At 62.2% G+C, this 55,057-nt stretch carries 57 protein-coding genes and 1 pseudogene; 16 read left to right on the forward strand and 42 right to left on the reverse strand.

Annotation, left to right across the window (positions count from 1 at the left end; genetic code table 11):
• Positions 1-186: pseudogene (locus tag ASE71_RS30635) on the reverse strand (flagellin); the annotation flags it as partial.
• 369 nt (positions 187-555) lie between these two features.
• Here ASE71_RS30635 and ASE71_RS30640 point away from each other — a divergent pair.
• Positions 556-2,469 (forward strand): glycosyltransferase family 41 protein, encoded by a 1,914-nt coding sequence (locus ASE71_RS30640; protein WP_060522248.1) that lies wholly within the window; start codon positions 556-558, stop codon positions 2,467-2,469.
• 212 nt (positions 2,470-2,681) lie between these two features.
• Here ASE71_RS30640 and fliP read toward each other — a convergent pair whose 3' ends face one another.
• From fliP to ASE71_RS30710, 14 genes are all read right to left on the reverse strand, one after another.
• Positions 2,682-3,419 (reverse strand): flagellar type III secretion system pore protein FliP, encoded by a 738-nt coding sequence (fliP, locus tag ASE71_RS30645; RefSeq protein WP_034796894.1) that lies wholly within the window; start codon positions 3,417-3,419, stop codon positions 2,682-2,684.
• 8 nt (positions 3,420-3,427) lie between these two features.
• A complete protein-coding gene (locus ASE71_RS30650) occupies positions 3,428-3,922 on the reverse strand; it encodes a flagellar basal body-associated FliL family protein (RefSeq protein WP_060522250.1) in 495 nt (164 codons plus the stop codon).
• Between the two features lie 18 nt (positions 3,923-3,940).
• Positions 3,941-4,654: a flagellar basal body L-ring protein FlgH gene (flgH, locus tag ASE71_RS30655; RefSeq protein WP_034796898.1), complete on the reverse strand. Its 714-nt coding sequence runs from the start codon at positions 4,652-4,654 to the stop codon at positions 3,941-3,943.
• Entirely contained in the window at positions 4,651-5,190 is a 540-nt protein-coding gene (locus ASE71_RS30660; RefSeq protein ID WP_034796899.1) for a MotE family protein, read from the reverse strand. Before ASE71_RS30660 ends, flgH begins: the two co-directional genes overlap by 4 nt.
• Positions 5,187-6,302: a flagellar basal body P-ring protein FlgI gene (locus tag ASE71_RS30665; protein ID WP_043613025.1), complete on the reverse strand. Its 1,116-nt coding sequence runs from the start codon at positions 6,300-6,302 to the stop codon at positions 5,187-5,189. Before ASE71_RS30665 ends, ASE71_RS30660 begins: the two co-directional genes overlap by 4 nt.
• Entirely contained in the window at positions 6,299-6,808 is a 510-nt protein-coding gene (gene flgA / locus ASE71_RS30670; RefSeq protein WP_051659364.1) for a flagellar basal body P-ring formation chaperone FlgA, read from the reverse strand. The genes ASE71_RS30665 and flgA overlap by 4 nt, the downstream gene beginning before the upstream one ends.
• Positions 6,809-6,825: 17 nt before the next feature.
• Entirely contained in the window at positions 6,826-7,614 is a 789-nt protein-coding gene (gene flgG / locus ASE71_RS30675) for a flagellar basal-body rod protein FlgG (protein WP_034796905.1), read from the reverse strand.
• Positions 7,615-7,625: 11 nt separating this feature from the next.
• Entirely contained in the window at positions 7,626-7,967 is a 342-nt protein-coding gene (locus tag ASE71_RS30680) for a flagellar hook-basal body complex protein FliE (RefSeq protein ID WP_034796908.1), read from the reverse strand.
• Complete coding sequence (gene flgC / locus ASE71_RS30685) at positions 7,967-8,386, reverse strand: flagellar basal body rod protein FlgC (protein WP_034796910.1); 420 nt, start codon at positions 8,384-8,386, stop codon at positions 7,967-7,969. Before flgC ends, ASE71_RS30680 begins: the two co-directional genes overlap by 1 nt.
• A 5-nt stretch (positions 8,387-8,391) precedes the next feature.
• Positions 8,392-8,772 carry a flagellar basal body rod protein FlgB gene (gene flgB, locus ASE71_RS30690; RefSeq protein WP_034797574.1) on the reverse strand — a complete coding sequence of 127 codons (381 nt, stop codon included), beginning with the start codon at positions 8,770-8,772 and terminating at the stop codon, positions 8,392-8,394.
• Positions 8,773-8,951: 179 nt separating this feature from the next.
• Positions 8,952-9,506, reverse strand: a complete 555-nt coding sequence (locus ASE71_RS30695) for a hypothetical protein (RefSeq protein ID WP_060522251.1) — start codon at positions 9,504-9,506, stop codon at positions 8,952-8,954.
• Entirely contained in the window at positions 9,506-10,897 is a 1,392-nt protein-coding gene (fliI, locus tag ASE71_RS30700; RefSeq protein ID WP_060522361.1) for a flagellar protein export ATPase FliI, read from the reverse strand. Before fliI ends, ASE71_RS30695 begins: the two co-directional genes overlap by 1 nt.
• An 18-nt stretch (positions 10,898-10,915) precedes the next feature.
• Positions 10,916-11,641 (reverse strand): flagellar basal-body rod protein FlgF, encoded by a 726-nt coding sequence (gene flgF, locus ASE71_RS30705; protein ID WP_034796916.1) that lies wholly within the window; start codon positions 11,639-11,641, stop codon positions 10,916-10,918.
• Positions 11,642-11,643: 2 nt separating this feature from the next.
• Entirely contained in the window at positions 11,644-12,423 is a 780-nt protein-coding gene (locus ASE71_RS30710; protein ID WP_034796919.1) for a DUF1217 domain-containing protein, read from the reverse strand.
• A 182-nt stretch (positions 12,424-12,605) separates the two neighbouring features.
• On the opposite strand from ASE71_RS30710, the gene motA reads away from it, so the two are divergent.
• The 6 genes from motA (at position 12,606) to ASE71_RS30740 (ending at position 17,875) form a co-directional block, all read left to right on the forward strand.
• Positions 12,606-13,484 carry a flagellar motor stator protein MotA gene (gene motA / locus ASE71_RS30715; protein WP_034796921.1) on the forward strand — a complete coding sequence of 293 codons (879 nt, stop codon included), beginning with the start codon at positions 12,606-12,608 and terminating at the stop codon, positions 13,482-13,484.
• Between the two features lie 4 nt (positions 13,485-13,488).
• Entirely contained in the window at positions 13,489-14,424 is a 936-nt protein-coding gene (locus tag ASE71_RS30720; protein ID WP_034797578.1) for a FliM/FliN family flagellar motor switch protein, read from the forward strand.
• Positions 14,425-14,484: 60 nt separating this feature from the next.
• Positions 14,485-15,093 (forward strand): flagellar motor switch protein FliN, encoded by a 609-nt coding sequence (gene fliN / locus ASE71_RS30725; protein WP_060522252.1) that lies wholly within the window; start codon positions 14,485-14,487, stop codon positions 15,091-15,093.
• Between the two features lie 29 nt (positions 15,094-15,122).
• A complete protein-coding gene (gene fliG / locus ASE71_RS30730) occupies positions 15,123-16,154 on the forward strand; it encodes a flagellar motor switch protein FliG (protein WP_034796925.1) in 1,032 nt (343 codons plus the stop codon).
• A gap of 198 nt (positions 16,155-16,352) precedes the next feature.
• Positions 16,353-17,429, forward strand: coding sequence for a flagellar biosynthesis protein FlhB (flhB, locus tag ASE71_RS30735; RefSeq protein ID WP_034796927.1), 1,077 nt, complete (start codon positions 16,353-16,355; stop codon positions 17,427-17,429).
• 5 nt (positions 17,430-17,434) lie between these two features.
• Positions 17,435-17,875: a hypothetical protein gene (locus tag ASE71_RS30740; RefSeq protein WP_043613045.1), complete on the forward strand. Its 441-nt coding sequence runs from the start codon at positions 17,435-17,437 to the stop codon at positions 17,873-17,875.
• A 106-nt stretch (positions 17,876-17,981) separates the two neighbouring features.
• On the opposite strand, the gene visR is transcribed toward ASE71_RS30740, so the two are convergent.
• From visR to ASE71_RS30805, 13 genes are all read right to left on the reverse strand, one after another.
• A complete protein-coding gene (visR, locus tag ASE71_RS30745) occupies positions 17,982-18,728 on the reverse strand; it encodes a transcriptional regulator VisR (protein WP_060522253.1) in 747 nt (248 codons plus the stop codon).
• Positions 18,729-18,740: 12 nt separating this feature from the next.
• Positions 18,741-19,481: a transcriptional regulator VisN gene (visN, locus tag ASE71_RS30750; protein ID WP_034796931.1), complete on the reverse strand. Its 741-nt coding sequence runs from the start codon at positions 19,479-19,481 to the stop codon at positions 18,741-18,743.
• 842 nt (positions 19,482-20,323) lie between these two features.
• Positions 20,324-22,000: a flagellar basal-body MS-ring/collar protein FliF gene (gene fliF, locus ASE71_RS30755; RefSeq protein ID WP_034796933.1), complete on the reverse strand. Its 1,677-nt coding sequence runs from the start codon at positions 21,998-22,000 to the stop codon at positions 20,324-20,326.
• A 359-nt stretch (positions 22,001-22,359) separates the two neighbouring features.
• Positions 22,360-22,752: a chemotaxis protein CheT gene (cheT, locus tag ASE71_RS30760; protein ID WP_034796935.1), complete on the reverse strand. Its 393-nt coding sequence runs from the start codon at positions 22,750-22,752 to the stop codon at positions 22,360-22,362.
• 73 nt (positions 22,753-22,825) lie between these two features.
• Positions 22,826-23,380 (reverse strand): chemoreceptor glutamine deamidase CheD, encoded by a 555-nt coding sequence (gene cheD, locus ASE71_RS30765; RefSeq protein WP_034796938.1) that lies wholly within the window; start codon positions 23,378-23,380, stop codon positions 22,826-22,828.
• A complete protein-coding gene (locus ASE71_RS30770; RefSeq protein ID WP_025425902.1) occupies positions 23,377-23,766 on the reverse strand; it encodes a response regulator in 390 nt (129 codons plus the stop codon). The genes cheD and ASE71_RS30770 overlap by 4 nt, the downstream gene beginning before the upstream one ends.
• Positions 23,766-24,824, reverse strand: coding sequence for a protein-glutamate methylesterase/protein-glutamine glutaminase (locus tag ASE71_RS30775; protein ID WP_034796943.1), 1,059 nt, complete (start codon positions 24,822-24,824; stop codon positions 23,766-23,768). Before ASE71_RS30775 ends, ASE71_RS30770 begins: the two co-directional genes overlap by 1 nt.
• Complete coding sequence (locus tag ASE71_RS30780) at positions 24,821-25,729, reverse strand: protein-glutamate O-methyltransferase (protein ID WP_060522254.1); 909 nt, start codon at positions 25,727-25,729, stop codon at positions 24,821-24,823. Before ASE71_RS30780 ends, ASE71_RS30775 begins: the two co-directional genes overlap by 4 nt.
• The gene (locus ASE71_RS30785) at positions 25,726-26,196 is read right to left on the reverse strand and encodes a chemotaxis protein CheW (protein ID WP_034796948.1); all 471 of its coding nucleotides are present in this window, start codon (positions 26,194-26,196) and stop codon (positions 25,726-25,728) included. The genes ASE71_RS30780 and ASE71_RS30785 overlap by 4 nt, the downstream gene beginning before the upstream one ends.
• A gap of 5 nt (positions 26,197-26,201) precedes the next feature.
• Entirely contained in the window at positions 26,202-28,493 is a 2,292-nt protein-coding gene (locus tag ASE71_RS30790) for a chemotaxis protein CheA (protein WP_060522255.1), read from the reverse strand.
• 19 nt (positions 28,494-28,512) lie between these two features.
• Positions 28,513-28,878 (reverse strand): response regulator, encoded by a 366-nt coding sequence (locus ASE71_RS30795; protein ID WP_025425897.1) that lies wholly within the window; start codon positions 28,876-28,878, stop codon positions 28,513-28,515.
• A gap of 4 nt (positions 28,879-28,882) precedes the next feature.
• Complete coding sequence (locus tag ASE71_RS30800; protein WP_034796954.1) at positions 28,883-29,176, reverse strand: STAS domain-containing protein; 294 nt, start codon at positions 29,174-29,176, stop codon at positions 28,883-28,885.
• A gap of 41 nt (positions 29,177-29,217) precedes the next feature.
• Positions 29,218-30,834, reverse strand: coding sequence for a globin-coupled sensor protein (locus tag ASE71_RS30805; protein ID WP_082566608.1), 1,617 nt, complete (start codon positions 30,832-30,834; stop codon positions 29,218-29,220).
• Between the two features lie 395 nt (positions 30,835-31,229).
• On the opposite strand from ASE71_RS30805, the gene ASE71_RS36085 reads away from it, so the two are divergent.
• A complete protein-coding gene (locus tag ASE71_RS36085; protein WP_156400775.1) occupies positions 31,230-31,472 on the forward strand; it encodes a hypothetical protein in 243 nt (80 codons plus the stop codon).
• Between the two features lie 51 nt (positions 31,473-31,523).
• Here the strand turns inward: ASE71_RS36085 and ASE71_RS30810 are convergent, their stop codons facing one another.
• The 7 genes from ASE71_RS30810 to ASE71_RS30840 all read right to left on the reverse strand — a co-directional run bounded on the left by ASE71_RS30810 (position 31,524) and on the right by ASE71_RS30840 (position 38,903).
• Entirely contained in the window at positions 31,524-32,912 is a 1,389-nt protein-coding gene (locus tag ASE71_RS30810; RefSeq protein ID WP_060522256.1) for an FGGY-family carbohydrate kinase, read from the reverse strand.
• Positions 32,913-32,916: 4 nt separating this feature from the next.
• Positions 32,917-33,231 carry an L-rhamnose mutarotase gene (gene rhaM / locus ASE71_RS30815; RefSeq protein WP_034796960.1) on the reverse strand — a complete coding sequence of 105 codons (315 nt, stop codon included), beginning with the start codon at positions 33,229-33,231 and terminating at the stop codon, positions 32,917-32,919.
• A gap of 7 nt (positions 33,232-33,238) precedes the next feature.
• Positions 33,239-34,243, reverse strand: coding sequence for an ABC transporter permease (locus ASE71_RS30820; protein ID WP_060522257.1), 1,005 nt, complete (start codon positions 34,241-34,243; stop codon positions 33,239-33,241).
• Positions 34,243-35,220, reverse strand: coding sequence for an ABC transporter permease (locus tag ASE71_RS30825; RefSeq protein WP_413814660.1), 978 nt, complete (start codon positions 35,218-35,220; stop codon positions 34,243-34,245). The genes ASE71_RS30820 and ASE71_RS30825 overlap by 1 nt, the downstream gene beginning before the upstream one ends.
• A complete protein-coding gene (locus ASE71_RS30830) occupies positions 35,220-36,716 on the reverse strand; it encodes a sugar ABC transporter ATP-binding protein (RefSeq protein WP_060522259.1) in 1,497 nt (498 codons plus the stop codon). The genes ASE71_RS30825 and ASE71_RS30830 overlap by 1 nt, the downstream gene beginning before the upstream one ends.
• Positions 36,717-36,983: 267 nt before the next feature.
• The gene (rhaS, locus tag ASE71_RS30835; protein WP_060522260.1) at positions 36,984-37,973 is read right to left on the reverse strand and encodes a rhamnose ABC transporter substrate-binding protein; all 990 of its coding nucleotides are present in this window, start codon (positions 37,971-37,973) and stop codon (positions 36,984-36,986) included.
• Positions 37,974-38,090: 117 nt separating this feature from the next.
• Positions 38,091-38,903, reverse strand: coding sequence for a DeoR/GlpR family DNA-binding transcription regulator (locus ASE71_RS30840; protein WP_034796966.1), 813 nt, complete (start codon positions 38,901-38,903; stop codon positions 38,091-38,093).
• 203 nt (positions 38,904-39,106) lie between these two features.
• Between ASE71_RS30840 and ASE71_RS30845 the strand changes: the two genes are divergently transcribed.
• The 7 genes from ASE71_RS30845 (at position 39,107) to ASE71_RS30875 (ending at position 46,020) form a co-directional block, all read left to right on the forward strand.
• Positions 39,107-41,206 carry a bifunctional rhamnulose-1-phosphate aldolase/short-chain dehydrogenase gene (locus tag ASE71_RS30845; protein ID WP_060522261.1) on the forward strand — a complete coding sequence of 700 codons (2,100 nt, stop codon included), beginning with the start codon at positions 39,107-39,109 and terminating at the stop codon, positions 41,204-41,206.
• A gap of 14 nt (positions 41,207-41,220) precedes the next feature.
• Entirely contained in the window at positions 41,221-42,516 is a 1,296-nt protein-coding gene (rhaI, locus tag ASE71_RS30850; protein WP_060522262.1) for an L-rhamnose catabolism isomerase, read from the forward strand.
• Positions 42,517-42,672: 156 nt separating this feature from the next.
• Entirely contained in the window at positions 42,673-42,927 is a 255-nt protein-coding gene (locus ASE71_RS30855) for a GlsB/YeaQ/YmgE family stress response membrane protein (protein ID WP_060522263.1), read from the forward strand.
• A gap of 127 nt (positions 42,928-43,054) precedes the next feature.
• Positions 43,055-43,243: a hypothetical protein gene (locus tag ASE71_RS30860; protein WP_034796970.1), complete on the forward strand. Its 189-nt coding sequence runs from the start codon at positions 43,055-43,057 to the stop codon at positions 43,241-43,243.
• A gap of 89 nt (positions 43,244-43,332) precedes the next feature.
• Positions 43,333-43,794 (forward strand): YbaK/EbsC family protein, encoded by a 462-nt coding sequence (locus tag ASE71_RS30865; RefSeq protein WP_034796972.1) that lies wholly within the window; start codon positions 43,333-43,335, stop codon positions 43,792-43,794.
• Between the two features lie 121 nt (positions 43,795-43,915).
• On the forward strand, positions 43,916-44,302 hold the full coding sequence (locus ASE71_RS30870) for a DUF930 domain-containing protein (protein ID WP_043613096.1): 387 nt from the start codon (positions 43,916-43,918) through the stop codon (positions 44,300-44,302).
• A gap of 470 nt (positions 44,303-44,772) precedes the next feature.
• Entirely contained in the window at positions 44,773-46,020 is a 1,248-nt protein-coding gene (locus tag ASE71_RS30875) for a glycosyltransferase family 2 protein (protein WP_060522363.1), read from the forward strand.
• 104 nt (positions 46,021-46,124) lie between these two features.
• Here the strand turns inward: ASE71_RS30875 and ASE71_RS30880 are convergent, their stop codons facing one another.
• The 7 genes from ASE71_RS30880 to ASE71_RS30910 form a co-directional block, all read right to left on the reverse strand.
• On the reverse strand, positions 46,125-46,346 hold the full coding sequence (locus ASE71_RS30880) for a hypothetical protein (protein WP_034796981.1): 222 nt from the start codon (positions 46,344-46,346) through the stop codon (positions 46,125-46,127).
• A gap of 255 nt (positions 46,347-46,601) precedes the next feature.
• Positions 46,602-48,365, reverse strand: a complete 1,764-nt coding sequence (locus ASE71_RS37700; RefSeq protein ID WP_063891337.1) for a flagellin — start codon at positions 48,363-48,365, stop codon at positions 46,602-46,604.
• A 176-nt stretch (positions 48,366-48,541) separates the two neighbouring features.
• Entirely contained in the window at positions 48,542-49,588 is a 1,047-nt protein-coding gene (locus ASE71_RS30890) for an acyltransferase family protein (RefSeq protein ID WP_034796993.1), read from the reverse strand.
• 196 nt (positions 49,589-49,784) lie between these two features.
• Positions 49,785-51,290 carry a tripartite tricarboxylate transporter permease gene (locus ASE71_RS30895; RefSeq protein ID WP_060522264.1) on the reverse strand — a complete coding sequence of 502 codons (1,506 nt, stop codon included), beginning with the start codon at positions 51,288-51,290 and terminating at the stop codon, positions 49,785-49,787.
• 1 nt (position 51,291) lies between these two features.
• Positions 51,292-51,813: a tripartite tricarboxylate transporter TctB family protein gene (locus tag ASE71_RS30900; protein WP_082566601.1), complete on the reverse strand. Its 522-nt coding sequence runs from the start codon at positions 51,811-51,813 to the stop codon at positions 51,292-51,294.
• 1 nt (position 51,814) lies between these two features.
• Complete coding sequence (locus ASE71_RS30905; RefSeq protein ID WP_226020659.1) at positions 51,815-52,795, reverse strand: Bug family tripartite tricarboxylate transporter substrate binding protein; 981 nt, start codon at positions 52,793-52,795, stop codon at positions 51,815-51,817.
• Between the two features lie 54 nt (positions 52,796-52,849).
• On the reverse strand, positions 52,850-53,920 hold the full coding sequence (locus ASE71_RS30910; protein ID WP_034796997.1) for a 4-oxalomesaconate tautomerase: 1,071 nt from the start codon (positions 53,918-53,920) through the stop codon (positions 52,850-52,852).
• A 98-nt stretch (positions 53,921-54,018) separates the two neighbouring features.
• Between ASE71_RS30910 and ASE71_RS30915 the strand changes: the two genes are divergently transcribed.
• Positions 54,019-54,918, forward strand: a complete 900-nt coding sequence (locus ASE71_RS30915; RefSeq protein ID WP_060522265.1) for a LysR family transcriptional regulator — start codon at positions 54,019-54,021, stop codon at positions 54,916-54,918.
• The last annotated feature ends 139 nt before the right edge of the window (positions 54,919-55,057 follow it).

Raw genomic sequence — 55,057 nt, forward strand, 5'->3', positions numbered from 1 at the left:
AGCCGAGAGGGCCTTGTTGTCCGAACGCATGGTGGTCGCGATCGACCAGTAAGCAGCGTTGTCAGCCGCGGTGCCGACGCGCAGACCCGACGAAATACGCTCCTGGGTGGTTTCCATCGAGGAGTTGATCGAACGCAGGGTGGCGAGTGCGCCCATGGCGGAAGAATTGGTGATGATGCTCGTCATTAGAGTGTCCCTTGATTACTTTAGACGATTTAGGGGACATACCGGACTTCCCGGTGATGGCGGATCGGCTTCATGCCACTCGGTTCCAACTATCTCGGAAGAAACCAAACCCGTCATGTGAAAGGGACTATCGCGTGCAAAGCTTGCGAATTGATTAAATGCCCAAGGCAGCTTGGGCCGAGATAACTTATACTTAACAAGACTTTAATGCTGCCGCGGATGCAGAGATCACAGCCCCGCTGCCGCCAGCAAAGATGTGTCGGACGGTGGTTCGCTCCTGCCTGAGGCAAGCTCCCCCGGGTAAACTCGGCTTCGAACAAGGACTAGCAAGCCGGCGCCGGTCGCCGCGCCTCTTCGACGGAGCTCTTAGTGAACGCCCAAGCCATCTTTTCGACCGCCTCCCGGCAATACCAGAAGGGGCAGTACACGGACGCGCTCAACCAGCTGAATGTGCTGATGGAGATCAACCGCGACACCAAGACCTATGTGCTTCTGGCGAAGGTCCTCGTGAAACTCGGTTTCAAGGCTGAGGCGGCCCGTGCCTACCAGCTCGCCGGTGAAGCCGGCGGCTCGCGGGCGGAAGATTACCTCACCGACGCCATGAAACTCTACTTCGCGAACGGGCAGGAGGACGAGGCACTGAGCATCGGACTGCCGCTTCTGGAGAAGGCCAAGACGGACGCCGAGATCGCCTTCATCATCGCCTCGATCTTCCTCAAGCGCGGCGAAAAGGAAATCCTGGGGCTTTTCAAGGCGCCGCTGACCCTGAGCACCAACCGTCTGCACAATGCGCTTGCCTTCAAGCTGTTGACCGCCGAAATCAACGACCTGCAAGATCGTGACGCGCTCGCCAATCTCTTCCGCAACAACCCGAAGAACACCACGCTGCGGTCGGCCCATCTCGTCTATGCGCGTGAGGCCAACGACTATGCCGAGGTCGAGAAGCACGAACGCGACATCCAACGGGCACTGAAAGCCGGGCAGACCGAAATTCTTGCAGCTGAAGCGCCCTACTATCACGCGACCTGGTGTGGCGACGAAAGCTTCAACCGGGTCGCCGGCGCACAGCTCAACCCGTTCCCGAGCAGCCTGACGGAAGTACGCCGCGCCGCGCCGCACCGCTGGGGCGAGCGCATTCGCATCGGTTATGTTTCCGCCGACTTCTGGGACGACCATGCGACGATGAAGCTGCTGAAGGCGGTGTTGATGGCGCACGACAAGACGCGCTTCGACGTCACCCTCTTCTGCCATACCAAGAGCGCGCTTGCGGCGCGCGACCAGGACATACGCGCAAGATGGGGCAGGATCGTCGAGATCGGCCACCTCACCGACGACGAGGCTGCGCATGTCATTCGCCAGGAAAATATCGACATTCTCGTCGACCTGAAGGGGCATACGCTCGAAAGCCGAGTCTCCATCTTCAACCGGGCTGCAGCTCCCGTGCAGGTGGGCTGGCTGGGCTTCCCTGGGACCACCGTCAACGTCGATCTCGACTACATCATCGGCGACCCTTGTGTGCTTCCGGATAGCAGCAAGGCGCATTATTATGAAAAATACTGCCGCCTGCCGGAGACCTACCAGCCCAACGATCCCTACGAGCGCGCCCGGCCCCGGGCGATGTCGCGCAAGGATGTCGGCCTTCCCGAGGATGCATTCGTATTTGCCTCCTTCAACGCAAATCGCAAGATTTCGCTTCAGACGGTCAATCTCTGGATCGACATCCTTCGCCAGACGCCCGGAAGCCTGCTGTGGGTGCTGTGCGACAGGGCGGATGCACGCACAAATCTGCTGGCCAAGTTCAAAAGCGCCGGCATCGATACCAAGCGCATCGTCATCTGCGGCAAGTTCGCCTACCAGAACCACGTCGACCGCGTTCCGCTCGCCGATCTCGGCCTCGACACCTATCCCTATAACGGCCACACGACCACATCCGAACAGCTCTGGGCAGGCCTGCCGGTGCTGTCCTTCAAGGGCACGAACTTCGCTTCACGCGTGAGCGAGAGCCTGCTGAACGCCATCGGCGTGCCGGAACTCGTGGCCACGGGGCCGGAGGACTACGTCAAGGAAGCTGTCGCGCTCTACAACAACCGTGACAAGATCGCCGACTATCGAAAGAGGCTGGACGAGAACCGGTTCCGGATGCCGCTATTCGATGCGGAGCGTTTCTGCCAGCACCTGGAAACGGGCTACGAAATGATGGCCGACCGCGCCAAGCGCGGACTGGCACCTGATCACATCGACGTTCCGGCATTGCCGCCGCGCATCGGGTCGTTCGAACGCTGAACGGCGATCATCCCTGAAAGACAAAAGGCAGCGCCACGGCGCTGCCTTTTTTGTTGTCCCGTTTCGAGGATCGCAAAGCCCGATGGCGCGGATGATCCGGAGCGCCATGCGCCGAGGGCAAGCGCATCGCGGTTTTCGGGATGCGCGTCTTCTCTTTGAGCTTTTGATTTGTCGCCGTCGCCAGCGCGCCGCGCACTCTCCGTGCGACAGCTCTAACTGAAGGAGCGCACCAGACTGCCGACGAGGAGGTTCCAGCCGTCAATCAAGACGAAGAAGAGAATCTTGAACGGCAGCGAGATTGCCGTCGGCGGCAGCATCATCATACCCATGGCCATGGTGATGGTAGCGACGATCAGATCGATCACCAGGAACGGCAGCATGATCAGGAAGCCGATTTCGAAGCCGCGGCGAATTTCCGAGATCATGAAGGCCGGCACGACCGCGCGCAGATCGACCTTGTCGTCGACGACGACCGTCTGGCCCTTTTCCTTGGCGATGTCGATGAAGAGCTGCAGGTCCTTGTCGCGCGTGTTGGCGAGCATGAAGTCGCGGAAAGGCTCGGTGATCCGGGGGATCGCCTCCGCCTCGGTGATCTGGTTCTTCATCAGCGGGTCGATGCCGTCCCGCCAGGCGCGATCGAAGGTCGGCCCCATGACATAGAAGGTCATGAACAGCGCCAGCGAAACCATGATCATGTTGGATGGCGTGGTCGCCAGGCCCATGCCGGTGCGCAGGATCGCAAAGGCGATCACGAAGCGCGGAAAGCTGGTGACCATGATCAGGATGCCGGGGGCCACCGACAGCACGGTCAGAAGACCGAAGGTGCGGATGATCCACGAGGCGGCAGAGCCATCGATAGGCGTATTCAGGATATCAGAGGGGAAGCTCTGGGCGCCGGCAATACCGGACATCGCCATCATGGCAACTATAAAGGCGACTAGCCGGACCATTTATCGAATCATTGGATGACGAAGGTTCTGAACATCACATTGGTTACGCGCCCATCGGAGCGCAGGTCAACCCGCTCCTGGATGTCATCCCGGAGATATTGAAAGCCGCGTGGTCCCTGGATTTGTTGCAGGGAAACGGTTTTCAGGTAGGCGGCGATATCCTGGTGGATCTGCTCGGCGAGTTTGGGGTCAGGCACGCCGTCGAACTGCAGCGCCACTTCCAGGCGGATCCAGTTTTCAGAGGGATAGGCAAGGTTGGTGGTGATCGGGTCGAGCTGGACGACGCCGTTCGCTTCGGTCGCTACCTTCGGCAAGCCTTCTTCGCCGGTCGCATTGGCGGCCGGCTCCTTGGTCGCTTCCACCTGCTCCTTCGGAGGCGGTGGTGCGAGCAGGCCGCCGACCAGCCAGCCGCCGCCGCCGGCAAGCAGCGTCAGCACGGCGATGGCCGCGATGGTCAGCACCTTCGACGGCGGCTTCGGAGCGTTGGAATCGAGTTCTTCCATCTTGCCGTTCCCTGCCGATCAGATCGGCGAAAATAGATCCATGAACTGCTGGCCGTAGGGCGGCTGCTGCACTTCAGTCAGGCGACCACGGCCGCCATAGGAGATGCGCGCCTCGGCGATGCGGTCGTAGGAGATGACGTTGTCGGCATCGACGTCCCGCGGCCGGACGATACCGGCGACGTTCAGGATGCGCAGCTCGTGGTTGACGCGCACTTCCTGCGAACCGCTGATCAACAGGTTGCCGTTTTCGAGAACGCCGGTGACAACGGCGGCAACGAGCACCCGCAGCTTTTCCGAACGCTCCGTCGTGCCGTCACCTTCGGTCTTGGTATTCGAGCCGTATTTCAGGTCGCCGGACCAGCCGAAATCGCTCGTCTGAGACTTTCCGCTGGCGCCGACGTTGAAGCCACTCGAGTTCTTGCGGCTACGGTCCGTCTTGTTGTCGAAGGTTGCGCCTTCGTTGATCTTGATGTCGACCGTCAGGATATCGCCGACATTGATCGCGCGCGCGTCCTTGAAGAGCGCGGCCTGCTGGTCGTTCCACAACGAATAGCCATTCACCATCTGGCGCGGCTGCTTCGGATACATGGCGAGCTGCGGCGTCTGTGAATATTGCAGACCGCTGCCGATCGGGCTCATCGACGGCGCGCGGCCGATTTCGTTGAGCGCTTGGTTCTGACATCCCGCAAGGAGGGCGGCCCCGGTCAGTATAGCCGTTAGACGCGTTTTCATGATGGTTCCTTCGAGGTGTTCGGGTCGCTGGCGCTCGAGATGATGTTGGTAAGGATCGCCGCCTTCTCATCGCTCATTTCGCTCAGGATCAGCGATGACTGGCGCGGTGGCAGCTGCATGACGATGGCGGCGGCAATCTCGGGCCTCACCATCTCAAGCTTGCCGGCGGCTGCGTCCGGCTTCATCGTCTTGTAGATGCCGACGAGGTTGAGTTCCGCCTGTTTCAGGAAATCGTTGCGGCGGTTCAGCCAGTCTTCGTATTCCTCGCGGCGCTTTTCGAGCGTGGCGATGCGCTCGTCGATGCTTGCCTGCAGCGTTTCGAGATCCTTGCGCTGCAGCACATACCGCTGGTCGCGAGCGGCGTCGGCGATGTTGGTGCAGAACTGCTGGATCTCGTTCTGGGTCGCGTCGCTTGCGGGCGGCGCCGTGACGTCCTGGGCGAATGCGCCCGGCATCGAAAGCATGGACGCGACAGCCGCCGCGGCGAGCAGCAGCCTGCGGGTCCGGCCGAGAGAATGATTGTCGTTTGCGATCATTGCAGCACGAGCTCCGCCTGGAGGGCACCGGCCGTCTTGATGCTCTGCAGGATGGCGATGATGCCGTCCGGCTTGACGCCGATGTTGTTGAGGCCGGCGACGAGCGAGCGAAGGCTCGAACCGTTGAGGATCGCCACCGTGCCGCCGTCGGACTGCGCGTTGATCGTCGTGTTCGGTTCCATCGCCGTCTGCCCGCGCGAGAAGGGCAGCGGCTGCACCACTGTCGGCGTCTCGCTGACTTCCACGGTCAATGTTCCGTAGCTGACCGCCACCTCGTTGACCCGGACATCCTGGCCGATGACGATCGTGCCGGTGCGTTCGTTGATGACGACGCGCGCAGGCACGTCGGTCTCGATGACGATGTTTTCGATGTCGGCCATCAGCCGCGCGAGGTCCGCCATCTTCGGCTTTTCGACGAGAACGGCCTGGCTGTCGCGCGCTTCCGCAATCCGACCGCCATATTGTTGGGCCGCGTATTTGTTGATCGCTGCGGCCATGCCGACGGCGGTCGAGAAATCAGGATTGCGCAGCTGCAGCACGAGGTTGAAGCCGTCCTTGAACTTCGACGGCAGCTCGCGCTCGATGATGGCGCCGTTCGGCACGCGACCGGACGTCGTGACACCCTGGTTGAGGGTTGCGGCGTCGCCCTGCGCGTTGAAGCCGGTGACGACGACGGAGCCTTGCGCGACCGCATAGATCTGGCCGTCCGCACCCGAAAGCGAGGTCATGACCAGCGTGCCGCCGCGCAGCGACGTGCTGTCGCCGAGCGAGCCGACGGTCACGTCGACGCGGCTGCCGGGGCTGGCGAAAGGCGGCAGGTTCGCCGTCACCAGTACGGCCGCGACGTTGCGCGTCCGGGACTCGCCGCCCTGGGTGGAGATGCCGAGATTTTGCAGCATCGCGCGGATCGACTGGTCGGTGAACGGCGACGAGCGCAGGCTGTCGCCCGTGCCCTGCAGGCCGACGACGAGGCCGTATCCGATAAGCTGGTTGTCACGGCCCGCCTGAAGCGAGGCGACGTCCTTGATCCTGGATGCGCCGAAGGCGGGCGTCAGCGCCATGGAGAACGCGACAGCCAGCGACAGGAACCATTTGCATGCAAGCATTTTCATTTCGCCACCACATGGACAGTGCCGTCGGCCATCACCGTTCCGGAAACGATGACGCCGGTATCGATGTTGCGCGCCCGGATCAGTTCGCCGACGGCGGCGTCCTGGAGCGGCGATCCGGCAGCGCTGATGGTCAGGCCGCCATTGCTGAAGACGAGGCGCACGGTCGAACCGCGCTCGACGGCATATTGCTCGCGAAGCGCGCTCGCGAGGATCACCCGGCCGGGAAGAAGCGTGCGCTTGGTGACCTTGCCGTCGATCTCGCCCAGGGTTCTGATGTAGCCGTCGGCGAGATCAGGGTTGGTGACGTCGACGACTTCGACGCGGCTCGCATCGACGGTTTCGCCCGGGTAGATGGTCTGCGTGGGGATCACCGCCGTCAGCCGTTCCGCATAACCTGCCGAAGGCAACAGGAAAGCGGCGGCGAAGAGCGCGCCAGCCACCAGCCGCCGCGCGCTGGCGCGGCCGGCCTTCGAAGCCTTGATGTCTGCGGATCGGCGAAACGTCATGTTTGCCCCCTCTTTCGTTACCTGAGGTTCTTGCTCACCGTGGCCGCCATTTCATCGGCGGCCTGAATGATCTTGGAGTTCATCTCGTAGGCGCGCTGCGCAGAGATCAGGTCGGTGATTTCCTTGACCGGATCGACGTTGGACGCTTCGAGATACTTCTGCTTGATCTGCGCGAAGCCCGGATCGGCAGGCGTACCGACGATCGCGTCGCCGGAGGCCGGCGTCTGCTTGAAGAGGTTTTCGCCCTGCGGCTCGAGGCCCGCCTCGTTGACGAAGTTGGCGATCGTCAGCTGGCCGATTTCCTGCATGGCGGGGTCGTTGCCGATGCGCACCATCACCTGGCCGGAGCTCGTGAAGACGATGTCGGTCGCGTCCTGCGGAACGGTGATGCCCGGAACAACGGTGTAGCCGTCGATCGTCACGAGCTGGCCTTGCGCATTCTTGTTGAAGGCGCCGGCACGGGTATAGACCGTCTCGCCATCGGGCGTTTCGACCTGGAACCAGCCACGACCGATCAGCGCCAGGTCGTACTCGTTGCCGGTCGAAACCATGCTGCCCTGAATGTGAAGGTTGCGTACGGCCGCCGTCTGCACGCCGAGACCGATGATCGCGCCTTCCGGAACGATCGCCTGGTTGGAGCGGTTCGGCACGCCCTGGGCGCGTTCGGTTTGATAAAGCAGATCGGAGAACTCGGCGCGCGCGCGCTTGTAACCCGTCGTGTTGATGTTCGCGATGTTGTTCGCGATGACTTCGAGGTTCAGCTGCTGGGCGTTCATGCCAGTGGCGGCAATGGAAAGGGCCTTCATGTCTTGTTCCTTCAGATCTGCATGCGCGCGATTTCGAGGTAGGCGGTGACCACCTTGTCGCGGATCGCGATCGCGGTCTGCAGCGACTGTTCGGCGCTCATCACCGCATCGACGACCTCACGGGTGTTTGCCTGGCCGCGAATGCCGTCGAGTGACATGCCTTCGGCCTTCTTCATGGCGCCGATGGCGTCGCTCGCCATGTCGCCGAGAACCGAAGCGAAGCTCTGGCCCTGCGGCACGCCCTGGGTGGCGGCCGGCATGCCGAAGATCGACGACGAGGATGACGTGGAGTGGGTGCCGTCGGTCTCTTTGGTGACCGAGAAGGCGCCGAGGGATTTAACTGCATCGATCATTATTGCGAGGCTCTCAACAGGTCGATTGTCTGGGAAATCAGGTCGCGCGACTGCTTGATGGTCTGGAGGTTCGCCTCATAGGCGCGGTTGGCTTCGCGCATATCCGCCATCTCCACCAGGATGTTGACGTTCGGCAGCTTGACCATGCCCTTTTCGTTGGCGGCCGGATTGCCCGGATCGAACTCGATGTTGAAATCCGAATCGTCCGTGCCCTGCCGCTCGATCTCGACCAGCGAGGCGCCGCTTGCGCGGTCCACTTCGGCAGCAAAGCTGATGGTCTTGCGGCGATAGGGATCCGCGCCCGGCGTATCGCCGGTGGAGCGGGCGTTGGCGATGTTTTCGGAGACGATGCGCAGGCGGGTCGATTCCGCCTGCAGGCCGGAGGCCGATACCTTGAGGGCCGAGGTCAATGGATCCATGGTTCTTACTTCCGTACCGCCATTAGCATCATTCGGTGAAAGGCCTTCACAAGGCCGGCGGAGAGCTCGTAGTCGCGCTTGATTTCGCCGGTCTTCATCATTTCCTGCTCGATCGCGACGCTGTTGCCGGATTGCTGGATCTGCACACCGTCGACCATGCCGACTTCAGCCACCTGAGAGGCTGCGAGGCCGTCCGTGAAGTGCATCTTGTTGGTCGCCGCCATCTGGATGCCGGCGTCCTGCAGCACGCTTTCGAACGGCTTGACGTCCTTGGCCTTGTAGTGCGGCGTGTTCGCATTGGCGATGTTGCCGGCCACCACGTTCTGGCGAACGGTCAGCCACTGGGCCTGCCGGGACGCGAGTTCGAAAAGCTGAATCGGTTGCATCAAAAGCTCCATGCTTGGTGATGCGAACCTAGGCCGGTAATCTTGCGTGGGACTTTCGTCGGAAAGCGATGCCCAAGGGATCGGGGCCTCTGCTGTCGGAGATCGCCTGCAAAAGACGGAAAGCCGCGTCATCCGTCAGAGATGGCGCGGCGATCACGGGCAAGGAATGCGGGTCTACGTCAGTTGGCCTGGTACATTTCGCCGGACGAGGTGATCATCACCCAATGGCCGTCCCGCTGCTCGAGCGTGGCAAGACGCGTGTTGTCGGGCAGAACAGAGCCGATGCGCACGATATATATGCCGCTCGCATCCTCGATCAGCGCCCGGCCGTTGGCGACATGCATCAGCTTGAAGCCGGACTTGCCGGGAAAGGGCTGCGACAGCCCCTCTTCGGCAGCCGGACCTTCCGGTCCCGGACCAGCGCCGATGCCCGGCACGGTCGCCGTCGTCAACTGGTCGATGGCGGCCACGGTGTCGCCGTCCGCGTCGGGCATGGCGAGCGGAGAAACCGAGACGACGTTGCGCGCGGCGCGTTCCGGCAGATCACGGGTCGAGCCCTGCCACAAAGGCGGCATGGTGAACTTGTCCTGGTGGAAGAATGCATACCAGGGAAAGAAGGTCGCGAAAGCGGCAAGCGCCACGCCGGTCGCGGCCAGGAACTTGTCGGTCATCGGCATGCGGCTGCGCTTGCGCTGATGCACCATCTCGTCCGCATCATAATCGGTCATGGTCATCACCTCGCTCTCGCACCCGGCTGATTGCCCATCGCCGCCGCCTTCAGCGCGTTGGCGAGATCGGAAAAGGCATCCTGTGCCGGGCGCTCACCGGCGGTCTGCGTCAGTACCTCGTAGATGACCGGCACCTGCTTGATCGCCATGTCGAGATCCGGATCGCCACCCGGGCGATAGCCGCCGATCAGGCGAAGGTCGCGGGTCTCTTCGAAGCGGTGGATCAGCGCCTTCAGGCGTGAGACCAGCTTCTCCTGGTCGGGGGTCCAGGCCTTGCGCGCCAGGCGCGAGATAGAGGCGAGCGGATTGATCGGCGGATACCGCCCCTCCTCCGCAAGACTGCGCTCGAGCACGATGTGCCCATCGAGGATACCGCGCGTCGAGTCGGCGACGGGATCGTTGTGGTTGTCGCCGTCGACGAGGATGGAGATGATCGCCGTGATCGTGCCGGCGCCTTCGGTGCCGGGGCCGGCGCGCTCCAGAAGGCGCGGCAGTTCGGTGAAGACCGAGGCCGGATAGCCGCGCGCGATCGGCGGCTCGCCGGACGCGGTTGCGACCTCGCGAATCGCGTGGGCGAAGCGGGTGACGCTGTCGACGATCAGAAGAACATTGTCGCCGTTGTCACGATAATGCTCGGCGATGGTGACGGCGGTCAGCGGCGCCATCTTGCGCAGCATCGGGCTTTCGTCGCTGGTCGCGACAACCGCGACGGACTTCGCCAGATTATCGCCCAGCGTATCCTCGATGAATTCGCGCACTTCACGGCCACGTTCGCCGACCAGCGCGATCACCACCTTGTCGAAGGCATCGGCGCGCGCCAGCATGGAGAGCAGCGTCGACTTACCGACGCCCGAACCGGCAAAGATGCCGAGACGCTGGCCAAGGCAGAGCGGCGAAAAAATGTCGATCGCGCGCACGCCGGTCAGGAAGCCCTTTTCGACTCGCTTGCGCGTCATCGACGGCGGCGCGGTATTGGTGATCGAGCGGCGCAGGTCGCCCTGCTGGAGAGGTCCGAGACCATCGATCGGCTCGCCGAGCGCATTGATCGCGCGGCCGCACCATTGGTCGGTCGGCGCGACACGGAAGGCGCCCTTGCGGATGACCGTGTCGTGGATGCCGATCGGATCGCCGGGCTCGATCGGGCAGACGACCACCCGCTCCGGCTCGACCCGAACGACCTCGCCGAGATGGGTTCCGGTGACGCTCTTGTGGGCGACGAAATCGCCGAGCCGGACATGCCGCGACAGGCCAGTCACCGTATAGTGGCCAGGCGAGATCGTCTGGACGTGACCGCCGGGCGCGATCGAGAATTCGGGTTTGGCATAGCGTTCGACCAGGCCGGCAAGTGCCGCCAGAGATGTCGATCCTGTGCTCGTTTTCTGGCCTTCGCTTTGCATGCCGATGTCCGTCACAGATTAGCGGCTGCCGCCAAGCGTCTTGACCGCTTCTTCGAGCGATCCTTCGCTGTCGCGCAGCAGGGCGGTGATGTTGTCGAAGGCGCGGGTGACCATGATCAGCTGCGACATTTCCTGAATGGCATTGACGTTGGACTCCTCGAGGAAGCCCTGCATGACGCCGACATCGAAACGGTCGACGACCGGCTCGACCTGTGCCGCCGGCTGAACGGCGCTGTTGTCGAGACGGATGAAACCCTTGCTGAAATCGGCCTCGTAAAGGCCGAGCGAGGCGACGGCGACACCGTTCTGGTGAAGCGCACCATCGGCGCCGACGGTGATGTCGCCGCCGTTGCCGTTGAGCTGGATCGGCGCGCCGCCGGCGTCGAGCACCGGATAGCCGCGAATGGTGACGAGTTCGCCGGTATCCGTCAGCGTGAACCGCCCGTCGCGCGTGAGCGCCGGGCCGGCGGGCGTCTCGATCTGGAACCAGGCATCGCCCTTGACGGCGAAGTCGAGCGCCGAGCCGGTGCGCGTCAGCGAACCGTTGCTGGTGTTCAGGAACTCCTCGCCCTTGTTGACATAGGCAACCTTGGTCGGCTTGGTGTCGCCGAGCATCTCGTTGAACTTCACCTCGGTGCCGCGGAAGCCGACGGTGTTGGCGTTCGCGATGTTGTCGGCAAGCGTATTGAGGCGCTTTTCAAGCGCCATCTGCGACGAAATCGCGACGTAAAGACCGGTTTGCACGCTCAGTTTCCCCCGAGTTTCAAGCTGTTGATGGACAGGAGAAGATCGGAAGAAATGCCGTAACCGCTCGATGAGCCGAAGACCGCGAGCGGATCATAACCGTCCGTTGAATTTTTGGTTTCCCAGAGCGCGGTGAACCGGTCGAGAAACTCGGCTACCTTGGTCGGGTCCTGGAAGTCCTTGAAATCGAGCGCCTGTTCATAGGTCTCGGCCTGGCGATCGACATTGGTCGCTGCGAATTCGTCGGGCAGCTGCAGCGCCGTGCGCACCACCTGGGCAATCGCCTCGTCGGCGATGATGGCGTAGCCGCTGTTGATCGTCGGCGCCATGCGCGAAAAATAAAGGGCGAGCCTGACGCCGGCATTCTCTTCGCCTGCGTCCTGTTCCAGGGTCTGGCGCGTGTATTTTTCTGCGACGCCCTTCTGCGCACGGTCGAAGGATGTGGCGGCCGCGCCGTGGGCGGCAAAATTCAGCGATTCGACGAGCTGCTTGTAGCGGTTGTCGGTCAGCTTGTTGGCAAAGGCATCTTCGTTGTCGACGCCTTCGGTCAGCACCTTGCGCATGAAGGCCTTGGCATAGGCCATGTCTTCCAGGCCATGCGCCTTCATCGCGTAATTGTAGAGGCGGGTATCGGCAAAGAAGTCGTCGATCGTTTTGACGTCGCCGATCTTCGACAGATAGTACGCGGTCTCACGCGCCACATCCGGCTGCTCGGCAACGCGGGCCAGCGACTTCGTCAAGTCGGCCGTAATCAGCTTGTAGCTCGTATAGGTCGTGGTCACGATCGCTCCGCCCCTGCCGGAATGAGACAGGCAGCCCCTGAGCCTGCCCTGACAAATCCTGACCGGACAGCCTTGCGCGAACCTGTTCCACCAGGTGGCCTTGTCGCCAGGACCGGCCAGCCTCACGCAAGGATGAAACCGTATCCCGTTAGCGGAAAATAAGATCGCGGCAGGTATCGAAAATGAATATCATCATCGGGCTTCTTGTGACGTTCGGCTGTATCCTCGGCGGCTATCTGGCGATGGGCGGCCACATGGAAGTCCTCAACCAGCCTTTCGAACTGTTGATCATCGGTGGCGCCGGCGTCGGCGGTTTCATCATGGCCAACTCCATGAAGGTGGTGAAGGATACCGGCAAGGCGCTCGGCGAAGCCTTTCGCCACAAGGTGCCGAAAGAGCGCGAATATCTCGACACGCTCGGCGTTCTCTATTCGCTGATGCGCGACCTGCGCACCAAGTCGCGCAACGAGATCGAAAGCCACATCGACAACCCCGAGGAATCTTCGATCTTCCAGTCGGCCCCGACGGTTCTGAAGAACAAGGAACTGACCGCTTTCATCTGCGATTACGTGCGCCTGATCATCATCGGCAACGCCCGTTCGCACGAGATCGAAGCGCTGATGGACGAGGAAATCCAGACCATCACCCACGACAAGATGAAGTGCTATCACGCGCTGAACACGATGGGCGACGCCTTCCCGGCGATCGGTATCGTCGCAGCCGTTCTCGGCGTCATCAAGGCGATGGGTGCTATCAGCGAGGCGCCGGAAGTTCTGGGCGCCAAGATCGCGGCCGCCCTCGTCGGCACCCTGCTCGGCGTGTTTCTCTCCTATTCGATCGTCGCGCCGCTGGTCGCCAACGTCAAATCGGTGCGCGAAAAGCAGAACCGCCTCTACATCATCGTCAAGCAGACGCTGCTTGCCTACATGAACGGTTCGGTTCCGCAGGTTGCTCTCGAATATGGCCGCAAGACCATCTCGGCCTACGAGCGTCCGTCGATCGACGCAGTCGAGCAGGAAATGATGAACCCCGGTGGCGGCGGCGAAAGCAAGGCGGCTTGATCTGATGACCTCCAACGTTCACGCATTCGACCGTAAACTTCTGGCGCGCATGACCGGCGCGCTCGGCGACGACCGGGTGATCGGCCGATTGGCCCTCGAACTCGGCCAGGTCTTCGGCGAATTCCTGCCGGATATCTGCCGAGCGGAGACGGGTCTCGACATCACCATCGGCTATGCCGGCCATCGGACAGGCATGCGCCGCGAATTGATCGCGTCGATGGGCACCGGCGTGCTCATCAGCGAGGTTTCGCTGCGTAACTGGTGCACGGACTTTCAGATCGGCTGCGACAGCCCGATCATCATCGCTCTGGTGGAGGCGCTGCTCGGCGCTGAGCCCGCCGGCATCGAAGAGCCGCAGCCGCGCGCGCTCTCCCAGATCGAGATCGACGTGGCCGTGCCGCTGTTCGAGAAGATCGCCGACGTGCTCAGGACCGCCGTCAATGCCCCCGGCGGTTTCGAGCCGATCGTCGAACGCCCGCTCAACAGCGTGGCGCGCGCCAAGCCCGATCCGATGATCGAGGACGTTCACGCCGGCGCCATCGACATGACGATCGGCTTCGGCCCCGTGCTTTCCACCTTCTCGATCATCGTTCCGCAAAGCGTGCTTCTGAAGACAACGATCGTCTTCCCCAAGGGAAGCGGACAGCAGCGCAAGGCGAAGGCCGAGTGGACGGAGCAGCTGGAAGAACAGGTTCGCCGTTCGGCGGTGACGATCGAGGCGCGCATCCGGCTCGAAAGCCTGACGCTCGACACGATCAGCCGCCTGCAACCGGGCGACGTCATTCCCTTCCTCGACGCCCAGGACGTTCGCGTCGACGTCAACGCCAATGGCCGCGACCTCTATGTCTGCGAATTCGGGCGCGCCGGATCGAAATACACGGTTCGGGTCAAGGATACGCACGGATCCGAACAGGACATCCTTCGCCACATCATGAGTTAAATCGGCCTGCCGCGCGCTCGCAGCATGCCTGAGGCAAGCTTCAACTGGAATAGTTCTCACATGGCACCCAAAAAAGCACCCATCAACGAACAGGCCGAAGTCGCTGTCGGAGACATGGAACTCGACCAGGCGATCAATGACCTGCGCGGTGTCCTGAAGCAGGATTCCGACACGCCTGATGCTTTCGGCTCCGAATTCGGCGCCGAAACGCTTGGCACGACCGATTTCGGCAGTGATTTTGGCGCACCGGCCGCTGGCGGCCTCGACGCATTCGGCGGCAATTTCGGCTCCAGCGACTTCGGCGCCGACCTCGGCGGCGCGGCCGCGACGAGCGACTTCGGCGGCACGGATTTTGCCGCGACGTCCTTCGACAGCGCTGATGTGGCCGTCGATACACCGCCCGGCAGCGGCATGAACGCCAATCTCGACCTGATCATGGACATTCCGATCGACGTCCAGATCGTGCTCGGCTCGAGCCGGATGCAGGTTTCGGGCCTCATGAACCTCAGCGAAGGCGCAACGATCGCGCTGGATCGCCGCATCGGCGAGCCGGTGGAGATCATGGTCAACGGTCGCGTGATCGGCCGTGGCGAAATTACCGTTCTCGAAGGCGACGATACCCGCTTCGGCGTCAAACTCATCGAGATCAAGGGCAATAAGAAGTCGTAGGGCCCAATGATTGGGCGAAGGATGAATCCATGATGGATTTCGAAAGTTTCGAGGCTCAGGCGCTATCAAGGCCGCTCAGCCAGACGGACAAGGCGGCGGCCGTTCTGCTTGCCATGGGCAAGGGCGTCGCCAGCAAGCTGTTGAAGTTCTTCACCCAGAGCGAGCTGCAGTCGATCATCGCCTCGGCGCAGTCGCTGCGCGCCATTCCGCCGCATGAGCTCGAAGCGCTCGTCAACGAGTTCGAAGACCTCTTCACCGAGGGTGCCGGCCTCATGGACAACGCCAAGGCGATCGAGAGCATTCTCGAAGAAGGCCTGACGCCGGACGAAGTCGATGGCCTGCTCGGCCGACGCGCCACCTTCCAGTCCTACGAAGCCAACATCTGGGATCGCCTCCAGGAGTGCGACCCGGTTGCCGTTTCCGTCCAGCTTGCCAAGGAACATGCGCAGACAATCGCTTACGTGCTGTCGATGATGCCTTCCAGCTTCGGCGCCAAGGTGCTGCTGCAGCTGTCGGAAGAACAGCGCCCGGACATCCTGAAGCGCGCCGTCAACATGAAGGACGTCAACCCGAAGGCCGCTGCGATCATCGAAAACCGCGTCATGGAAATGATCGGCGAGATGGAAGCGGAACGCAATTCGGCGGGCCCGGCCAAGATCGCCGAGGTGATGAACGAACTCGACAAGCCGCAGGTCGATACGCTGCTCGCCTCGCTCGAATCGCTCAGCACCGCCTCCGCCAACAAGGTACGCCCGAAGATCTTCCTCTTCGACGACGTGCTCTACATGCCACAGCGCAGCCGCGTTCAGCTCTTCAACGACGTGTCGACCGACATCATCACGATGGCGCTGCGCGGCTCGACGTCGGAACTGCGCGAATCGGTACTCGCCTCGATCGGCGCGCGCCAGCGCCGCATGATCGAGTCCGATCTCGCCATGGGCGATGCCGGCATCAATCCGCGCGATATCGCCATCGCACGCCGCTCGATCACGCAGGAAGCCATCAGGTTGGCTGCGAACGGACAGCTCGAGCTCAAGGAAAAGGACGTGCAGGCGGCCTGAGGCCTGCCTCCGTCTGACGAGCCGCACAAAGCGGCCGGGCTACCGCTCCCCAAAGGGTAATTTCTGTTGAGCCCCGGCGAATGCCGGGGCTCAACTCTTGCCTGGTTCCCGCGCTCGGTCCACTACAGGAGGCGCAATGCAGGGCGTATGTCCGCCGGACGCGCGTCGCTGTAGAGGAACCGGGAGCCGTCCTGTCTCATGTCGGACGATCAGGATAAAGACAGCAAAACAGAAGCCCCGTCAGAGAAGAAGATCTCCGACGCCGCCGAAAAGGGTAACGTGCCCTTTTCTCGTGAAGCCACGATGTTCGCATCGACGCTCGCGATCTACATTTTCTTCGTCTTCTTCCTGACCGACGGCGTCGCCACCCTCACCGAAGCGCTCAAGGATATCTTCGAGCAACCGGAGGCCTGGCGGCTGGAAAACGCCACCGACGTCGTGGCACTGATCACCCATCTTATCTGGAAATCGACAGCCCTGGTTGTCCCGGCTTTCGTCCTGCTCATCGTCTTCGGCGTCGGCGCCTCCATCTTCCAGAACCTGCCCGTGCCGGTTCTCGACCGCATCCAGCCAAAGCTCAATCGGGTTTCGCCGATGGCCGGGCTCAAGCGGATCTTCGGCATCCAGGGCCTGGTCGAATTCGGCAAGTCGCTGTTCAAGATCATCATCGTGTCAGTCGTCGTCGTTCTGGTGCTCTGGAACGACTATTTCGCCACGCTCGACCTGATGTTTTCCGATCCGGTCACGATGTTCTCGACGATGGCGAGCGACCTCAACGAGATCATGATCGTCATTCTGCTGTCGACCGCAGTGCTGGCGATCGCCGACCTCTTCTGGTCGCGGCACCATTGGTACACCGAACTGATGATGACCAAGCAGGAAGTGAAGGAGGAAATGAAACAGGCGCAGGGCGACCCGATCGTCAAATCGCGCCTGCGCTCGATGCAGCGCGACCGGGCGCGCAAGCGCATGATCTCGTCTGTGCCGCGCGCCACGCTCGTCATCGCCAACCCGACCCACTATGCCGTCGCCTTGCGTTATGTCCGCGAGGAGAGCGACGCCCCCGTGGTCGTCGCAATGGGCCAGGACCTGGTTGCCCTCAAAATCCGTGAAATTGCAGAGAAAAACGGTGTTCCGGTCTTCGAAGATCCGCCGCTTGCACGCTCCATGTTTGCACAAGTCTCGGTCGATAGTGTGATTCCACCGGTGTTTTACAAGGCTGTTGCCGAGCTCATTCACCGGGTGCATGCGTCGCAACCAAAACGGATGACATAACTCCGATGAAAAAGTGCGAATTCTCCGAGAAGCGGGAACAGATCGTAGCTGAAGCAATTCGCCCCGTGGCGACCGAACTGCGTCTCATCGACGCCGCCGATTTCATCGCGCTATTACGGTTCGAGTCCTATGCCAGCCTCGCTGACCTCGTCGAATCGGCAGCGGAGCTCTATTTTCTGCCCGGCACGGTCAATTTCGGCCTCGGCGGCAACTACAATCTGGATTGGGACAGCGAGCCGGAAATCGTGCTCGACCTCGAACTGAAACCCCGCGGCGTGACCATCTATGTCCGCCTGTCGCTCGGCAACGAGACGGCCGGGATCGAGATCAGCCACATCAATTTCCAGAACCCCTCGTCCGACCCGGACGAGAACACGGCCTTCCTGGCTCGGAGCCTGGCAGAGGCGAAATTCATCAAGTCCTATGAGTTGCCGCTGGCGAGCTGAAAGCACCGCTCGGACGGGTCTCGTGCGGACGTGCGATTGACGCTGGCAGGTTAAATTCCGTCGGCGCCGCTGCTCAAAAGGCCGGAGCGATCCGTCTAGTTCAGAGTCAGCTGATGTAGCCGAGGCGGATTGCCTTGGCGATCGCCTGGATGCGGTTGACCGAATCGAGCTTCGTCGTCGCCGCGCCCAGATAGGCGTTGACCGTGTGGACCGAAAGTCCCATGCGTTCGGCGATCTCTTCGCTGATGTGACCGTCGCCCGCCATCTGCAGGCAGGCGATCTCGCGGTCGCTCAAGGTTTCCGCCGGTGCGACACGCTTCTCGTCGGCCGCCAGCAGATCGGTCATGATCATGCAGCTGCGGCCGTGCAGATCGACCACCTGCTCCGTGGAGGCATCGACGTAGCTGCCTGCGAAGACGACATAGCCGTTGCCCTGGGCGCCGAGCCTGACGGGAAAGGCGATGCCGGAATAGGGAAGCTTGCGGCCCTTCAGGCGATGCGCGAAAGGCGCCAGCTCGGAAAGCTCTGCCGCCTGGTGCTCGCCGGCGCCGTCCCAAAGGACCGGCAGCAGCGACTGGTCGAGATGAGCGACGAGTTCTTCGCCATAGGCATTGACGAGATCATGGGCGTTCGCTTCGGCAGCGACGCCCCAGTTGTCGAGGACGCAGGTGAGCTTTCGGGCGCTGCCGGTTCCCTTGCCGTTGAGCCGCAGGACTGCAAAGTGCTTGGCGTTGATCTGACGCTGCATGGCTTGCAGGCGCGTGACCAAGGTGGCCGCTCGCGCGGCGCGGTTGCCGTTCCTCGCGAGCTTCTGCTCGTCCTCGATCCGCCCGCCGCCGAGAAAATGCGTCATCGCGCCCGTCCCTTACACAAGATTGTTGCGCACCGCGTAGGCAATCGCTTCCGACCGCGTCCTGGTCGCAGTCTTGCGCATGACGCTGGTGATGTAGTTGTTGATGGTGTTGCGCGAAATGCCGAGGATCACTGCGATCTCTTCGCTCGTCTTGCCTTCGGCAATCCAGAACAGGCACTCGAGTTCGCGCTCCGTAAGCTCGAAATCGCGGTCATGGCGGACTTCGGCGCGCGTGGTGAAGCTTGCCAGATAGCCCGCCAGCAGCGTCACGTCACGCAGGCTCTCCTGCGACAGGATCACGTCTTCCGGGACCAGGAGCATCAGGGAGAAACGCAGGCGCCCGACATTGAAGGTGATCGCGCAATATTCGCGGCTGATGCCGCGCGGAAGCTCGGTATTGTCTGGCAGCGCATGAAAACACGGCTGCAACACTGCGAGGCACTTTTCCAGTTCGGTGGTCTTGGCATGAAGCGCGGTGATCACACCCGAAAGCCGCCGGACGACGTCGAAAGGCCAGTCCGAGCAGACCACGTGGTCGAGACCGCTGTCCTGTGACAGATCATAGCGCGCCAACAGATAATGGCTTGCGCCGACATATTCCGTCAGCGCCGAAAGGCCGCTTCCGAGAGCACCGCGCCCGGCGACTTCGCCCAGTCGTCGCAAAAGCTGCTCGCGCGAAAACCCGCCGCCGCGTGCGCGTGTCGGTGCCGTCGGCAAAGGCCAGACAGCAATGTCTGCTTGCGAAATGTCCATGAGTTCAGCCCCTGTGCCGGATCCACATCCCGGAACTGCATTTGCGCTGCCGCCGCCAACAGCCGGCCGAAGCCGAATATCACCACCAGTCGCAGATCAGGACACGAATCAACTGCTAAAAATGTACATCGGCGCGAGAAAAAAAACATCGCCCTCTTCTGGCTATTTACTTCGTGCCGCTGGCATGTCGCGATTCGCGATCAGTCACCCCTGCCAACGCCCCTGCGCCACTGCCAGAACCAGCGCGGCATCGCAACACATTGAAAAGCAGAGATTTTTCTTCTGAAAATCCGCAATTTCCGCGCCTCAGGCGGGATCCGATGCAGCGTTGCAAGTGGAAAATACCGGAATTTCATCCCAAAAAAGGACGGTTCTTAGCGTACAGAGAATTTCGAATTCGCGCGATATTATACTTTGTTTTCATAGCTGTTGCTCAAATGCACCAGCCTATTTTCAGACATCGCTCATTTTATCGATATATAAATTGTGAAAGCCATAGAATTAATTTCGGCTATAACAAAGATATATTTCGATTGAACTCTGTATTGCTCGAATCCACCATAGTAGATGACACAGCACAATGCACGTCATGCGGGCGCGCGGAATCTATAAATTAAGATATCGTTAAAATATTACCATCCGGGATTCCACCGGGACTCACGCGAGCTCCCTTCGAAACTTGAAGCAATTTTGAAGGCAGATGAAAACCGGCGGCCGGACTCCCGCAATATTTGCTCCGAACATCGAAATCCACCGCAAGCGCGATCTCAGGCAGCGGGGACAAGAAAAATCCCGCCACGAGGGCGGGATTTGCAAGAAATTCCAAAGCTGTTTTCTGAGTGTCAGGCCGCCTTGTCGAGAGCCCACTTGCGCAGGATCTTCGCCGCGCGCTCTTCGCTGATCTCGACCATGCGGGCCAGGCGCCGTTCCGGCCCTTCCTTGACGCGGCGGTTGAAGCCGCCGCTGTCGTCGCCCATGCTGAGCAGGTCGTCGGTGCTGTCGAAGCCGAAGTCCGAGCCGAAACCGTCCATGAGCGCGCCACCGGCTCCGGCATTGGCCGGAGAGAAGTCGGGCAGTTCGAGGCCGGCTGCTTCGCCCTGGATCTGACCGGCACCGCCACCGAGACCGAGCTGGCGTGCCAGGGGCCGCATGCCCATCCAGACCACCAGGAAGGCGACGACGATGAAGGCGAGCGCGTTGATGATACCGCCGAGATTGCGAGTGAGCGTCTCCATCACACCCGGACCGGCAACCGCCTGGTCGAGCAGCTGCGTCTCGACGAAGTCCATGGCGGTCAGGGTCACGACGTCGCCGCGGTTGGTATCGAGGCCGGCAGCCGAAGCGACGATCTTCTGCATGTCAGCGAGATAGGCGTCGATCTTGGCCTGATCGGCCGGTTCGCCGACCATCGCTGCCAGGCGGCCGCGGTTGACGACAACGGCAACGGAGAGCCGCTCGACCGTATAGCTGTTCTTGACGGTGGCGATCGTCTTGCTGTTGATCTCGTAGTTGGTCTGCTCTTCCTTCTTCTCGGCCTGGTCGCTCGACTGCGGGCCGGCACCGCCCTTCGGGGCGGCCTGAGGAATGTTCTGCTGCACCGTCGCTGCATTGTCCGGTTGCTGTTGGCTGGACTTCTGCTCTTCCTTGGTCACGCGGGTAGAGCGTTCGACCCGCGATTCGGGATCGAACACCGTTTCCTGGATCTGCTGCGTGTCGGTGTTCAGACGTGCCGTGACGCTCGAACGGAAGTTGTCCATGCCGAGGAACGGAGCGAGCGCGTTGTCGATTTTCTTCTCAAGCTCGGTCTGGACGTTCTGGACGACGCCGAGCGACTGGTTGAGGGCGCTGTTGGCTGGATCGTCGCCCGATGCGAGAAGCTGCCCGGTCGAATCGAGCACGGTCACGTCATCGACGTCGAGCCCCGGTACGGACGAGGCGACGAGATGACGGATCGAAGCGGCGGCGCTGCGGCCGACCGTGGCGCTGGCGCGAATCATGACCGAGGCGGTGGGGTTCTGGTCTGCCTTGCGGAAGCTGCCGCGCTCCGGCATCACGATGTGGACGCGGGCGGCGGCGATACCGGAAATCTGCTGGATGGTGCGGCCGATTTCGCCTTCGAGGGCACGCACGCGGGTCACTTCCTGCATGAAGGAGGTGAGGCCGAGCGAGCCGACATTGTCGAAGAGTTCATAACCGGCATTGGCGCTGCTCGGCAGGCCACGCTCGGCGAGCAGCAGGCGCGCCTTGCTGGTCATGCCAACGGGAACCTGCAGACTGGCGCCGTCAGCCCCGACATTGAAGTCGATGTTGGCCTCGGCCAGCGCGATGCTGATCTGAGTGACATCGCTGCGTTCGAGCCCGACATAGAGCGTCTCGAACGAGGGTCTGTTGACGTAAATTCCGGCCCCGAGCACCATGCCGACCGCGACAATGCCAGCTGCCGCCAACGCGATCAGCTTGCCTTGCCCGAGACTGCTCAGGTTCTTCGTGAACGTCGAGAGTTGATCCAACAGACTCATTCTGTTTCCGCACCCAGTATCGCAAGGTCAACGGGCCGATCATCGGCCGAGCGCCCTGCGCAGTTCCAACATTCGGGTTTTCTGGGTATCGACATGCCGAGTATCGACTTCCAATGCGCGCGAATCCACCAGTCCCGATCCGGACCGTAGGAAACGAAACTTGCGCGAACTTGGCTTGATGCGCCCGACCGAAGCGGCGGAGGTGCCGCCGCAAAACTTATCCACTGGGGCGAAACGGACCGTCGGACGAAGCCAAACCTGCGCACACAGTCGCGGCCGCGTCAGAATTCTGTACAGCAAGTCATTGATTTTAAATGGATATTTCTTGAACCCGCGTCCTGCGAGGCTCTCTAGCAGCGTCAGAACGCTTCGAAATCACCGGCCGCCTTCGTCAGCGGTTGGGAGTGGCCGTGGCGCAACATGCCGTTGCCAAGTGCCTTTTTCATATCGGCAAGCTTTACCAGATTGACGGCCGTGGTGACGTCGACCATCCAGGCGTCCGGGATCGATGCGGTAATCGTGTCGATGAACTCGGCCAGCCCGCGGGTCTTCTGCACGGCAAGGTCAATGCCCTGCAGCACCATCATCTTGTCGGGATTGGCAAGCGCATCGGCGCCGTGGTCACCGGCCAGTTGCGGCTCGATCCGCTCGATCAGATAGGCGACGTCATGCAATTCGGTAACGATGCGCATCAGCACTTCGGGGAGCGCTTCTTCCACGTGCGGCATGTGGCCCAGGTAGTCGGTCTGCATGTGTATGTCTCACGTGGCTCGGGGCTGCGGTAGAAGTCGTATTTCAGGCCTGCGAGGCGCCTGCCTCGCAGGATCAGAAGAATTCGATGGAGCTTTCGGCCGGCTTCGGCGCGACGATCGGGCGTTCCTCCAGTTGCACCGTGCGCTGCGTCTCGACGCCGGTCAGGGCGTATTGCCGGGCGCGGCCAGACGACGGCCAGTATTCGAGCTTGCGGCCGTGCTCGCCGCCGGTGCTCTCGCCGACGATGCGGATGCCCTCGTCGAGCAGGAACTGGCGCGCGAAGGCGGCGTTCTGTTCGCCGACATTGGAAAACCGCGCGATCGTCTTGGCGCCGCCGAAGATCTTGGCTTCGAGACGATCTCGCCGGGCGCCCTGTTTCAAGAGACCGTTGATGAGCAATTCCATGAGGTGGACCCCGTAGCGGGTCGCGTCGCCGCCGGACATGGGCGACGTCGCGGAACCTGGCAGCAGGAAGTGATTCATGCCGCCGACGCCGGCCACGGGATCGCGCATGCAGGCTGCCACACAGGAACCGAGAATGGTCGACAGCACGATGTTCGGATCGTTGAAGACCTTGTACTCACCCTGGATGACATGCACGCGCTTGCCGGCGGCTTCCATGTTCATTTGAGCGCCCCGAATACGGCTTCGATCGCAGCCTTCATCTTTTCGATGGTGAAGGGCTTGGCCAGAACGTTGTTGGCACCGAGGGCCGCTGCCTTCTGAACCAGGGCACGGTCGCCCTGGGCCGTCAGGATGATGAAGGCCGCCTTCTTGGTCGCCGGGTTGGAGCGGACAGCCTGCAGCAGGCCGAGCCCGTCCATCTTCGGCATGTTGAAGTCGGAGATCACGAGGTGGTGCGGGTTCTGAGCCATGATCTTCATGCCCTGCTCCCCGTCACCGGCGGCGGTGATCTGCTTGAAGCCGAGCTGCTGCAGGGCGTCACCCAGGAGCAGGCGGCTCGTCACCTGATCGTCGACGATCAGAACTTTGATTTTTTCGGCGATGGACATTATTCGCTTCCTTCCTTGCGGAGCGCCGCTGCTTTCAGGACCTCCTCCCCGATGGATCCGAGGGGGAGCTGGGTTTCAACGGCGCCCAATTCATAGGCGACTCTCGGCATGCCGTAGACGACACATGTCTTTTCGTTCTGGCCGAAGGTCTTTGCTCCGGCATGCCGCATTTTCAGGAGACCGGAGGCGCCGTCGCGCCCCATGCCGGTCAGAATGACACCGATCGCATTGCGTCCGGCAAGCTCGGCGACCGAATCGAACAGCACGTCGACCGAAGGCCGATGCCCGTTGACCGGGTCGCGGTCGACCAGGCGGCAGCAGGGTGCCGTCGGGTTGGCGACCTGCAGATGGCGCTCGCCACCGGGCGCCAGGTAGACCTTGCCGATTTCGAGCCGCGCGCCGTCCGTCGCCTCCTGCACCGCCGGCGCGCAGAGACGGTTCAGCCGCTCCGCGAAGCTCTTGGTGAAGGTGTGCGGCATGTGCTGCGTGATGACCGTCGGCGGGCAATTGGCCGGGAACTTCTGCAGCACCGTGATCAGGGCTTCAACGCCGCCTGTCGAGGCGCCGATGGCGATGATCTTGCGGCCGGCCCGGTACTCAGACGCCGTATTCGCATTGGCTGGAGCCGGCGCCGCGACCTTATTGCCGGTGATGATGAACTTGCGCTGCGAGCGGGCGGCCGCCTTTACCTTGTCGACGAGGCCGGCAAAGGGATGGGGATCGCCCGGATGCGGCTTGCCGACACAATCGAAGGCGCCGATCTCGAGTGCTGCGATCGTGGCTTCAGCGCCCTTGTGGGTAAGCGTCGAGACCATGATGACCGGCATTGGCCGCAGCCGCATGATCTTGTCGAGGAATTCGAGGCCGTTCATGTTCGGCATTTCGATGTCGAGGGTGACGACATCGGGATCGAGTTGCTTGATCGCCTGGCGCGCTTCCATGGCGTCGGCCGCCTGGCCGACGACGGTCACGTCTGGATCCGCGTTGAGCACGGCTGTAATCAGGCCACGCATTGTGGCGGAGTCGTCAACGACGAGAACGCGAGCGGGAGTGGTCATGCCCGTCCTCCATGAAATTTGCCGGTGTGGCGGTAGGTGGTGATGCCGATGTTGTCGAAGTGCGCCTTCGCGTCACCGGACACCCGTTCGGAATGGCCGATGTAAAGGTGACCGTCGGTGTTCAGCATGCCGGCGAAGCGCGACCAGATCTTCATCTGCGTCGGCTCGTCGAAATAGATGACGACGTTGCGGCAGAAGATAACGTCGAACGGCCCCTTGAACGGCCATTGCGCCATCAGGTTCAGTTCGTTGAAGGTGATCAGCCGCTTGACCCGATCGTCGACCTGCCACTTGAAGCGGCCGCCGCTGTTGACCTCGGAGAAATATTGCTTGCGCATGGCCGGATTGACGGTTTCGAGCGCGGTTGCGTCGTAGGTACCGGCGCGGGCGAGCGCCAGGATCTTCGGGTCGATGTCGGTTGCCAGGATCCGGAAGTCGTAGTCGGCCGCATTCGGCAGCAGCGACAGGACCGTCAGCGCAATCGAATAGGGCTCCTGGCCGTCCGAGCAGGCGGCCGACCAGATGCGCACCCGGCCGCCGGCCTTAGCGCGCGCGATGAGCTCCGGCAGCACGTCGGTCTTCAGGTGCTCGAAGTGATGGTTCTCGCGGAAGAACCGCGTGAAGTTGGTGGTTAGATGCGAAAGCATGTCGCGCCGCGCAGCCGCACCGGCGGGCGAAGCGACCAGCTGGCAATATTCGCGGAAGCCCTTGAGCCCGAGATTGCGGATATGCTTCGACAGCCGCGAATAAACAAGCGACGCCTTGGTCTCGTTGAGATAGATGCCGGCATCCGCATAGATCATCGCAGCGATCTCGGTAAGATCGCGGCGGGTCAACGGATACTCGCCGCTCGCCAGGCACTCGTCCGGCGACAGTTTCTGTTCAGCGATGGGCTGACTTCTCATGCGGCTTCCCTTTCTTCCTGCGGGAAGATCGCTTCGAGTTCAATGAGACAGATCATCCGGCCTTCGATCGCAAGCACACCGCGCGCGAAGCTCTTTTCGAACTCCGACGAGATGACATCCGGCGTCGGCTGGATCTTGTCGTCTGTAATCGTCAGGATGTCGGAGACGGCGTCGACCAGAAGGCCGACGACCTGGCTCTTGACCTGCGCAACGATGATGACGTGACGCACGGTCGGGTCGGCCGGCGTCATGCCGAGCCGGGCCGAGAGATCGACGATCGGCAGCACCGCACCGCGAAGGTTGATGACACCGAGCACATAGGATGGCGCATGCGGCATGGATGTCGCAGGCGTCCAGCCACGGATCTCGCGCACCTGCATGATGTTTACGCAGAATTCCTGATCACCGACGCGGAAAGCGATCAGCTCCCGTCCGTCCGTGGTCAGATTTTTTGCGGCATAGGTCATTGTCATTATCCGACTGCAGCCAGTGACATTTCAGGTTTCAGCGAATGCCCGCGCGAGGCGGCGACGATCGCGTCGACATCGAGGATGAGCGCCACGCGGCCGTCGCCGAGAATGGTCGCCGCGGCGATGCCCGGCACGTGGGTGTAGTTGGCCTCGAGGCTCTTGATCACCACCTGGCGCTGGCCCTGGATCGCATCGACCATCAGGGCGCGCTGGCCGCCACCTTCCGATTCGACGAGCAGGGCGACGCCTTCGACCGGGTTCGCCTGGATGGCACGGAAATTCAGGATCCGGCCGACGTCGACGAGCGGGCAGAAGGAGTTGCGGATCGAGATCAGCCGCTGGTTGGAACCGAAGGAATGGATCGCTGCGGCTTCCGGCTGCAGCGTTTCGACGATTGCCGTCAGCGGCACCACCAGTGTCTGGTTGGCGACGGTGACCACCATGCCGTCGAGCACGGCGAGCGTCAGCGGCAGGCTCATGGTGAAGACCGAGCCGTGGCCCGGCTTCGAGGAGATGTTGATGCGGCCGCCGAGCGCCTGGATCGAGCGCTTGACCACGTCCATGCCGACGCCGCGGCCGGAGATGTCAGAGATCTTGTCGGCCGTCGAGAAGCCGGCGTGGAAGATCAGGTTGTCGATCTCTTCGTCCGAGAGGTTGGCGTCAGCGGCAATCAGGTCGTTGTCGATCGCCTTCTGGCGCACCTTCTCACGGTTGATGCCGGCACCGTCGTCGGCAAGCTCGATGACGATGCGGCCGGAACGGTGCTTCGCCGTCAGGCGCACAGTGCCTTCGGCGCTCTTGCCGGCGGCAAGGCGCTTCTCCGGCGTTTCGAGGCCGTGGTCGACCGCGTTGCGGATCATATGGGTCAGCGGCTCGGCGAGCTTGTCGATGACGGTCTTGTCGACTTCGGTGTTCTCGCCTTCGGTGATCAGGCGGACCGACTTGCCGGTCATGTCGGCGATTTCGCGAACGATACGCGACATGCGCTGGAAGACAGGCTTCACCGGCTGGGCGCGGATCGCCATCACCGAATCCTGGATCTCGCGGGTGAGCTGCTGCAGCTCTTCGAGGCCCATGTTGATCGAGGACGTGCCGTTGGTGTCGTTCTCGACGACGCTCTGCGAGAGCATCGCCTGGTTGATCACGAGTTCGCCGACAAGGTTGATCAGGCGGTCGACGCGATCGAGATCGACGCGAATGGTCGGCGTTGCAGCCGACGCGGCGGCCTGCTGGGCGGCAGCGCTCTGGGCGGCGGCGCTGGCCGCGGGAGCTGCCTTCTCAGCCGGTGCGCGGGCGGCGGACTGCGCCATCTGCAGCACGTTGCTGGCCGTGCCGGCGGCTGAAACCGCGGCGTCGCGATCCTGCTGCTGGGAGGCAAGCTGTTCTTCTTCCTCGACGACACCGACCGATACCGCCGGTTCGTCGTCAAGGATCGACAGGTCGAAGGGAACGGGCTGCATCGGCAGCTCTTCGCCCGACTGCGTCGCCTCGTCTTCGACCAGCGAAATCTCCAGGTCGCAATCCCACTCGGCGAATTCGAAAACCGTGCGGATCGCGTCCTCGCCCTTGTCGGTCTTGAGCGAGATCTTCCAGAAGAAATAGGCGCTCTCCGGGCTCAGCCGATCGAGCGTCGGCAGTGCGCCCATGTCGCAATGGATGCTCATCTCGCCAAGGCGCGAGAGGTCGCGCAGAAGCAGCGTTGCCTCGTTGCCCTTGGCGTAGAGATCGGACTTCGGCTTGAAGACGATCTCATATGTGGGCATTTCCATCAGCGGCGGCTCTTCAGCCGCGTCGAAGTCATCGAAGGAGAAGGCGACCGGCTGGAAGCCTTCGTCGTTGACCGGCGGCGGAGCCACGGCAGCGACGGGCTTGGCAACCGGTTCGGCCGGCGCTGCCGACGCCTGTGGAACTTCGCCGTTTGCGAGCGCCTCGAGTTCCTTGATCAGCTGGCGGCTGCGCGCCTCGTCGACGCCGCCGCCATCGCGCGCAGCGTTGGTGAGGTCGGCGAGTACGTCGGCCGACTTCAGCATCACCTTCAGAACTTCCGGTCCGGGATCGAGCCTATTGGAACGAACGCAATCAAGGGTCGTCTCGAACACGTGCGCGAAGGAGACGAGGTCGTCCAGCCCGAAGGCGCCGGCGCCACCCTTGATGGAGTGCACCGCACGGAAAACGGCATTGACCGTTTCCGGGTCGCGGTCGCCATCATTGAGCTTCAGCAGACCCGATTCCAGTTCGGCGAGTTGTTCCTCGCATTCCTGGAAGAAGATCTCTTTGATTTCGTTCATATCCATTGGAGGCTATCCCCGGACTTCAGGCCGTTACGCGCTCGATTGCATCGATGAGTTTGGTCGGGTCGAACGGCTTGACGATCCAGCCGGTTGCACCCGCCTGACGCGCGCGGTTCTTCTTCTCCGCGTCGCTTTCGGTGGTCAGTACCAGGATCGGAATGGCGCGGTAGCGATCGTTCTTGCGCACGCCTTCGATGAAGCCGAAGCCGTCGAGACGTGGCATGTTGATGTCGGTGACGATCACGTCCGGATTGGCTTCTTCCAGGACCTCAAGACCCTCGACGCCGTCCTCGGCCTGAATCGTTTCGAAACCGGCATTGTTCAGCGTAACCAGCAGCATGTTTCGGATCGTCCGGGAGTCGTCGACCGTCAGAACTCGCTTCTTCATTTTCTCAAATCTCCTTTGCCATCAGGTGGTCGATCTCGACCCCGATGAGCTGTGTCGTTTTCTCGAAAGCGTCCGACACCTTGCTGAAGGTGAAAGACAAATGTTCCTCTTCCCAGGTCTTGGCGCCGGCCATCAGCACCTGGACACAAAGCGTCCCGACCCGCTCGACCGCGGAAGCGTCGATCACGATATCGCTGCCCTTGAGCGCGAGCAGCTTCTCGTGCAGTGCCGTTGCCTCATTCAGGTCCAAAACCGGAGCGAGGCTAAGCGTCTTCTGGGCGGTCTTCTTGCTGGCCATTCCTGTCTTCCTCGACTGCTAACTCTCTACTGCCCTTGATATCAGCGCTGCCAACCGGCGAGCTGCCGCTGCAGCCCGTCGTCAAACAACGCTGCGGCCGGCTCTTCGGCAACGACGGCGGATGTGTGACGGAAGGGCTCGCGGCCGGCGCGCGCCGATGCGGCCGGATGGCGACGCTCCAGGCGGAACTGGCGGATGGTCTCGCCGAGCTCGACGATGACCGTATGAAGATCGTCCGACGAACGGACGGTATCGCCGGCCAGCGCGGCACTTGCCTCGACACCCCTGGAGATCGTGCCGATCTCGGTCGCGACGCCGCGGAGGTCGCCGACCTGCTGCTCCGCCTCGCGGGCGATGCCGGAGACGGCGGAATTGATCGACGTGACCTGCTCGACGATGCTGCTGATCGCGTCCTGGGTGCGGCCGACAATCTCGACGCCGGTCTCGACCTGCGCCTTGGTGCCGGAAACGAGCTGCTTGATTTCGCGCGCCGCTTCGCCGGAGCGCTGTGCCAGCGCACGCACTTCCTGGGCGACGACGGCAAAACCGCGACCGCTGTCGCCGGCGCGCGCCGCTTCGATGCCGGCGTTGAGCGCCAAAAGATTGGTCTGGAAGGCGATCTCGTCGATGACGCCGATGATCTGGCCGATCTTTTCGGCCGACGCCTCGATGTCGGCCATGGCGGAAATCGCCTGGCCGGCGATCTCGCCGCTGCGCTCGACGGCAATGCGGGTCTCGTTGGCCTTCGTTTCCGTGGCGCTGATCCGGCCCGAACCGGTCGCCATGCGTCCGGCCATGTCGGAGAGCACGGCAAGCTGCCCGGAAAGCGCGTCGGCTTCAGCGCTCGCCTTGTCCGTGAAGGCTGTCGCGCCGTCGCGCATGCGGTCGACCAGTACCCCGGCAGCCTGGCTGCGCTGATCGGAGGCCTGAAGACTTTGCTGGATCTGTTCGAGTGCCGCGTTCAAGCTCGCCACGATCGGCTGATAGGCTTCGACCGCCGTTTCCGGCAACCGCGCGCCGAGATCACCCTGGCTCACGCCTTCGGCAAAGTCGCCGAAGAGCGCCTTGACCTCCAGCTCGTCGGCGCTGCGCTGCTCGGCGAGCTGCCGCTGGTGCTGTTGGCGGAGGGCGTTGAAGCGGAGCGAAACGCCGATCTCGCTGTCGACGAAGGTCGTGCGCACCAGAGCGGCGACGAGGTCGCAAAGTTCGCGGCGGCGCGCCTTGCCCATCGGCAGGAAGGATCGCGGCCAGGCGTCTTCGATCAGTCCGACGATGAGATGTTCGAGCACGACGGCATGGCTCGCCATCTGCCAGCGCGGGTCGAGGCCCATGCGGCTTGCGGTGTCTGCGAGCACCTTGATGCGCTCGGCATAAAGCCCGTCAAAGCGTGCGTCGGTCAGCACGTTCCAGTGCGACGACTGAAGATCCTGAAGGCGGTCGATCTGGCGGTCGCTGTCGAAATGGCGGGCGGCGTCGGGATAGGTCTGGAGGCGCTGGAAGAGGTCGCGAAGCGCCTGATCAATCCGGGGAGAAAGCTTTTGCCTGTGATCGCGGACGCGGTTGCAGCTCTCGTCGTCGAGCCCGGCAAAGCGCAGGCGCTCCAGCAGGCTGCCTGCCTGGCCCTTTTTTGCCTGTTCTGACGATGCTTCCTGCCTCAACGCTGATCCCCGGTGCTGCACGTTCGGAACTTGCCTGCGGAGCATCAGGGAGAGCCACGGTCCACCGGACGTGCACGCCACATCGATGAGATCAGCCTCCGCCGAAAAGCGTCTGCTGTCGTTCATCCCGCAAGTAAATTCGGTGAAGAATGGATACCGGACCGGAACCGGTACGGCGGGGCGGCATCATGCCTTGAGGAGACTTGTGAATTATCCCATTCCGACGTGTGGGACCATGTTTATGGTTAATTCCTTGCTTGAAGGTTAACGGTCGCTCGCCTCTAATCGGAATCACTAAAATTCACAGGGTGTTTTCAGGCGCCATTTTTGCGCTGCAACAAAACTGTAATAAACACGCCTGAAACCAACAGGTTCTCAATCACAAGAGTTTAGAATTGTACTTCGACTTGCGCTCGCGTATCGAAGCGAAAGTGAAGTGGGCGCTGCATGCGCGAAGAAACCTTCGCATCACGCAAAGCGACATCATGACGATGCGCTTACAGGAACCGAACAATGATTGTTCTTGGCATTGGCGCCGCACTCACAGCAATCCTGACAATGATGGCAGTATCGATCGTGCTCAACATCGAGCACAACCGGTCGGCAAAGCGCAGCTCTGTGTTTTGATCGGGCTTTAACCCGTCTCTTACTGACACAACCAGGCATCTCTGCGGCCGGGGACGGATGTTCTACGGCCGCTTTTCTTTGCACACATGGTCCTGCGTCGCCTTTTGCCATGCCTGCGCATAGGCGGCGAGGCTCTCCGCGATCTCGCCCGCAAGCGGCTCGACCCCGGTCCTGACCGCGGATCCCTTAACCAGACACGCAGCACCGAGGCTCGTACCCGTGATATTGTGGGGATCGGCAAAGACCGGCCGGCCCGTCGCTGCGGCGAGCATGCGCAGATAGGTCCTGTTGGAAGCAAAGGGCCCTTCGACGACGATATCGCCGCGCGCGCCGATCAGGTCGAGACAGGTGGCTGTCATCAGCGCCAGATGGAACGAGACGACGACAAAGCGTTCGGCGGGGCCAAGCTCCCGTTCGTCCGTCGTCCAGATCGCTTTTGCGGCCGGAAAGGGACCGGATCCCTCGGGAATGGACGGCAGCAGCATGTGGCCGGCCCCGGCCACGGCCTCTTCCGTTTGCGGCGACACAGGGGGCGCCCCCTCCCCCAACAGAAGCTGGAAGGCGCGGCCGCCCATGAAGCGGGCGGAGGGTACGGGATCGCCAAGCGCGTTGACGTTGATCAGCGTGTCGCGGTGTTCATCGAGCATCTTCGCCTCGGCACCGACCGCAAGCATCACCACCCAGGTGCCGGTTGAGACCACCGAGAAGGGCGAGGTACGTGTCAGGAGATGCGGCAGCAGCGAGGCGTTGGAATCGTGAATGCCGCAATAGACGGGGGTCCCTGATGCAATGCCCGTTGCCGAACAAAGCTCTGGCAGTAGCGTTCCGGCGATATCGCTCGCCTTCAACACCGGTGCGAAGAGGGGCGTCCAGCCCTGGCTTTCGACAAGAGACGAGAATGTCCCTGCCCGTGGGTTCCAGAGATCCGTGTGGCAGCCGAGCGAGGTCAGCTCGTTACAGAGCGTACCTGTCAGTCGATAGGTCCAATATTGCGCATAGGTGAGGACCGAGGCGACCCTAGCGAAGTCGTCGGGAAAGGTCTTCTGCTGCCAATAGAGCTGGGCGCCGACATTGAGGCCCATCGGCAGGCGCGCGGAGCCGGTCTCGGAAAAGGGCGGCCTGACATTATCATACTCGGCGGCGAGGCTGTCGGGACCGGCGTGCTCATAGTCCAACACCGGAAGCGCCAGGTTGCCTGATGCGTCGAGCACGACGGCGGTCGCGCCGTGGGTGGTGATCGAGATCGCCTCGAAGACGTGTTCGGCATGGAGTGACGCGAGGCTTTCGAGCAGGAAGGCCCAGAGCCGCTCGACATCGAAATGCGGATAAGGACCATCAGTCAGCACCGCATTCGCCGTCTTGCGGACGGCGATCTCCTCGAAACGGTCGAGATCAACGGCTGCGACCTTGGCATTGGTCTTGCCGATATCGATAACGCCAACAACCCGCATCTTATCAGTCCAAATGGAAAACGGTCGTCAGCGGCACCGCCACCGGTTCGTTATCGCCATGGGTTTCCATGATATCGGCCATATAGGCCCACCATTTCTGCATGATGGGATGGGACGGCAGGTCGGCCATGCGGTGATCGTCAGTCCGCCAGAGCACACCGAAAAGCAGACTGGTCTCCTCGTCCAGATGGATGGAGTAGTCGGAGACGCCGGCCTCCTTCAGCAGGGTGGCCAGTTCCGGCCAGATGGCATCGTGCCGTGCCCTGTATTCGGCGGCCATGCCTGGGTTCAGGCGCATGCGGAACGCGTATTTTTCCATCGGATCCTCAATGTGCGAGACGCTGACGGGCGCGCCGCCAGAGAATGGGGAGCGCGATCACCGAGATCAGCAGCAGGCCGATGAAGATCGACATGACGATGCCCGGCACGTTGAGCAGGCCGAAACCGAAGGTCACCATGCCCATGATCAGGGCGGCCAGCACGACGCCCGGGATGGTGCCGGAGCCACCGAGAATGTTGACGCCGCCGAGTACCACCATCGTTACCACCTCCAGCTCCCAGCCGAGCGCGATCGACGGGCGCGTCGAGCCGAGGCGCGAGGTCAGGCAGATCGAGGCAAGCCCGGCCATCAACCCGGTCAGGAGGAAGAGGATGAATTTGATGCGCGCAACGCGGATGCCGGAGAAGAGCGCCGCCGTCTGATTGTTGCCGATGGCATAGACCGCGCGGCCGAAATTTGTCTTGTGCAAGACGACGCCGTAGACGACCGCGAGGGAAACGAAGAGCGTGAACTCGAAGGAGAACACCCACCAGACATAGCCTTGGCCGAACCACGAGAAGCTGTCGGGATAACCGGTGAAAGCCTGGTCGCCGAGAATGATGAAGGAGAGACCGCGGAAGAGGCTCATGGTGCCGATGGTCACCACGATCGAGGGCAACCCGAGACCGGTGATCAAGAGGCCGTTGATCGCACCGCAAAGAAGCCCGACAGAGAGACCGATCACCACCAGCGCCGGCGTGTCGAAGCCAAGTTGCACGGCATAGCCCATCGCCGTCGAGGCGAGCGCGATGATCGAGGCCACCGACAGATCGATCTCGCCGGAAATGATCACCAGCGCCATGGCGAAGGCAATCATCGCCTTTTCGGTGAAGTTGAAGGTCGCGTCCGAGAGGTTCCACGGGTCGAGGAAGTAGGGCGAGGCCAGCGAGTTGCCGAGAAAGATGAGGCAGGCGACGACAAGCAGCAGGCTTTCCCAGCTCTTCAGCAGGCGCGCGCCGCGGCCTTCCAGCCGATCGGGGATATGTCGTGGGGTAAGGTGGGTCTCGGCCATCAGACAGCCTCCGCCTTTCTCAAGATGACGCGGCCCTTACGCCGCTCGGCGCGGGCGTTGACGGCAACAGCGACAATGATGACCAAGCCCGAAATCGCCAATTGGGCGAAGGGCGAGATATTGACGACCGGCAATGCGTTCTTGATCACGCCAAGGAACAGCGCACCGAGCACCGCGCCTGCTACCGTGCCGATGCCGCCGGCGATCGATATGCCGCCGATCACACAAGCTGCGATGATGTCGAGTTCGAAGCCGGCGGCGATGTCAACATAGGCGACGGCATAACGCGACACCCAAAGATAGCCCGAGAGCCCGGCAAGCGCGCCGGATATGCAATAGGCCGAGAAGCGGGTGCGGCCGACATCGATGCCGGTATAGACCGCCGCGTGCGGATTGCCGCCGACCGCATAAAAGGCGCGTCCGAGCGCCGTGCGGCTCATCAGCAGGAAAACGAGCGCGATCATCACCAGCGAGAGCCAGGAGAGAACCGGGAAACCAAAGAGCTCGTCGCGCGGCAATGCCTTGAAGGCGTCGCTCATCTGGTGCGCATTGATCCACTTGCCGCCGCTCAAGAGAAAGATCAGGCCGCGATAGATGGTGAGCGTGCCGAGGGTTACGACGATCGGCGGAATGTCGAGCTTCCAGACGAGCGCGCCGTTGATCATGCCGAGCAAAGTGCCGAGCGCAACTGCCGCAAGGATGATCAGCGGGATCGGCAGGCCTGGAAAGGCGGCGTTCAGCATCGCCGCCACCATGCCCGAGAGCGCGAGGTTGGCGGCCATCGAAAGATCGATGCAGCGCGTCAGGATCACCGCCATCTGGCCAAGCGCCAGAATGATCAGGATCGACGTGTCGTTGTAGACGCGCCCGAGGTTCGCGGGCGCGACGAAGGGCGGGAAACGCCAGGTGATCAGCGCCAGCAGCACGGCGATCGCGCCGACCAGCAGCAGTTCGCGATTCCTGAGGATGTTTGACATCACGCGGCCTCCTGAATGCCGGCTGCGGCACGCACCAGCTTTTCCGCCGTCAGTTCGGCGCGCTCGAAGCGCCCGGCGATCCGCCCCTCGCGCATCACGATGACGCGGTCGGACATGCCCATGATCTCCGGGATTTCCGAGGAGACCATGATGACGCTCAGGCCCTGTGCCGCCAACTCGCTCATAAAGGCGTGCACGGCGGCCTTGGAACCGATGTCGATGCCTTTGGTCGGCTCGTCGAGAATGATCACCTTCGGCTTCGTCGCCAGCCACTTGGCGATAACGACCTTCTGCTGGTTGCCGCCCGAAAGCGTGCCGACATCCTGATCGAGCGAGGCGGCGCGCAGGTCGAGGCGCGTGGTATATTCGCGGGCGAGCGCAAACTCGTTGGCAAGCTTCAGGAAGCCCGAGCGCGAGGTGCGCGACAACGACGGCAGCGTGACGTTCTGAAAGATCGGCAGGCCGATAATCGCACCCTGGCGGCCGCGCTCTTCGGGCACATAGACGATGCCAGCCCGGATCGCTTCGGACGGGCTGCGGATCACCAGCACCTCGCCATCGAGCCGGACAGCACCGGCCGATGGCCGGGTGACGCCGATCAGCGACTGCATGAACTCGGAACGGCCGGCGCCGACCAGGCCGTAGAAGCCGAGGATCTCGCCGCGGCGAAGCTCGAAGTTGATGTCCTCGAACTCGGTCGGGTGGCGGTAACCGGAGACCGTGAGCACCGGTTCGCCGATCGCCACGTCCTTCTTCGGGTAAACCGAACCGACAGCGCGGCCAACCATAAGGCGCACCAGTTCGTCCTGGCTGACATCGGCGATCAGCCCTTCGTCGACCATCGTTCCGTCGCGAAACACCGTGTAGCGGTCGGCGATGCGGAAGATTTCATCGAACTTGTGGCTGATGAACAGGATCGCCTTGCCGTCTGCCTTCAGCCGTTCGACGAGGGCATAGAGTTCGTGGATTTCCTTGTGCGACAAGGCGGCCGTGGGCTCGTCCATGATCACCACCTGCGCATCGATCGACAGCGCTCGGGCGATCGCGACCAGATGTTTCTTGGCGATACCGAGATCGCGCAGGCGGATGGTCGGATCGAGATCGGCACCGGCGCGCGAAAGCAAGGCACGCGCATCGGCATTGAGCTTCTTCCAGTCGATCAGCCCGAAGCGATTGCGCGGGGCGTGGCCGAGGAAAATGTTCTCGGCGACCGAGAGCTCATCGAAGAGCACGGTTTCCTGATGGATCGCGGTGACGCCGGCGCGTGCGGCCGCCAGCGCCGTCGGGAAATGAACCTCCTGATCACCGACGGAGATCGTGCCCTCGTCCGGTTGGTAGATGCCGGTCAGGATCTTCACCAGCGTCGATTTCCCGGCGCCGTTTTCGCCGATCAGCGCGGTCACCGACCCCGGATAGAGCGCCAGCGAAACATCGGAGAGCGCCTTCACCCCGGGAAAGGACTTCGAGATCCCTTCGAGCGCAATGGCGGGCTTCATCCGCGATGTGAGCGTATCCTGCAGCAAGAGACAGTCCACCATTCAGTCGTTTCGATTAACGCGAAGTCGTTCGGGCCTCGTATGCCCTCGTATCCGCCCGCGCGGCTTGCCTCTCACCCTAACCTTCTCCCCGCATGCGGTGAGAAGGCACGGGCATGCCGCTCTCTTCCCTCCTCGTCGGGAAGGGGGGCAAACCGTTGCCGCTTGTCCCTTCTCCCCGCAAGCGGGGAGAAGGGACCGGCAGGCGGATGAGGGGCTTTCGCCGGATCAGAAGATCTTGGCGAATTCCTCGACATTCTTGGCATCGTAGACGAACGGGTCGGCCATCGCGCCTTCGTTGTTGTCGTCGAGCTTGACGGCACCCATGCGGCCCATCTTCAGTTCAGCACCCGGCTTGGCTTCGGCACCGTTGATCAGGTCGTAGGCGACCATCGTTGCGGAGTAGCCGAGGTCGATCGGGTTCCAGATCGCGAAAGACTTGGAGGCGCCCGACTTCACGTGGCCGGCCATTTCCGAGGGAAGGCCGAGACCGGTGACGTTGATCTGTCCGATCTTGCCGGCGTCGGTGACGGCCTGGGCGGCGGCAACGATACCGACCGAGGTCGGCGCGATGATCGCCTTCAGGTTCGGATAGGACTGAATAAGGCCCTGCGTTTCGCGATAGGACTTGTCGGCGAGGTCGTCACCATAAACGGTCGCGACGACATTGATGCCCTTGTAGTTGCCCTGGACCTTCTTCATCTCGGCGATCCAGGTGTTCTGGTTGGTCGAGGTCGCCGTTGCTGAAAGCACCGCGACATCGCCGCCCTCAGGCAGGTTGTCGGCGGCGAGCTTGATGATCATGTTGCCGATCAGCGGGCTCGACGACGGGTTCAGGTGCATCAGGCGGCCATCCTTGGCGACGCCTGAGTCCCAGGAGATGACCTTGATGCCGCGATCCATCGCCTTCTTCAGCGCCGGAACGAGGGCGTCGGTGTCGTTGGCGGAAACGGCGATGGCGTCAACCTTCTGGGCGATCAACGAATTGATCACCTCGATCTGGCCTTCGGCGGTCGTCGTCGTCGGGCCGGTATAGATCACCTCGACGTCGCCCAGCTCCTTGGCGGCTTCCTGCGCGCCCTTGTTGGCGGCTTCGAAGAAGCCGATGCCGAGCGCCTTGACCACGAGCGCGATCTTCTTGTTTTCCGCATGCGCGGCATTGGCCATCAGCGCCAGCGAAACGGCGGCCGTGACCATCAGTGACTTCAGGATCTTCATGCTCATTTCCTCCCAATGACCGGCACGCGACAAGCGTCGCCGGCGCGATTTCCTCCATTGGCGATGCCCCGGCCCCTCCGGCCGTGAGCGTCACCTTCCCCTCTCCTCGCCCACCCCTCAGGCGGACGAGGACATGTTCTCCGCATCTGTGCCGGCTCTCGAGCTGGCAACGACCAGCCGCACACCGGCATTTTCAAGCATCGCGGCATGCCTGTCCTCGATGCCCGAATCCGTAATGACAGTGGCGATCCGCTTCAGCCCGCAAAGGATGAGGCTCGACCGCTTGTGAAACTTCGAGGAGTCCACCAGCACGACGAGTTCGTCGGCCTGGTCGATCAGTTTCTGCTCCGCCTGGATCAACAGCGGATCCGCCTCCATCAGGCCGAGCGGGCCTAAGCCCTGTGCCCCCATGAACATGCGGCGCGCATAGAAATTGCGCGTCACGTCATTGTCGAAGGGGCTGAGGATGATGTTCTGCTCGCGGTAGATCGTGCCGCCCGACAGCATCACCGTGTTCTTCGAATGCTTCAAAAGATGCTCGGCGATCGGGAAGGAATTGGTGAAAACCTGCATTCGCCGATTGCTGAGGAAATGCACCATCTGAAAGGTCGTGGTGCCGCCATTGATGATGATCGGCTCGCCATCCTCGCAGAGCGCCACCGCCTCCTTGGCGATCGCCTGTTTTTCGCGGGCGTGCAGGCCCTCGTTGACCTTGAACGGACGACCGGCAAGGCCGACGAATTGCGGCGGATTGATCGCCTCGGCGCCGCCGCGCACCCGTCGCAGCTTCTTCTGCACGTGGAGGGCTGCAATATCGCGCCGGATCGTCGCCTCGGAACTGTCGGTCAGATCGACCAGCTCCTGGACGGTGACGACGGGTTTTTCCTGAACCGCCGACTGAATGATCCGGTGTCTTTCTTTCTCGTGCATGCGTTCCTCCGATGGCGTTCATGCTTCCATCACGATCGACCATTGTCAATCATAAACAATCATATTTTTTCATTGTGCAGCGCAATATGCGCGAACTTGATCGTTTTTGATTGACTTTAACGCTCAAGTCCTGTGATCTGATGCCAACCACATCTCTGCGCGGTCGCCAAGCCGCGCGATATCAGACCGGGAGGAAATTCGAGATGCTCGACAAGCAGCAGGGTGCGCGACTTGCAAACCTTTGGGACGAGGCAAAGGCTGCCGGCATGAGCGAATCCGAGCGCCTGCTCTATCGCTCCAACCTGCTCGGCTCCGACAAGCGCATCACCAACTACGGCGGCGGTAACACCTCGGCCAAGGTGATGGAGAAGGATCCGCTTGGGGGCGGCACGGTCGAGGTGCTCTGGGTCAAGGGTTCGGGCGGCGACGTCGGAACGATCAAGCTCGACGGTTTTGCCACTCTCTATATGGACAAGCTCAACGCGCTGAAGTCGATTTATCGCGGTGTCGCGTTCGAAGACGAGATGGTCGGCTACCTGCCGCACTGCACTTTCAACCTCAATCCACGCGCCGCCTCGATCGACACGCCGCTGCATGCCTACGTGCCGAAGAAGCATGTCGACCACATGCATCCCGACGCAATCATCGCGATTGCCGCGGCCAAGAACAGCCGCGAGCTGACGGCAAAGATCTTCGGCGACGACATCGGCTGGCTGCCGTGGAAGCGCCCGGGCTACGAGCTCGGCCTGTGGCTGGAAAAGTTCTGCCTGGAAAACCCGCGCGCACGCGGTGTGGTGCTTGAAAGCCATGGCCTCTTCACCTGGGGCGACACGGCGAAAGAAGCCTACGAGACGACGGTCGAGATCATCAACAAGGCGATCGCCTGGTTCGAGGCCGAGAACACCAAGCCTGCTTTTGGCGGCGCGGTGAAGCCGGCGCTCGACGCGGCCGCCCGCGCCGACGTCGCCCGCAAGCTGATGCCGGTCATCCGCGGGCTGATCAGCGCCGACGAGAAGAAGGTCGGCCATTTCGACGACAGCCAGGCCGTGCTCGATTTCGTCACGTCGAAGGATCTGAAGCCGCTGGCCGCTCTTGGCACCAGCTGCCCCGACCATTTCCTGCGCACCAAGATCCGGCCGCTGGTGGTCGATTTCGATCCGGCCAGTCCCGATGTCGACAAGACGCTGGCAGCGCTGCCCGAAGCGATCGCCGCCTATCGCGCCGACTATGCGGCCTACTACGAGCGCTGCAAGCACGAAGACAGCCCCGCCATGCGCGACCCGAACGCGGTCGTCTATCTCGTGCCCGGCGTCGGTATGATCACCTTTGCCAAGGACAAGGCGACCGCCCGCATCTCCGGCGAGTTCTACGTCAACGCCATCAACGTCATGCGCGGCGCCTCCGGCGTTTCCACCTATGTCGGCCTGCCGGAACAGGAAGCCTTCGACATCGAATACTGGCTGCTGGAGGAAGCAAAGCTGCAGCGTATGCCGAAGCCGAAGAGCCTCGCCGGCCGCATCGCGCTCGTTACCGGCGGCGCCGGCGGTATCGGCAAGGCGACGGCCAACCGGCTGATGCAGGAAGGCGCCTGCGTCGTGCTCGCCGATATCGATGAGACCGCGCTTGCGGCGGCCGAAGGCGAACTGTCCAAGCGCTACGGCAAGGATTTCGTCCGCTCCGTCAGCATGAACGTCACCAGCGAAGCGGCGGTCGAGGGCGGTTTTGCCGACGCTCTGCTCGCCTTCGGCGGCCTCGATATCCTGGTCTCCAATGCCGGCCTCGCCTCGTCGGCCGCGATCGAAGACACGACGCTGGCGCTCTGGACCAAGAACATCGACATCCTGACGACCGGCTACTTCCTCGTCTCGCGTGAAGCCTTCCGCATCTTCCGCCAGCAGAAGGCCGGCGGCAACGTCGTCTTCGTCGCCTCCAAGAACGGCCTTGCCGCCTCCCCCGGCGCATCTGCCTATTGCACCGCCAAGGCGGCCGAAATCCACCTCGCCCGCTGCCTGGCGCTCGAAGGGGCTGGCGCGCAGATCCGCGTCAACGTCGTGAACCCCGACGCGGTGTTGCGCGGCTCGAAGATCTGGACCGGCGAGTGGAAGGAACAGCGCGCCGCCGCCTACAAGATGGATGTGGACGACCTCGAGGCGCATTATCGCGAGCGCTCGATGCTGAAGCTCAGCGTCTTCCCCGAGGATATTGCCGAGGCGATCTATTTCCTCGCCTCCGACATGTCGGCGAAATCGACCGGCAACATCATCAATGTCGACGCGGGCAACGCCCAGTCCTTCACCCGCTGATCGAGGAGAGTTTCATGACGACCACCATGATCAGCCAGGCGACCGTCGAAGCCGAGAACGAAAGCCGGCTCACCGCACTTCGCCGGGATTATGAGAGCCTCGGCGAAAGGCTCAGCCGGCGCGGCATCGCGATCGACGAGATCAAACGGAAGGTCGCCGCCTACGGTGTTGCCGTCCCTTCCTGGGGTGTCGGCACCGGCGGCACGCGCTTTGCCCGCTTCCCCGGCAAGGGCGAACCGCGCAACATCTTCGACAAGCTCGAGGATTGCGCGGTCATCCAGCAGCTGACCCGGGCGACACCGACCGTCTCGCTGCATATCCCCTGGGACAAGGTGAGCGACATTTCCGAACTAAAAGAGAAGGGCACGTCGCTCGGCCTCGGTTTCGATGCGATGAACTCCAACACCTTCTCAGACGCGCCGGGCCAGGAACATTCCTACAAGTTCGGCTCGCTGTCGCATGCCGACGCCGCCACGCGCGCCCAAGCGGTGGAGCACAATCTCGAATGCATCGAGATCGGCCGGCAGCTCGGGTCCAAGGCGCTGACGGTCTGGGTCGGCGACGGCTCCAACTTCCCCGGCCAAAGCAATTTCACCCGTGCTTTCGAGCGTTATCTCGACGCGATGAAATCGGTCTACGCGGCGCTGCCGGATGACTGGCGCGTTTACACCGAACACAAGATGTTCGAGCCGGCCTTCTATTCGACCGTCGTCCAGGACTGGGGCAGCAACTACCTGATCGCCCAGGAGCTCGGCCCCAAGGCCTTCTGCCTCGTCGACCTTGGCCACCATGCGCCGAACGTCAACATCGAGATGATCGTCGCCCGCCTCATCCAGTTCGGCAAGCTCGGCGGCTTCCACTTCAACGATTCGAAGTATGGTGACGACGATCTCGACACGGGCTCGATCGATCCCTACCGGCTGTTCCTCGTCTTCAACGAACTCGTCGATGCGGAGACCCGCAAGGCCAAGGGGTTCCAGCCGGCGCACATGCTCGACCAGAGCCACAACGTCACCGACCCGATCGAAAGCCTGATGACGAGCGCCACCGAGGTCTGCCGCGCCTATGCCCAGGCGCTGATTGTCGACCGCCAGGCGCTCGCGGGCTACCAGGACGACAACGACGCGCTGAAGGCGAGCGAGACGCTGAAGGTAGCCTTCCGCACCGACGTCGAGCCTATTCTCGCGATGGCGCGGCTCGAAAGCGGCGGCGCAATCGCACCTGTCGCGGCCTATCGCAAGAGCGGTTACCGCGCGAAAGTCGCGGCTGAGCGCCCGGCCGTTGCCGGCGGCGGGGGCGGTATCGTCTGACCCTGAAACGAGCGGCGCCGGGCTGCCATTTGAGGCCCGGCGCCGCATCCCACGCTCGACAGCTCAAAAAATCGCTGCGCGATGAAATTGCCCCCTATCTGATTTCAATTCCTGATCTATCTTTCCCTTGGAGATTCATCGGAAAGGGACCCGTTCATGGGCATTGAAAGCATTTTCGTCTTCCTGATCGTCGGCGCGGTCGCCGGCTGGCTCGCCGGCCTCATCGTCAAAGGTTTCGGCTTCGGACTCATCGGCAACATGGTCGTCGGCATCATCGGCGCCTTCATCGCCGGCTTCCTCTTCCCGCGGATCGGCATCAGCCTCGGCACCGGCGTTCTCTCCGCGATCCTGCACGCGACGATCGGTGCCGTCATCCTTTTGGTGCTGATCCGCATCGTCAAACAGGCCTGACCCATCGCCGGCGGCAGTACCCTTCGCGCCCGGAATATCCCCGGCCGTTCCATCTGGACGCGCGAAGGGGGCTGTAGCACTGTGATCTGCTGGACGGGACATCGCACATAGCCAGACGGAGGCGAGCATGAACGCTCTTTACACCGACAAGATCGAAACGGCGCTCAAGTCGTTCATTGCGGATCACCCGGGAATGCAGACACGGGATCAGGCGATCATCGCGATCCTCGAAAACTGGTTCACCAATCACGGCTACCTGCCACCGCAGCAGGAAGGTCTGCGCCCGGAAGACCTTGACGCTTCCAACGACGATTGAGAGATTTGCGCGCCCGGCACGAAGGACCATAGCGCTTCTTGCGCCGCGGCGGCCACCCTTTGCCTTTTCAATAACGTGAACTGTTCGCCATGAGCCTGACCTCCGTCAAAGACTTCTTCTCCCAGCACGCCCCAGATATCGACGTCATCGAGCTACAACAAAGCACCGCCACGGTTGCTCTTGCGGCCGAGGGCCACGGCGTCGAGCCGGCCCAGATCGCCAAGACGCTGGCGCTTCGCGTCGGCGACGACGTGATCCTGATCGTCACGCGTGGCGACGCCCGCCTCGACAACAAGAAGTACAAGGCCCGCTTCGGCACAAAGGCGCGCATGCTTGGTTTCGACGAGGTGGAAGCCGAGACCGGCCACCCGGTCGGCGGCGTCTGCCCCTTCGGTCTCGCCAAGCCGCACAGCATCTATTGCGACCTGTCGCTCAAGGCCTACGACATCGTCGTGCCGGCCGCCGGTGCCACCAATGCGGCTGTGCACATCAGCCCGACCCGCATCGCCGAGCTGACCGGCGCCGAGTGGATCGACGTATCGGAAGCGTAGTTTGCCGTTGCGGATACGGGGCATGCCTTGGAATGGCCACAAAGCTTAACTGAAACCGCAGGCGCGCCCCCGGCAGTGATTTGCCGGGTTGGTCCTTTCCGTTCCCAGGAGTCCGTCAAGCATGAAGCTACTCGCGTACCCGCTCGTCTTCGCCGCCACATTCTCCCCGGCGCTGGCGATGGATCAGTCCCTGGTACGTCAGTTCGAGAAGCTCGACCCCCAGACCCGCCTGGAGCAGCGCTGCGACACCGAAGCGATGGAGCGCATCAACGCCGACAAGTCGAGCTTCAAACCGGACAAGGTGATTGCCTATACTTTCGCCGAACCGGTCGTGAAGGAAGACAAGATGAAGGCGCCGGGCGCCGTGTTCCGCAGCAAGGGCGAATGGTACAAGCTGAAGTTCAAGTGCCGCACCGACGCCGAGCACCTGGATGTCCTGTCCTTCGAATACAAGATCGGTGAGCTTGTGCCGCACGAGAGCTGGGACGAATTCTACCTTTATCCCTGACAGGCGTCGAAGGACGCGGTGGCCTTGAGGGCAGAGAGCCCTAGAGGATGGCCACGAGAAAGAGCAGGGAGCCGAACGAGAGCGCGGCCATGATGCTCATCAGCATTTTCATCATGTGCTCTGCCATATCGTACACCCTTACCTCGGCTCCATCGGAACGAACGCGACGGCGTATCCCGTCCGGCAGCTCCGGTCCGTCGCACAAGGGGCGGCGTGAGCCTGATCCGAGAGTGCTCCAGCATGGTTAACAAAGCGTTAACTGCGCTCGACCGGCGTCGTGAGGGGGCCGACATCGCCTATCCAAGACAAGGCTCACACAAGATCGAAGCGGAATAAGGAATGTGCAGGGGGCGTTCCCTGTATGCGCGGAACACCTGCGCCGTGCGGGCAGCGCCAAGGCTGGCGATGCGGGCAACGGCAACGTCCGAAGAGACTGGAAACCGCGCGAGAAAAGCACCATGGAGAGGCGCGTGAGCCAGGTTAAGCTGAGCATTTGCATTCCAACCTACAATCGCGCAGCCTTTCTCGAGAAGTCGCTCGCCTACTTCGTCGACCTTTACCAATTCTCCTATAAGTACGAGATCATCATCTCCGACAACGCGTCTACGGACGACACGCGCGACGTGGCCGAGCGTTTCATCGCCAAGGGCCTGCCGATCCGCTACCTCGGGCAGGCGGAGAACTACGGTTCCGGCGCCAACGTCGTCAGCGCCTTCAGCCGCGCGACCGGCGAATATGTGCTCTATCTCGCCGACGACGACATCCTGATCAACGAAGGCATGCGCGAGGCGATCCGCTACCTGGATCTCAATCCGGAAGTCACCGCTTGCTACGCGCCCTGGTACACGCATGACGAAGTCGAGGAGCGCGACGATCCGCCGTTCTACATCGTCGACAAGGATACGAAGTTCAAGAAGCGCGCTTCCGAGGAAGTGTTCGACTTCCTCTGCGAGCGACACGTGTTTCCGGAAATCGGCATCTACCGGGCGTCGGCGCTACGGTCGGCCTGGGTGCCCAGGAACTTCGCCTACTGGGCCTTCGCCTATCTCGCCCATTTTCTGGAGCAGGGCGCCGTCGCCTTCCTGAGAAAGCCGTTCTACCGACAGGTCACCCGTTCGAAGATTGCGCGCGACCGGCCGCAAGCCGGCCATGCCGACGTGCTCACCGCCTGGGACAGCTACCGCGGCGGCCTTGAATATTTTCTCTATTCCGGTGCCAAGCGCGGCGCCGTGCGGCTAACACCGGAGCGCCGTGCCTATCTCGATGCGCAGGTGAGGGATTTCACCATGCTGCGCATGACGGTCGCCCTGCGCATGTGGCTCGCGAAGAAGGACTACATCCGCGCCTATGAGCTTTATACCCGCCTGATGCTCGGTGGCTTCGAACACCATCCCGAACTGCAGCGATCAAAGGGCGTTCTGCCGCTCATGGTCGCCCTGCAGACGGTGATGTGGCACACGAACGCGGTCGCCGAGATCGATCGTCTGGTGCTGCACGGCGTCGAAGACCATGGTGCGATCGAAGAGCTGTTGCGTGACCTTGGCCTGCGCTCCCATATCGCCGTCGTTCCCGGTACAATGGAACTCACGCCGGACGAAATTGCCCGCACTGCCGTCTTCGTCACGGCCGACAGCGATCGCAAGCACTACCTTCGCAAGGGGCACCTGCCGAACCTAGTGGTCAGCGAAAGCGACATCCTCAACCACGTTCTGCTTTAAAATATAAAGGGCGCCGCTGGCGCCCTCGTTTGTTTCGCAGGTTATGCCGGGTAGCGCGACGGGCAAAAAGGCCGCTTGACCACGCACGCCCCACGGATACCGCATTACTTGCGCATGATGCCCTTGTAATAGGCGCCGTTGCGCGGCGGTGGGCGGTTCACGACCTTGGCCTCAGGGTTGTACTTCTCGCTCTTGTGGCCTTCGTTGATGGGCGTTGTCGATACGCCCTTGTAGTAGCTTCCGCCGGCAAATGCCGGAGCAACGCCGCCCACGGCGACCGTCGCAGTCACCAAAGCTGCCAGAGAGAGTGTCGCAAGTTTACGCATGTCTAATCCTCGTTGACCCGGCCGCGCCCCCGTTTTTTCCGGACGTCGCGGCCTAAATTGTGCGGCGACGAACTGCGCCGCTCAGGTCCTCCCGGGCGCCAGAATAGGCAGAAGCTGCGACACGCCTGTAACGCAGGTGACAGCCGAGGAGTCTCGGCTGGGTTAAGTTCCCGGGTCAGTCGAAGCCAGGTCGGCAGAGCCGACGATATTTTCCCCTCTTAATCGCGCCCTCCAAATCCACCTCTGCGGCTTGTCTCAGCGGAAGAGCTGCAGGATGTTCTGAGCGTCGGAGTTGGCGATCTGCAAAGCCTGGATGCCGAGCTGCTCCTGCGACTGCAAGGCCTTCAGCCGCGTCGATGTCTCGTTCATGTCGGCATCCACCAGGCGCCCGACCCCCTTGTCGATCGTCGCCATCAGCGTTTGAGCGAAGGTCGTTTGCATGTCGATGCGCGACAGCAGCGAACCGAGCGCCGCTGCACCGTCGATGGTCCGCTGCAGGACGACTTCGATGTAGTGGAGATAGGAATCGACCGATTGCGGGTTGGCCGCGATATCGACGTCAAGGAAGTTTCTGCGGGCGATCGGTTCGATGTTCACGTCAATGTTGGTGAAGCCGATAAAGGTTCCGGCACCGGATTTCCGATCGACGGCCGGATCGGACTTTATCAGGATGCCGCCTGAGCCGTTGTTCTGAATGATGGTGTTCGGCCGGGTGATGAGCGACTGAAGCACCGTCACCATCTCGTCGACCGTTTCGATCTTGCCGGTATCCTTGCCCAGCAGCGCGTTCACCTGATTGCGGTCGAAGGAATGGGTGCTGGGAGCTTCGCCGTTCACCGAAAAATTGAAGGATACGACGACGTCCTTGTAGACCTCGAATTGCTCGAACGTCAGCGTCATCTCCGATCCGCGCTCGCCGAAATCCGAGTTTTCAACGAGACCAGCTCCGCCGCCGCTCGACGTGCTGACGACCAGATTGGCGACCTCGACATAGGACCCGTCGAGGCCGGAATTCTGCTGTGTCATGAAGCCGATTTGATTGATAATGGGGGCGTAAGGCTCATAGGGGTGTCTATATGTCTTGACCGTGGCGCCGGCCCCCGCCTGCTTGACCGCGTGGTCGAGCACCGCTGCATATTGCGTGTAGTCCGATATCACGCCGTTGGCAGTGGCGCCGAGCACCGTGTCGACGGTGGTGCGATCGACGGTGACCGAGGTCGTCTTTCCGGCGTGTAGCGGCAGCGAGAGACCTTGAGAGCTGCTGTCCTTGTCGACGATGACGTCAAACGTGATCTTGTCGCCCGAGTTCGAAAAACTGAGCGGCCCCGTGAAATGGAACACGAATTCGCCAGCCTGGCCCGCCCGGTTGTTGTAGTTGCTGTTGGTCGTGTAGCCGTCGACATCGACCGAGGTCACGAAGCGGATCCCGCCGACGGTCCTCAGATCCCGCGTGTCGGCCTGCAGGATGCCGCCGCCGGTGCTGTTGAACAGCGAGGAGTCCCGCAGGAAAAAGTCGGCCGTGTTCAGCGACACGCCGTTTCGGGCGTCTCTCGAAAACGAGGAGGCGACGGACGTGCGATTCAGATCGCTGTCATAGATGTCGGAGACATTGGTTCTCAGCCAGTTCTGTCCGCTGAAGCTCGCCGAATCCACGATGCTCAGGATCTGCTGCTTGAGCTGGTCGAGCTCCTTCTGGAGCTTGCCCTTGTCGACGCCGGGCTCCCTCGCCGTCACCAGCCTGGCCTTGAACTCGCTGAGAATACCGGTAACGGCATCCATCGCCGCATAGGCCGTCTCGACCTTGGCCGCTCCCAGCCCGAGCGCGTCCTGGACCGCAGACACGGCCTTGGCGTCGGAGCGCATGGTTGTCGAGATCGACCAATAGGCGGCGTTGTCGGCCGCCGTCTGAATTCTCAGGCCCGAGTTCAGTTGCCCGCGGACCTGAGCCATGTCGGAGTTAATCGTACGCAGAGTCTGGAGCGCAGAAATCGCTCCAGCGTTCGTGAGAATGCTGACCATATTAGTGACATCTTAAAATTGAAAAATGCCCTTCATGGGCCGCTGTGATTGTGGCGATACAACCAAATACGTGGTTAACACCGACTTAAGAACTTCGCCTCGGGGCGCAAATATTGCGTCAGCCCTTCCGATGGTTGGCAATAATTGCGCCCTTGCTCCTCGCCCTGCAGGCGGGGTCAGGCACGCTCGGCCGCCAGCGGCACCGGTTGGGTTACGGGGAACAGGGCTTTCAGGGCGTCGAAGTGCTTTTCCACCAGATGCCAGGAAATCGTCGCGACGATGACCGTGATGGTGCTCATGATGAGGAACGTCATCGGCCCCGCCCTGTAGAGCGCCGGCCACTGTTCTGCGACCAGCCACCAGAGCGCCATGTGGTACACATAGGTCGCGTAACTGACGCGGCTGAGGAAGCGCGTGACGGGGTTTGCCAGGAGATAGGCCGACACGCCCTTGTATCCGATGTAGGAACTCAGAACGATCGAGGCCAGCGCGTAGATGCAAAGCAACTTATAGGTTTCCGAATGGCCGAACTTGAAACCGACGAAGAGAGGCGACGCGATGATCGCGACAGACGCGAGGTTGTTGAGCTTGCTCGTCAGAACCGCCCGCACATCGGCATTGTCCTTGACCAGCGCCAGGATCGCCCCTGCCGCCACCGGGTCAAAGGCAAGAACGATGTTTGACCAGGCGAGAAGACCGAGCTCGTCGCTATAGGTTCGGGCGATCACCGACATCGTGAAGATGAGCACATAAGCCACGAATATGTGCCGCCGGCTCAGGAAGATGATGATCAGCGGAGCGGTAAGGTAGAACTGCTCGACGATGTTGAGGCTCCAGAGATGCGCGGCAACCCAGGGCTCCCAGTCCTGGGTGATGGCGAAATACAGGCTCGACATCTGAAACGTGTGCCACGCCAGGCTGTTGCGTATGCCATCCATGTTGAACAGTGCCGCCACGAACAGCATCAGGAACAGCGCCGGAAGCAGGCGAAGCGAGCGGCGAATGTAGAAATTGGTGACGTTGATCGTTGCCTGGGTGTCTTTTGCCGACAGCAGGATCACCCCGATCAAGAAGCCGCTGATGATGAAGAAGAGTGAAACTCGAACAGATTCAAGTGTGGGATGCTCGTTCCAGTAATGAACGTACAATACCCCCGTCATGGCGATCACGCGAAGCCCGTCAATTTGCTCCCGCCTGTCGCCGCGCGCTCCCGTCGCAGCCATTCCTTTGTCCCCGCAGGATCTATTACTTAAATTATTTCTACTTAAGAATATCCTTGGAGATTACGCCGCTTCCGCGCACTTGTGAAGAGGAGCGATGTTCTTGACCGATCGGCGACGATACCTCGCCCGCCAGCCCAAAACAGAAAGGCCACGGGCGCCGCGTGCCCGTGGCCTTTCCAACGTTTAGAAGCAAACCTTAAGCTTCCTTGAAGACCTCGTCGCGGTTTCGCCGCATCGACGGCGAGATGGCGATCACAAGCGCCATGACGGCGATCGCCAGCAAAATTGCCGACAGCGGCGATTGCAGGAAGGTCAGCGGGCTGCCGCCGGAGATGATCAGCGACTGGCGCAACTTCTCCTCGAGCAAGCGGCCTAGCACGAAGCCGAGCGCCAGCGGCGCAGGCTCGAATTCGAGCTTGTAGAGGGCGTAGCCGATGATCCCGAACAGGGCGGCCATCATTACCTGGGCCGCATCGTTGGCGATCGAGTAGAGGCCGATGCAGCAGAAGCAGACGATGGCCGGAAACAAGAGGCGATAGGGCACGCGCAGCAGCTTCACCCACAGACCGATCAGCGGCAGGTTGATGATGACCAGCATGAGGTTGCCGATCCACATCGAGGCGATGAGCCCCCAGAACAGTTCCGGATTGCGCTCGATCACCTGTGGCCCGGGCACGATGCCCTGGATCATCATCGCGCCGACCATCAGCGCCATCACCGCATTCGGCGGCAGGCCGAGGGTGAGAAGCGGAATGAAGGAGGTCTGCGCACCGGCATTGTTGGCGCTTTCCGGGCCGGCGACGGCCGCCGGTGCGCCATGGCCGAAGTCCTGCGGCCGCTTCGAGATGCGCTTTTCGACCGCATAGCTGGCAAAGGGGCCAAGGATCGCGCCGTTGCCCGGCAGGACGCCGAGCACCGAGCCCAGGAAGGTGCCGCGGAGGATCGCCGGGAAGTTCTCCTTGAGTTCCTTCAGCGTCGGCCACAGGCGGCCGATGCGGCTGCGCACGACATCGCGGGCTTCCGGGTCGGCGAGGTTCTTGAAGATTTCGCCGAAGCCGAAGATGCCCATGGCCAGCACGACGAATTCGATGCCGTCCTGGAGCATTTCAAGGCCGAAGGTCATGCGCTCGCGACCCGTTTCCATATCGGCGCCGACACAGGAGAGCAGCACGCCGGCGAGGATCATCGACACCGCCTTCAGAAGCGAGCCGTGCGCCAGCACGACGGCAAAGACGAGGCCCATGATCATCAGCGAAAAATACTCGGTCGGGCCGAAGAGAAGGCCCATGCGTGTCATCGGAACGCCGAGAGCGGCAATCACGATGGTGGCAACCGTGCCGGCAAAGAAGGAACCGATCGCCGCAAGGCCGAGCGCGAGCCCCGCCTGGCCCTTCTGGGCCATCTTGTGGCCGTCGATGGCGGTGACGACCGCGGTCGCTTCCCCGGGAATGTTGACGAGGATGGCCGTGGTCGAGCCGCCGTACTGGGCGCCGTAATAGATGCCGGCGAGCATGATCAGCGAGCCGGTCGGATCGAGCGAGAGGGTGACCGGCAGCAGGATTGCGATGGTGGCGACCGGGCCGACGCCGGGCAACACGCCCACCAGCGTGCCGATGAGACAGCCGATGAAGCAGAGCGCGATGTTCTGCAGGGTGAACGCCACGGTCATGCCGAGGCCGAGATTGATAAAGACGTCCAGCATCTCAGTATCCTAGAAGCCAGGGCGCAACGGGAACCGAAAGCCCGAGCGCATAGCGAAAGAGGCCGATGCAGAAGGCTGTTAGCACGGCGGCAAAGACAAGAAGTTCGCCAAGGCGCGCATCGCGCGCGGCCAGGCCGGAAGCGACGACCGCCAGCGGACAGGCGATCGAGAGGCCGAGACCGGGAATGGTAACCGGACCGAGATGATAGCCACGCACCGTAACGGCAAAGAGAACGACGCCGAGGATGACGGGGATCGTCTCGCGGATCGCCCAGCGGCCGGTCGAAGGCCCCGGATCCTTTCGGCTCAGCACCAGTTGCAGGAGCCCGAGCCCCAGGATGACGAGGGAAAGCAGCCGCGGCATCAGCCCCGAGCCGACGCCTTCCGAGGTCATGAAGGGCAGATCGGAGCCGGCCCACAGGCCAAGCCCGCCGAGGCCGACCAGCACGATGCCGGCAAGCCTCTCCCGGCCGAGCCCTCCCGCGGAGGGCTCGGTTTCAGTGTTCGTGGACGTGGCTTCCATCTTACTCGACCTTGATGTCGGCCGCTTTCACCACGTCGCCCCAGCGCGCGCGCTCCTTGGCCATGAAATCGGCAAAGGCCTGGGGGCCCATGGAGGACGGCACGGCGCCGTCGTTCTTTAGCTTGTCGAGCACGTCGGCATCGCTGAGCGTCTCGGTCGTCGCCGCCTCGAGCTTCGACTTTACGTCCGCCGGCATGCCCTTCGGACCGACGAGGCCATACCAGGCCGAGGCCGTGTAGCCCGGAACGCCGGCTTCAATGGCGGTCGGCACATCCGGCAGGCTCGCAAAGCGCTTGTCGCCGGTGACGGCAAGCGCCTTCAGCGTGCCGCTCTCGATCAGCCCGATCGCCGAGGGAATGGTGGTGACCATGAAGTCAATGTGGCCGCCGACGAGGTCGTTCACCGCCGGGCCTGCGCCCTTGTAAGGCACGTGCCTGACCTTGATGCCGGCGGTCTGGCCGAGCAGCAGCGCGCCGAGATGGCTGGCCGAGGCGTTGCCGGCCGAACCATAGACCAGCTCGCCGGACTTGGCCGCCTCGACCAGTTCGCCGAGCGTGTTGACTTTGAGCGATGGTCCGACAACGACGACGAGGGACGCATCCGCGATCATCGCGATCGGATCGAGGTCCGTGCCCGGATCGGCCTTCAGCTTGAAGATATGCGGGTTGACGACCATCGGGCCCTGATTGCCGATCAGCAGGGTGTAGCCGTCGGGATCAGCTGCAGCGGCGACTTCGGTTCCAAGGTTGGCGGCGGCACCCGGGCGGTTTTCGACGATGACGCGACCGCCGAGCGCCTTTTCAAGCCGCGCGGCAAAGACGCGGGCGATGGCATCCGTACCGCCGCCAGCGGCATAGGAAACCACCAGCGTGATCGGCTTGGACGGATAGGCATCCTGCGCCATCACAGGGGCTGCGACCGACATGGTCATGGCGGCCCCGCACAGGGCCAGGGCGACGCGACGGGTAAATTTCATGGGCATTTTGTTCTCCTCCCAGTTCGTTAATGCATTCGCGACACGTTGCTCTGCAAGACCCTAAGCGTCTTTGCGAACAAGAGCCGCACCTTCAAACAGCCGACGCGTGGTGCGCATCACAGACACAGTCGGGCTATTGTCTCCTATGGCCTTCTCGACCCTTACCCGCAGTTCACCGGTCGGGTGCTCGAAGGCGAGCGTCGCCGGCAGCGAAAGCTCCGGAAAACGCCGACCCACGAGGCCGGTCGGGATCGTTGCCGCCAAACCGAGGCTCACGGCACCGGTCGTTGCAAGCGCGGTGTGGCAATTGGCGGGCGTGAAATAGCGCACGGCCAGATCGCCGCCGCTCGCGGGCGCCCCGATCAGCACCGGCTTCGGCAGAACCGACTGGCTGACATCCCCCATCCCCATCAGCCTTCCGGCCTCCCGCCGGATTTCCTCGAGCCGGGCCATGAAAGCCGCATCGGCGTCGAAAGCTGCAGCGGGCTCCGAGCCGCTGTAGCCCATATCCTCGGCGGTGATGATCACCACCGGCGTTGCGCCGTCCAGCAGCGTTACTTCAAGACCGAGAATGACATCGGTCGCCTTGCCGCTCGGCAGCAGTCGGCCGGTCTTGGCGCCGATCGCATCGCGAAAGGCCAGATAGACAGGGGCGGCCTTGCCCGGCACGCCGTCGATGGCGGCCTCTCCCTGATAGGCGATCGCGCCGCCGGGGGTCTGAATGCGGGCGTCGATGATCTTGCCGGTGTTGACGTTGTGAACCTTGATGACCGTTTCGTCGCCGGTCGGCAGAACTAGGCCGGCCTCGATGGCGAAGGGGCCGACGGCCGAGAGCATGTTGCCGCAGTTCGGCGCCGTATCGACGCTGCGCTCCAGCACCTTCACCTGGGCGAAGAGATAATCGACATCAGCTTCCGGACGGCTCGACGGACCGACGATCGCGACCTTGCTCGTCAGCGAGTTGCCGCCGCCGAGACCGTCGATCTGCAGCGGGTGGCCGGAGCCCATGATTTCGATCAGCAGGCGGTCGCGCTCGACGGGATCAGCCGGAAGATCGCGAGACAGAAAAAACGGTCCCTTCGACGTTCCGCCGCGCATCATCACGCAGGGTATCCTGATCAAGTCATCCATTCCGCATGCTCCTTCGAACCGGCCGCAACCGGCTGATCGGAGGGATCTCACGGATCAAATCTGTTGTGAAATGCAAAGAATGGCGTAATTATTCCGATATGCGCAATAATTTCGAATTCCTCGACCTCAAGGCTTTCCTCGCCGTACTCGACCTCGGCTCGTTCAACGAAGCTGCCCGCCAGCTCAATCTTTCACAACCTGCGCTTTCACGGCGGATCAAGGGCTTTGAAGCCTCCGTCGGCGCGCAGTTGATCGAACGCACGACCCGGCACGTGGCGCCGACGCAGGTCGGGCGGGAGCTTCTGCCACTGGTCAGGCGTCTGGTCGACGAATTCGAGGAATCGATCCTCTCGATCAGCGACCTCGGTGGGCGACACCGCGCCCAGGTCACCATCGCCTCGGTCCCGACCGCGGCCTTCTATTTTCTTCCCAGGGTTGTGCACTCCTTCAACGAGAAATTCCCGGGCATCCGCTTCCGAATCCTCGATCTCTCGGCCAATGAGGGGCTTGATGCGGTCGCCAACGGCGAGGTCGAATTCGGCATCAACATCACTGGGGCGGCGCGCCCTGATCTCAGCTTCACGCCGCTCGTCGACGACCCGTTCGTGCTCGCCTGCCGCCGCGATCATCCGCTGGCGACCTCGAAGCAACTGACCTGGGCGGATCTGACCGGCCACCCGCTGATCGGGGTCAGCAAGACCAGCGGCAACCGTGCCGTGCTCGACCGGGCGCTGACAACGGCCCAGGTGCAGCTCAACTGGTTCTACGAGGTCAACCACCTCTCGACCTCGCTCGGCCTCGTCGAGGCGGGCCTCGGCATCTCCGTGATGCCGCGGCTGGCCACACCCCAGGTCGAACACCCTGTTATCGCCACCGTGCCGCTGACCGCCCCCACCGTCAGCCGCACCATCGGCCTCGTCGAACGCCGCGGCGGCAGACTATCACCGGCCGCCATCCGCTTTCGCGAGATGCTGGTGCAGGAGTGGACGACATATTGAGGGAGCACAGCCGCATAGCGGTCGCAAGGAAACGACACGGCAGCGCTTGAAGGAACCAAGATCTTCGAGAAGAAAGATGGTGCCCGGAGGCGGATTTGAACCACCGACACGCGGATTTTCAATCCAGTGTCATTCCGCC

Source organism: Ensifer sp. Root954 (assembly GCF_001429005.1).
GTDB lineage: Bacteria > Pseudomonadota > Alphaproteobacteria > Rhizobiales > Rhizobiaceae > Ensifer > Ensifer adhaerens.

Bases quoted from the DNA above. Each gene is read 5' to 3' on its own strand.
- fliP (WP_034796894.1), bottom strand. From the start codon at position 3,419: ATGGTCCGGCTAGTCGCCTTTATAGTTGCCATGATGGCGATGTCCGGT.
- ASE71_RS30650 (WP_060522250.1), bottom strand. From the start codon at position 3,922: ATGGAAGAACTCGATTCCAACGCTCCGAAGCCGCCGTCGAAGGTGCTG.
- flgH (WP_034796898.1), bottom strand. From the start codon at position 4,654: ATGAAAACGCGTCTAACGGCTATACTGACCGGGGCCGCCCTCCTTGCG.
- ASE71_RS30660 (WP_034796899.1), bottom strand. From the start codon at position 5,190: ATGATCGCAAACGACAATCATTCTCTCGGCCGGACCCGCAGGCTGCTG.
- ASE71_RS30665 (WP_043613025.1), bottom strand. From the start codon at position 6,302: ATGAAAATGCTTGCATGCAAATGGTTCCTGTCGCTGGCTGTCGCGTTC.
- flgA (WP_051659364.1), bottom strand. From the start codon at position 6,808: ATGACGTTTCGCCGATCCGCAGACATCAAGGCTTCGAAGGCCGGCCGC.
- flgG (WP_034796905.1), bottom strand. From the start codon at position 7,614: ATGAAGGCCCTTTCCATTGCCGCCACTGGCATGAACGCCCAGCAGCTG.
- ASE71_RS30680 (WP_034796908.1), bottom strand. From the start codon at position 7,967: ATGATCGATGCAGTTAAATCCCTCGGCGCCTTCTCGGTCACCAAAGAG.
- flgC (WP_034796910.1), bottom strand. From the start codon at position 8,386: ATGGATCCATTGACCTCGGCCCTCAAGGTATCGGCCTCCGGCCTGCAG.
- flgB (WP_034797574.1), bottom strand. From the start codon at position 8,772: ATGCAACCGATTCAGCTTTTCGAACTCGCGTCCCGGCAGGCCCAGTGG.
- ASE71_RS30695 (WP_060522251.1), bottom strand. From the start codon at position 9,506: ATGACCATGACCGATTATGATGCGGACGAGATGGTGCATCAGCGCAAG.
- fliI (WP_060522361.1), bottom strand. From the start codon at position 10,897: ATGCAAAGCGAAGGCCAGAAAACGAGCACAGGATCGACATCTCTGGCG.
- motA (WP_034796921.1), top strand. From the start codon at position 12,606: ATGAATATCATCATCGGGCTTCTTGTGACGTTCGGCTGTATCCTCGGC.
- ASE71_RS30720 (WP_034797578.1), top strand. From the start codon at position 13,489: ATGACCTCCAACGTTCACGCATTCGACCGTAAACTTCTGGCGCGCATG.
- fliN (WP_060522252.1), top strand. From the start codon at position 14,485: ATGGCACCCAAAAAAGCACCCATCAACGAACAGGCCGAAGTCGCTGTC.
- fliG (WP_034796925.1), top strand. From the start codon at position 15,123: ATGATGGATTTCGAAAGTTTCGAGGCTCAGGCGCTATCAAGGCCGCTC.
- flhB (WP_034796927.1), top strand. From the start codon at position 16,353: ATGTCGGACGATCAGGATAAAGACAGCAAAACAGAAGCCCCGTCAGAG.
- ASE71_RS30740 (WP_043613045.1), top strand. From the start codon at position 17,435: ATGAAAAAGTGCGAATTCTCCGAGAAGCGGGAACAGATCGTAGCTGAA.
- visR (WP_060522253.1), bottom strand. From the start codon at position 18,728: ATGACGCATTTTCTCGGCGGCGGGCGGATCGAGGACGAGCAGAAGCTC.
- visN (WP_034796931.1), bottom strand. From the start codon at position 19,481: ATGGACATTTCGCAAGCAGACATTGCTGTCTGGCCTTTGCCGACGGCA.
- fliF (WP_034796933.1), bottom strand. From the start codon at position 22,000: ATGAGTCTGTTGGATCAACTCTCGACGTTCACGAAGAACCTGAGCAGT.
- cheT (WP_034796935.1), bottom strand. From the start codon at position 22,752: ATGCAGACCGACTACCTGGGCCACATGCCGCACGTGGAAGAAGCGCTC.
- cheD (WP_034796938.1), bottom strand. From the start codon at position 23,380: ATGAACATGGAAGCCGCCGGCAAGCGCGTGCATGTCATCCAGGGTGAG.
- ASE71_RS30770 (WP_025425902.1), bottom strand. From the start codon at position 23,766: ATGTCCATCGCCGAAAAAATCAAAGTTCTGATCGTCGACGATCAGGTG.
- ASE71_RS30775 (WP_034796943.1), bottom strand. From the start codon at position 24,824: ATGACCACTCCCGCTCGCGTTCTCGTCGTTGACGACTCCGCCACAATG.
- ASE71_RS30780 (WP_060522254.1), bottom strand. From the start codon at position 25,729: ATGAGAAGTCAGCCCATCGCTGAACAGAAACTGTCGCCGGACGAGTGC.
- ASE71_RS30785 (WP_034796948.1), bottom strand. From the start codon at position 26,196: ATGACCTATGCCGCAAAAAATCTGACCACGGACGGACGGGAGCTGATC.
- ASE71_RS30790 (WP_060522255.1), bottom strand. From the start codon at position 28,493: ATGGATATGAACGAAATCAAAGAGATCTTCTTCCAGGAATGCGAGGAA.
- ASE71_RS30795 (WP_025425897.1), bottom strand. From the start codon at position 28,878: ATGAAGAAGCGAGTTCTGACGGTCGACGACTCCCGGACGATCCGAAAC.
- ASE71_RS30800 (WP_034796954.1), bottom strand. From the start codon at position 29,176: ATGGCCAGCAAGAAGACCGCCCAGAAGACGCTTAGCCTCGCTCCGGTT.
- ASE71_RS30810 (WP_060522256.1), bottom strand. From the start codon at position 32,912: ATGCGGGTTGTTGGCGTTATCGATATCGGCAAGACCAATGCCAAGGTC.
- rhaM (WP_034796960.1), bottom strand. From the start codon at position 33,231: ATGGAAAAATACGCGTTCCGCATGCGCCTGAACCCAGGCATGGCCGCC.
- ASE71_RS30820 (WP_060522257.1), bottom strand. From the start codon at position 34,243: ATGGCCGAGACCCACCTTACCCCACGACATATCCCCGATCGGCTGGAA.
- ASE71_RS30825 (WP_413814660.1), bottom strand. From the start codon at position 35,220: ATGTCAAACATCCTCAGGAATCGCGAACTGCTGCTGGTCGGCGCGATC.
- ASE71_RS30830 (WP_060522259.1), bottom strand. From the start codon at position 36,716: ATGAAGCCCGCCATTGCGCTCGAAGGGATCTCGAAGTCCTTTCCCGGG.
- rhaS (WP_060522260.1), bottom strand. From the start codon at position 37,973: ATGAAGATCCTGAAGTCACTGATGGTCACGGCCGCCGTTTCGCTGGCG.
- ASE71_RS30840 (WP_034796966.1), bottom strand. From the start codon at position 38,903: ATGCACGAGAAAGAAAGACACCGGATCATTCAGTCGGCGGTTCAGGAA.
- ASE71_RS30845 (WP_060522261.1), top strand. From the start codon at position 39,107: ATGCTCGACAAGCAGCAGGGTGCGCGACTTGCAAACCTTTGGGACGAG.
- rhaI (WP_060522262.1), top strand. From the start codon at position 41,221: ATGACGACCACCATGATCAGCCAGGCGACCGTCGAAGCCGAGAACGAA.
- ASE71_RS30855 (WP_060522263.1), top strand. From the start codon at position 42,673: ATGGGCATTGAAAGCATTTTCGTCTTCCTGATCGTCGGCGCGGTCGCC.
- ASE71_RS30860 (WP_034796970.1), top strand. From the start codon at position 43,055: ATGAACGCTCTTTACACCGACAAGATCGAAACGGCGCTCAAGTCGTTC.
- ASE71_RS30865 (WP_034796972.1), top strand. From the start codon at position 43,333: ATGAGCCTGACCTCCGTCAAAGACTTCTTCTCCCAGCACGCCCCAGAT.
- ASE71_RS30870 (WP_043613096.1), top strand. From the start codon at position 43,916: ATGAAGCTACTCGCGTACCCGCTCGTCTTCGCCGCCACATTCTCCCCG.
- ASE71_RS30880 (WP_034796981.1), bottom strand. From the start codon at position 46,346: ATGCGTAAACTTGCGACACTCTCTCTGGCAGCTTTGGTGACTGCGACG.
- ASE71_RS37700 (WP_063891337.1), bottom strand. From the start codon at position 48,365: ATGGTCAGCATTCTCACGAACGCTGGAGCGATTTCTGCGCTCCAGACT.
- ASE71_RS30890 (WP_034796993.1), bottom strand. From the start codon at position 49,588: ATGGCTGCGACGGGAGCGCGCGGCGACAGGCGGGAGCAAATTGACGGG.
- ASE71_RS30895 (WP_060522264.1), bottom strand. From the start codon at position 51,290: ATGCTGGACGTCTTTATCAATCTCGGCCTCGGCATGACCGTGGCGTTC.
- ASE71_RS30900 (WP_082566601.1), bottom strand. From the start codon at position 51,813: ATGGAAGCCACGTCCACGAACACTGAAACCGAGCCCTCCGCGGGAGGG.
- ASE71_RS30905 (WP_226020659.1), bottom strand. From the start codon at position 52,795: ATGCCCATGAAATTTACCCGTCGCGTCGCCCTGGCCCTGTGCGGGGCC.
- ASE71_RS30910 (WP_034796997.1), bottom strand. From the start codon at position 53,920: ATGGATGACTTGATCAGGATACCCTGCGTGATGATGCGCGGCGGAACG.
- ASE71_RS30915 (WP_060522265.1), top strand. From the start codon at position 54,019: ATGCGCAATAATTTCGAATTCCTCGACCTCAAGGCTTTCCTCGCCGTA.